Annotated in this window: 47 protein-coding genes and 2 riboswitches (2 of these 49 only partly in view); of the genes, 18 read left to right on the top strand and 29 right to left on the bottom strand. The window is 68.7% G+C overall.

Annotated elements, in window-relative coordinates; all coding sequences use genetic code 11:
• A protein-coding gene (locus tag KOE53_RS06800) for a threonine aldolase family protein (protein ID WP_370566954.1) crosses the window boundary here: on the top strand, nt 1–292 show its 3' portion. It extends 812 nt beyond the left edge of the window; only the last 292 of its 1,104 coding nucleotides appear in the window; its start codon lies beyond the left edge, outside the window; the stop codon is at nt 290–292.
• 173 nt (nt 293–465) lie between these two features.
• On the opposite strand, the gene KOE53_RS06795 is transcribed toward KOE53_RS06800, so the two are convergent.
• A complete protein-coding gene (locus KOE53_RS06795; protein WP_188057872.1) occupies nt 466–1,068 on the bottom strand; it encodes a LysE/ArgO family amino acid transporter in 603 nt (200 codons plus the stop codon).
• Between the two features lie 90 nt (nt 1,069–1,158).
• On the opposite strand from KOE53_RS06795, the gene KOE53_RS06790 reads away from it, so the two are divergent.
• Together KOE53_RS06790 and KOE53_RS06785 are read left to right on the top strand one after the other, a co-directional pair.
• Entirely contained in the window at nt 1,159–2,058 is a 900-nt protein-coding gene (locus KOE53_RS06790) for a LysR family transcriptional regulator ArgP (RefSeq protein WP_188045202.1), read from the top strand.
• 87 nt (nt 2,059–2,145) lie between these two features.
• Nucleotides 2,146–2,496, top strand: a complete 351-nt coding sequence (locus tag KOE53_RS06785) for a hypothetical protein (RefSeq protein WP_188057871.1) — start codon at nt 2,146–2,148, stop codon at nt 2,494–2,496.
• Here the strand turns inward: KOE53_RS06785 and KOE53_RS06780 are convergent.
• Both KOE53_RS06780 and KOE53_RS06775 read right to left on the bottom strand, forming a co-directional pair.
• Nucleotides 2,493–3,197 (bottom strand): response regulator, encoded by a 705-nt coding sequence (locus KOE53_RS06780; protein WP_188057870.1) that lies wholly within the window; start codon nt 3,195–3,197, stop codon nt 2,493–2,495. The two genes, KOE53_RS06785 and KOE53_RS06780, sit on opposite strands and share 4 nt — an antisense overlap.
• Nucleotides 3,194–4,564 (bottom strand): sensor histidine kinase, encoded by a 1,371-nt coding sequence (locus tag KOE53_RS06775; protein ID WP_188057869.1) that lies wholly within the window; start codon nt 4,562–4,564, stop codon nt 3,194–3,196. Before KOE53_RS06775 ends, KOE53_RS06780 begins: the two co-directional genes overlap by 4 nt.
• Nucleotides 4,565–4,707: 143 nt before the next feature.
• On the opposite strand from KOE53_RS06775, the gene KOE53_RS06770 reads away from it, so the two are divergent.
• Both KOE53_RS06770 and KOE53_RS06765 read left to right on the top strand, forming a co-directional pair.
• Nucleotides 4,708–5,625 (top strand): ABC transporter ATP-binding protein, encoded by a 918-nt coding sequence (locus KOE53_RS06770; protein WP_188057868.1) that lies wholly within the window; start codon nt 4,708–4,710, stop codon nt 5,623–5,625.
• The gene (locus KOE53_RS06765) at nt 5,622–6,740 is read left to right on the top strand and encodes an ABC transporter permease (RefSeq protein ID WP_188057867.1); all 1,119 of its coding nucleotides are present in this window, start codon (nt 5,622–5,624) and stop codon (nt 6,738–6,740) included. Before KOE53_RS06770 ends, KOE53_RS06765 begins: the two co-directional genes overlap by 4 nt.
• 116 nt (nt 6,741–6,856) lie before the next feature.
• Here KOE53_RS06765 and KOE53_RS06760 read toward each other — a convergent pair whose 3' ends face one another.
• Together KOE53_RS06760 and KOE53_RS06755 are read right to left on the bottom strand one after the other, a co-directional pair.
• Nucleotides 6,857–8,236 carry a Na+/H+ antiporter NhaC family protein gene (locus tag KOE53_RS06760; RefSeq protein ID WP_188045196.1) on the bottom strand — a complete coding sequence of 460 codons (1,380 nt, stop codon included), beginning with the start codon at nt 8,234–8,236 and terminating at the stop codon, nt 6,857–6,859.
• A gap of 78 nt (nt 8,237–8,314) precedes the next feature.
• Nucleotides 8,315–9,943, bottom strand: a complete 1,629-nt coding sequence (locus KOE53_RS06755) for an amidohydrolase (protein ID WP_251364185.1) — start codon at nt 9,941–9,943, stop codon at nt 8,315–8,317.
• Nucleotides 9,944–10,055: 112 nt separating this feature from the next.
• Here KOE53_RS06755 and KOE53_RS06750 point away from each other — a divergent pair, with 112 nt between their 5' ends.
• From KOE53_RS06750 to KOE53_RS06740, 3 genes are all read left to right on the top strand, one after another.
• Entirely contained in the window at nt 10,056–10,727 is a 672-nt protein-coding gene (locus KOE53_RS06750; RefSeq protein ID WP_188045194.1) for a TetR/AcrR family transcriptional regulator, read from the top strand.
• A 101-nt stretch (nt 10,728–10,828) separates the two neighbouring features.
• Nucleotides 10,829–11,416, top strand: a complete 588-nt coding sequence (locus KOE53_RS06745; protein WP_188045193.1) for a nitroreductase family protein — start codon at nt 10,829–10,831, stop codon at nt 11,414–11,416.
• A 62-nt stretch (nt 11,417–11,478) separates the two neighbouring features.
• Nucleotides 11,479–12,315, top strand: a complete 837-nt coding sequence (locus KOE53_RS06740) for an isocitrate lyase/PEP mutase family protein (protein WP_188057865.1) — start codon at nt 11,479–11,481, stop codon at nt 12,313–12,315.
• Between the two features lie 15 nt (nt 12,316–12,330).
• Here KOE53_RS06740 and KOE53_RS06735 read toward each other — a convergent pair whose 3' ends face one another.
• Nucleotides 12,331–13,731, bottom strand: coding sequence for an APC family permease (locus tag KOE53_RS06735; protein WP_188057864.1), 1,401 nt, complete (start codon nt 13,729–13,731; stop codon nt 12,331–12,333).
• 57 nt (nt 13,732–13,788) lie between these two features.
• Complete coding sequence (locus KOE53_RS06730; RefSeq protein WP_206348579.1) at nt 13,789–15,420, bottom strand: amidohydrolase; 1,632 nt, start codon at nt 15,418–15,420, stop codon at nt 13,789–13,791.
• Between the two features lie 112 nt (nt 15,421–15,532).
• Here KOE53_RS06730 and KOE53_RS06725 point away from each other — a divergent pair, with 112 nt between their 5' ends.
• A complete protein-coding gene (locus KOE53_RS06725) occupies nt 15,533–16,150 on the top strand; it encodes a TetR/AcrR family transcriptional regulator (protein ID WP_188045190.1) in 618 nt (205 codons plus the stop codon).
• Here KOE53_RS06725 and KOE53_RS06720 read toward each other — a convergent pair.
• From KOE53_RS06720 to KOE53_RS06680, 9 genes are all read right to left on the bottom strand, one after another.
• On the bottom strand, nt 16,147–16,569 hold the full coding sequence (locus KOE53_RS06720) for a hypothetical protein (protein WP_188045189.1): 423 nt from the start codon (nt 16,567–16,569) through the stop codon (nt 16,147–16,149). The genes KOE53_RS06725 and KOE53_RS06720 overlap by 4 nt on opposite strands.
• A 115-nt stretch (nt 16,570–16,684) precedes the next feature.
• Entirely contained in the window at nt 16,685–17,467 is a 783-nt protein-coding gene (locus tag KOE53_RS06715) for a uroporphyrinogen-III synthase (protein WP_188057863.1), read from the bottom strand.
• A gap of 176 nt (nt 17,468–17,643) precedes the next feature.
• Nucleotides 17,644–17,922 (bottom strand): DUF3618 domain-containing protein, encoded by a 279-nt coding sequence (locus KOE53_RS06710; RefSeq protein ID WP_188057862.1) that lies wholly within the window; start codon nt 17,920–17,922, stop codon nt 17,644–17,646.
• A complete protein-coding gene (locus KOE53_RS06705; RefSeq protein ID WP_188057861.1) occupies nt 17,919–18,371 on the bottom strand; it encodes a phage holin family protein in 453 nt (150 codons plus the stop codon). The genes KOE53_RS06710 and KOE53_RS06705 overlap by 4 nt, the downstream gene beginning before the upstream one ends.
• Nucleotides 18,368–18,670: a YtxH domain-containing protein gene (locus KOE53_RS13530; protein WP_241095462.1), complete on the bottom strand. Its 303-nt coding sequence runs from the start codon at nt 18,668–18,670 to the stop codon at nt 18,368–18,370. The genes KOE53_RS06705 and KOE53_RS13530 overlap by 4 nt, the downstream gene beginning before the upstream one ends.
• Nucleotides 18,671–18,797: 127 nt before the next feature.
• Complete coding sequence (locus KOE53_RS06695) at nt 18,798–20,168, bottom strand: hypothetical protein (protein WP_188057860.1); 1,371 nt, start codon at nt 20,166–20,168, stop codon at nt 18,798–18,800.
• 50 nt (nt 20,169–20,218) lie between these two features.
• Entirely contained in the window at nt 20,219–21,334 is a 1,116-nt protein-coding gene (locus KOE53_RS06690) for a CPBP family intramembrane glutamic endopeptidase (RefSeq protein WP_188057859.1), read from the bottom strand.
• Nucleotides 21,331–22,302 carry a CPBP family intramembrane glutamic endopeptidase gene (locus KOE53_RS06685; RefSeq protein WP_188057858.1) on the bottom strand — a complete coding sequence of 324 codons (972 nt, stop codon included), beginning with the start codon at nt 22,300–22,302 and terminating at the stop codon, nt 21,331–21,333. Before KOE53_RS06685 ends, KOE53_RS06690 begins: the two co-directional genes overlap by 4 nt.
• A 21-nt stretch (nt 22,303–22,323) precedes the next feature.
• Complete coding sequence (locus tag KOE53_RS06680) at nt 22,324–23,709, bottom strand: glycine--tRNA ligase (protein ID WP_188045182.1); 1,386 nt, start codon at nt 23,707–23,709, stop codon at nt 22,324–22,326.
• A 134-nt stretch (nt 23,710–23,843) separates the two neighbouring features.
• Here KOE53_RS06680 and KOE53_RS06675 point away from each other — a divergent pair, with 134 nt between their 5' ends.
• A complete protein-coding gene (locus tag KOE53_RS06675) occupies nt 23,844–24,470 on the top strand; it encodes a hypothetical protein (RefSeq protein ID WP_188057857.1) in 627 nt (208 codons plus the stop codon).
• On the opposite strand, the gene KOE53_RS06670 is transcribed toward KOE53_RS06675, so the two are convergent.
• The 7 genes from KOE53_RS06670 to KOE53_RS06640 all read right to left on the bottom strand — a co-directional run bounded on the left by KOE53_RS06670 (nt 24,457) and on the right by KOE53_RS06640 (nt 39,251).
• Entirely contained in the window at nt 24,457–26,613 is a 2,157-nt protein-coding gene (locus KOE53_RS06670; protein WP_188045180.1) for an ATP-dependent Clp protease ATP-binding subunit, read from the bottom strand. The genes KOE53_RS06675 and KOE53_RS06670 overlap by 14 nt on opposite strands.
• A gap of 90 nt (nt 26,614–26,703) precedes the next feature.
• Nucleotides 26,704–28,128 carry an L-serine ammonia-lyase gene (locus KOE53_RS06665; RefSeq protein WP_188057856.1) on the bottom strand — a complete coding sequence of 475 codons (1,425 nt, stop codon included), beginning with the start codon at nt 28,126–28,128 and terminating at the stop codon, nt 26,704–26,706.
• 84 nt (nt 28,129–28,212) lie between these two features.
• The gene (gene gcvH / locus KOE53_RS06660; protein WP_188045178.1) at nt 28,213–28,590 is read right to left on the bottom strand and encodes a glycine cleavage system protein GcvH; all 378 of its coding nucleotides are present in this window, start codon (nt 28,588–28,590) and stop codon (nt 28,213–28,215) included.
• Nucleotides 28,591–28,639: 49 nt separating this feature from the next.
• Nucleotides 28,640–29,752, bottom strand: coding sequence for a glycine cleavage system aminomethyltransferase GcvT (gene gcvT / locus KOE53_RS06655; protein ID WP_188057855.1), 1,113 nt, complete (start codon nt 29,750–29,752; stop codon nt 28,640–28,642).
• Nucleotides 29,753–29,794: 42 nt separating this feature from the next.
• On the bottom strand, nt 29,795–32,644 hold the full coding sequence (gcvP, locus tag KOE53_RS06650; protein ID WP_188057854.1) for an aminomethyl-transferring glycine dehydrogenase: 2,850 nt from the start codon (nt 32,642–32,644) through the stop codon (nt 29,795–29,797).
• A 48-nt stretch (nt 32,645–32,692) separates the two neighbouring features.
• Nucleotides 32,693–32,792: riboswitch (glycine riboswitch) on the bottom strand.
• A gap of 1 nt (nt 32,793) precedes the next feature.
• A riboswitch (glycine riboswitch) is annotated at nt 32,794–32,884 on the bottom strand.
• Nucleotides 32,885–32,908: 24 nt separating this feature from the next.
• Nucleotides 32,909–37,519, bottom strand: a complete 4,611-nt coding sequence (locus KOE53_RS06645; RefSeq protein ID WP_188057853.1) for an FtsK/SpoIIIE domain-containing protein — start codon at nt 37,517–37,519, stop codon at nt 32,909–32,911.
• Nucleotides 37,520–37,709: 190 nt separating this feature from the next.
• Nucleotides 37,710–39,251: an amino acid permease gene (locus KOE53_RS06640; protein WP_188057852.1), complete on the bottom strand. Its 1,542-nt coding sequence runs from the start codon at nt 39,249–39,251 to the stop codon at nt 37,710–37,712.
• A 236-nt stretch (nt 39,252–39,487) separates the two neighbouring features.
• On the opposite strand from KOE53_RS06640, the gene KOE53_RS06635 reads away from it, so the two are divergent.
• The 5 genes from KOE53_RS06635 to KOE53_RS06615 are packed head-to-tail and all read left to right on the top strand — an operon-like array spanning nt 39,488 to nt 44,629.
• The gene (locus KOE53_RS06635) at nt 39,488–40,858 is read left to right on the top strand and encodes a glutamine synthetase family protein (RefSeq protein WP_188045173.1); all 1,371 of its coding nucleotides are present in this window, start codon (nt 39,488–39,490) and stop codon (nt 40,856–40,858) included.
• Entirely contained in the window at nt 40,845–41,642 is a 798-nt protein-coding gene (locus tag KOE53_RS06630) for a gamma-glutamyl-gamma-aminobutyrate hydrolase family protein (protein WP_188045172.1), read from the top strand. The genes KOE53_RS06635 and KOE53_RS06630 overlap by 14 nt, the downstream gene beginning before the upstream one ends.
• On the top strand, nt 41,639–42,994 hold the full coding sequence (locus tag KOE53_RS06625) for an aldehyde dehydrogenase family protein (RefSeq protein WP_188057851.1): 1,356 nt from the start codon (nt 41,639–41,641) through the stop codon (nt 42,992–42,994). Before KOE53_RS06630 ends, KOE53_RS06625 begins: the two co-directional genes overlap by 4 nt.
• A gap of 48 nt (nt 42,995–43,042) precedes the next feature.
• A complete protein-coding gene (locus KOE53_RS06620; protein WP_206348580.1) occupies nt 43,043–43,834 on the top strand; it encodes a 3-oxoacyl-ACP reductase in 792 nt (263 codons plus the stop codon).
• Nucleotides 43,835–43,882: 48 nt separating this feature from the next.
• Nucleotides 43,883–44,629 (top strand): FadR/GntR family transcriptional regulator, encoded by a 747-nt coding sequence (locus tag KOE53_RS06615; protein WP_188045170.1) that lies wholly within the window; start codon nt 43,883–43,885, stop codon nt 44,627–44,629.
• 183 nt (nt 44,630–44,812) lie between these two features.
• Here KOE53_RS06615 and KOE53_RS06610 read toward each other — a convergent pair whose 3' ends face one another.
• From KOE53_RS06610 to KOE53_RS06600, 3 genes are all read right to left on the bottom strand, one after another.
• Entirely contained in the window at nt 44,813–45,778 is a 966-nt protein-coding gene (locus tag KOE53_RS06610) for a nucleoside hydrolase (RefSeq protein ID WP_188057850.1), read from the bottom strand.
• A gap of 39 nt (nt 45,779–45,817) precedes the next feature.
• Nucleotides 45,818–46,798 carry a ribokinase gene (locus KOE53_RS06605; protein ID WP_215401680.1) on the bottom strand — a complete coding sequence of 327 codons (981 nt, stop codon included), beginning with the start codon at nt 46,796–46,798 and terminating at the stop codon, nt 45,818–45,820.
• A gap of 103 nt (nt 46,799–46,901) precedes the next feature.
• Entirely contained in the window at nt 46,902–47,564 is a 663-nt protein-coding gene (locus KOE53_RS06600; RefSeq protein ID WP_188045168.1) for a TetR/AcrR family transcriptional regulator, read from the bottom strand.
• Between the two features lie 87 nt (nt 47,565–47,651).
• Between KOE53_RS06600 and KOE53_RS06595 the strand changes: the two genes are divergently transcribed.
• Together KOE53_RS06595 and KOE53_RS06590 are read left to right on the top strand one after the other, a co-directional pair.
• Nucleotides 47,652–50,534, top strand: coding sequence for an MMPL family transporter (locus KOE53_RS06595; protein WP_188057849.1), 2,883 nt, complete (start codon nt 47,652–47,654; stop codon nt 50,532–50,534).
• Entirely contained in the window at nt 50,531–52,768 is a 2,238-nt protein-coding gene (locus KOE53_RS06590) for a YhgE/Pip domain-containing protein (RefSeq protein WP_188057848.1), read from the top strand. The genes KOE53_RS06595 and KOE53_RS06590 overlap by 4 nt, the downstream gene beginning before the upstream one ends.
• Nucleotides 52,769–52,862: 94 nt before the next feature.
• Here KOE53_RS06590 and KOE53_RS06585 read toward each other — a convergent pair whose 3' ends face one another.
• From KOE53_RS06585 to KOE53_RS06575, 3 genes are read right to left on the bottom strand one after another with little or no spacing between them, the layout of a single operon-like run.
• On the bottom strand, nt 52,863–54,176 hold the full coding sequence (locus KOE53_RS06585; protein WP_188057847.1) for a hypothetical protein: 1,314 nt from the start codon (nt 54,174–54,176) through the stop codon (nt 52,863–52,865).
• 57 nt (nt 54,177–54,233) lie between these two features.
• Complete coding sequence (locus tag KOE53_RS06580; RefSeq protein ID WP_188057846.1) at nt 54,234–55,493, bottom strand: glycosyltransferase; 1,260 nt, start codon at nt 55,491–55,493, stop codon at nt 54,234–54,236.
• Between the two features lie 2 nt (nt 55,494–55,495).
• Nucleotides 55,496–56,710, bottom strand: coding sequence for a glycosyltransferase (locus KOE53_RS06575; protein WP_188057845.1), 1,215 nt, complete (start codon nt 56,708–56,710; stop codon nt 55,496–55,498).
• A 203-nt stretch (nt 56,711–56,913) separates the two neighbouring features.
• Between KOE53_RS06575 and KOE53_RS06570 the strand changes: the two genes are divergently transcribed.
• Nucleotides 56,914–57,454, top strand: partial view of an MFS transporter gene (locus KOE53_RS06570; RefSeq protein ID WP_188057844.1) — the 5' end (the start) only. 701 nt of this gene lie beyond the right edge of the window; only the first 541 of its 1,242 coding nucleotides appear in the window; the start codon lies at nt 56,914–56,916; the stop codon falls past the right edge of the window.

Raw genomic sequence — 57,454 nt, 5'->3', positions numbered from 1 at the left:
GCGCTCGGCGACCCAGGCGAACGCGATGGCGACGCGGCTGCGCGCCGGCGTCGACGCACTCGAGCCACTCGGGGCGCGCGCCTTCCAGGCCACCGAGGCGAACGGGGTGTTCGCGACGCTGCCCGCGGGCGTCGCCGATCGGGTGCGCACCGAGGCGGGATTCCACTTCTACGACTGGCCGGGTGTCACAAACGCCGTCCGCCTGATGTGCGCGTTCGACACGACGGAGGCCGCGGTCGACGCGCTGCTCGCCGAGCTGGGCGCGGCGTCGCGGGCGGCCTCAAACGCGTAGCCCACTGAGGCGTAGCGGGATCCTGCCGGGCGTCCAGCCCGAGGCGGAATGCCCCCCTGCCAGACGCGTCAATTTCTCTCCAGGTGACGCAATGTACGGGTGCGAGGCCCAAACACCGCAAGTATTTGACGCACCGAAAGCCAGGCGGCGGGAGGCCGCCCCAACGGCCCGAACTATCCGAACGCGATGCGGATCGCGAGCACGACCATGATCACGGCGACGCAGATGTCGAGGATCTGCCACGAGCCGGGGCTCGCGAAGAAGCGGGTGAGGTAGCGCGAGCCGTACCCGAGCGCGGCGAACCACCCCACGCTCGCGATCGCGCCGCCGACCGCGAACCACCAGCGCTCGGGGTCGCCCTGGGCGTTGCCAATCGAGCCCATGAGCACCATCGTGTCGAGGTAGACGTGCGGGTTGAGGTACGTGATCGCGAGGCAGGCGAGCACGGTGCGGCGCAGCGAGCCGGCCGAGTCGTCGCCGGCCACGAGCGCCTCGGGCTTGCGCGCCCGCATCGCCGCCGTGAACGCGTACCAGAGCAGGAAGGCGACGCCGCCCCAGCGCACGATCTCGAGCACGACGGGCGCCCGCTCGATCACGAAGCCGATCCCGGCGACTCCCGCGAACTCGAGCAGCGCGTCGGTCAGCCCGCAGATGAGCACCACCGGCAGCACGTGCTCGCGGCGAATGCCTTGGCGCAGCACGAAGGCGTTTTGCGCGCCGATCGCCATGATGAGCGACAAGCCGCTGCCGATACCGACGAGAAAGGGGAGGAGCATGCTTCGACGTTACGATGCCGAAGCGCCTCGCCACGAATTGAGCAGGGATCATTCTTCTGATGCAGATGAAACATTGCTTAAGCTAGGCCCATGGAGCTTCCCATCGAACACCTCGCCACGTTCGCTGCGATTCTCGACGAGGGCAGCTTCGAGGGCGCGGCGAAGCGGCTGCGCATCACGCCATCCGCCGTCAGCCAGCGCGTGAAGGCAATGGAGCAGCGGGTCGGCTCAGTATTGCTGCAGCGCACCCGGCCCGTCGCGGTGACTGCCGCGGGGGCGACGGTGCTGCGCCTCGCCCGCCAGCTCGACCGCCTGGTCGACGACGCGGCGCGCGAGCTGGGCGCCGGGCCCGCCGGGGCGGGATCCGGCCCCGCGATCATCCCGATCGTCGTGAACGCCGACTCACTCGCCACCTGGTTCGTGCCGGCGCTCGCCCGCGCGGCCCGCGAAACCGGCGCGCACTTCGAGGTGCTGCGCGCCGACGAGACCGTCTCGACCGCGGCACTTCGGAGCGGCACGGTCGTCGCCGCGCTCACGGCGACGCGCGAGCCCGTCCCTGGCTGCATTTCCACCAGGATCGGCGCCGCCCGCTACCGCGCCGTCGCGAGCCCCGAGTTCATCGCCCAACACTTCCCGAACGGCACCTCGGCTTCGAGCCTCGCCGCGGCACCGATGCTCGAGTTCGACCGGCATGACACGTTTCAGCAGCGCTACCTGCGCGCAGCCACCCGGGCCCGCGTCGACCCGCCGCGGCATTACGTGCCGTCGTCCGCTGAGTTCGCACGCGCGGTCGAACTCGGCATGGGGTGGGGCATGCTGCCCGAGGCGCAGAGCGCGGAGGGGATCGCCGCCGGACGCCTCGCCGAGCTCACCCCGTCGCGATCGCTGAAGCTGCCGCTGTACTGGCAGCGCTGGAACCTGCACTCGCCCGTGCTCGACGCGCTGTCCCAGATCGTGGAGGAGGAGGGCAAGGCAGCGCTCGAGGCATAGCGCCACCCGGGCCTTCGTGCCACGATGGGTGAACACAGGTGCAGCGGCACGGGTCGATGACGACACGCGTCGGGATTGGAGTCCGTCATGCGATACCTCCTCTTGGCCAGCGAGCCCGAGACCCCGCAGCACCACACCGACTCGTGGGCCGTGCACATCGAGGCGGCCGTTGCCTTCTGCGCACAGCTGGAAGACGAGCTCGCGGCCAGCTCCGAGCTCGAATGGTCCGAGGTGCTCGCGCCGGCGGATCACGCGCGAAGCTTCGCCGCCGACGGTTCGGTGACCGAGGGCACCGCGGGAGCACCCGTGCTCACCCGCCTGTGGGCGATCCGGGTCGCCGACGCCGCCCGCGCAGCGGAACTCGCAGCGCGCATCGCCCGCGAGCTCACCGCCCGGGTCGAGCTGCGGGAGTGTCTTGCGGGGGCGCAGCGCCCCTAGGCTTGGCCCGCGCCCCTGACGCTCGAGGCCACGCCATGCGTGTGGGCCCAGACGATGGCCTGGATGCGGTCGCGCGCGCCGAGCTTCTGCAGCAGGTTCGAAACGTGGGTCTTGACCGTCGCCTCGCCCACGAAGAGTTGTTCGGCGATCTCGGAGTTCGTCGCCCCGGTCGTGAGCAGCCTCAGCACGTCTTGTTCACGATCCGTCAGCCCGGCGGTGGCGAGCGGGCCGTCTGCCTGCGACGGGCGCGGCGCCGGGGCGGCGTCGCGGGTGGCACGTTCCATGACGGCGCGGGTCACGTCCGGGCCGAGCAGCGCGCCCCCGGCCGCGAGCGTGCGCACGGCATCGATCAGCTGATCGGCCCGCGCGGTCTTGAGGAGGAAGCCGCTCACCCCCGCGGCGAGCGCGTCGAAAAGGTACTCCTCGTGCCCAAAGGTGGTGAGGACCAGGATCGCGGGCGTGGGCCGACTTTCCCCCGAGGCTGCCCCCGCGAGAATCTGCCGCGACGCCTCGATGCCGTTCATTTCGGGCATCTCGACGTCCATGCAGATCACGTCGGGCGCGAGCCGCGAGGAGAGCGCGACCGCCTCGGCACCGTTGGCCGCCTCGCCGACCACCTCGATGTCCGGTTCGGTCTCGAGGATGATGCGGAACCCCGACCGCACGAGCACCTGATCGTCGGCGACGAGCACCCGGATCATGCCGTCACCTCAGACGTCGCCGGCAGGCCCGCGTCTGGCAACCCTGCATCTGGCAGCTCCGAACCGGGCAACACCACGTCGGGCAGGTCGCCCCGCAGCGGGATCCTGGTCCGCACGAGGAACCCGCCCCGCTCACGGGCGACCGTCTCGACCGTCCCGCCGACCGCTCCCGCGCGCTCGCGCATGCCGCGAAGGCCGAGCCCGCCGCCCCCGCCGTCGCGCGCCGAACCGAGACTCTGCGCCACTCCGGTGTCGCTGATCTCAAGCTCAACGGCACCCGCCTCGAAGCGCAGCCGGACCGCCGCCTCGGCCCCGCGGCCCGCGTGCTTGCGTACATTGGTGAGCGCCTCTTGCGCGATGCGGTACAGGGCAACGTCCACGAGCATCGGCACCGGGCGCGTCTCGCCCGCGACGATCAGGGTGGTCGAGAGCCCGGCGCTCTGCGAGGCCGCGACGAGCGCGGGAAGCTGGGCAATGCCGATGGTCGAAGAACGCTCATCGGGTTCGGGCGCACGCAGCGTACCCACGAGCCCGCGGAGTTCCGCGATCGCGGCCTCGGCGCTCGACTCGACGATTTCCAGCGCCGCGCTCGCCCGCTCGCGCCCCCGCTCGGGGTCTTTCTCGAGCAGGCGTCTTGCCACGGCCGCCTGGATGCCCATCACCGAGACGTGGTGCGCGACCACGTCGTGCAACTCTCGAGCGATCGCGATGCGGTCGAGCGCTACGGCCTGCTCGGCGCTCGTGCGCCGCTCGAGATCGAGCTCGCGGCCCTGCGCCTCGAGCTGCGCCTGGGTGCGGGCGGCCAGCCACGAGCGCTCCCCGAAGATGAACGCGCCGCCGAAGTACAGCAGGTTCGTGAAGATCTGGATGACCGCGTAGGTCGCAAACGCCGAGAAGAGCCCGCTGCGTGAGATCCCCGGCAGCGCTTCGGTGTCGGAAGACACGACGATGAGGGACGTCACGAGCCACACCACCATGGCGACGCTGATGCCGAGCCTGCTCCAGAACGCGAGCGGGCGCCTGGGCTCCCACGCCCCCACCGAGTACAGCGCGATGAAGAGTCCGATGTTCGTGATAAGCAGTTCGGGGACCCCGAACTGGCCGCAGACGAAGAACCCGACCGACACCGCGATCGCGACCGGCACGGGCCACCGCCGTCGCGCCACGAGGGGCAGCGTGACGAGTCCCAGCCCGAGCACCCACACCCAGGGCTCCGCGGTCTCTGCATAGATGCCGGTGCGCTGGTAGAGCAGCGCACTCGTGATCGCGGCGAGCGCGAGACCGAGCGCCAACGCGGCGTCCAGGCGGAGGTCGCTGCGGGTCGGACGAGGCCGAGTCCACTCGCCCGTGTCCCGAGTCGTGATCATACGATCCAGCGTACCGAGCACCCCGCGGCGGCGGATCCCCCGCGAGGCGGAGACACTCCCCACCGACCGAGGGAAACTCAGCCAGCCGGGGGAAGCGCCGCCCCGACCGCCCTGCCAGGCTGGACCCAACGAAAGGAACCTTCATGATCGAGATTCAGGGGATCAGCCGTTCGTTCGGCGACCGCCGCGTACTGGACGACGTGAGCTTTGGCGTCCAGAGCGGCCGCATGACCGGCTTCGTCGGTGGCAATGGTGCGGGAAAGACCACCACGATGCGCATCATCCTCGGGGTGCTCGCGCCCGACTCGGGCAGCGTCACGCTGAACGGCACGCCAGTCACGGCGGATGATCGCGCGGGCTTCGGCTACATGCCTGAGGAGCGGGGGCTCTACCCCAAGATGAAGGTGCTCGAGCAGCTCGTCTACCTGGGCCGCCTGCACGGCATGAGCTCCTCAGCGGCGAAGGCGTCGGCGGAGGGGCTCCTCGACCGCCTCGGCCTCACGGAGCGCGCGAACGACACCCTCGAGAGCCTCTCGCTCGGCAACCAGCAACGGGCCCAGATTGCCGCGGCCCTCGTGCACGAGCCCGCCGCCCTCGTGCTCGACGAGCCGTTCTCTGGCCTCGACCCGATGGCCGTCGAGGTCGTGCTCGGGGTGTTGCGCGACTACGCCGCGGCCGGCGCCCCCGTGCTGTTCTCCTCGCACCAGCTCGATATCGTCGAGCGCCTCTGCGACGACGTGGTCGTCATCGGCGGGGGCAGGATCCTGGCCGCAGGCTCGCGCGAGTCGCTGCGCGCCGAGCACTCGGGGCAGAGCTACGTGATCGAGCTCGAGGGCCCGAGCGCCGACGCGGGCTGGGTGCGCCAGCAGGCAGGGATCACGGTCACCCACCTCGACGGCGGCACCGCCCGATTCGATGCCGAGCGCCCGCGGGACGCGCAGGCGGTCCTGGCCGCAGCGGTCGCGCAGAGTCAAGGAGCGGACGCCACGGGCATCGCGGTGCGTCGCTTCGGCCAAGAATTCCCCACGCTCGCCCAGATCTTCAAGGAGGTAGTGCGATGAGCACCCAGACCCCGAGCCTCTCCGACCACCGGCGCCTCGGCCCCGCACAGGCCTCCTGGCTGATCGCGGAACGCGAGATCACCACGCGCCTACGCAGCAAGGCATTCCTGATCTCCACCGGGATCCTGCTGCTCATCGTGCTCGCGAGCGTGCTCGTGAGCGGGTTCATCGCCCAGTCCGGAGGCATCGGCGACCCGGCCAAGGTGGCCGCGGTCGGCGAGGCCGCCGCGCCCCTCGAGGCCGCGGGCTTCGAGGTCACGAGCGTCCAGGATCGTGCCGCCGCCGAGCAGCTCGTCCTGGATGGCGAGGTCGAGGCCGCGGTACTGCCGGGCGGAGACACCCCAGTCGACCTGACTGTGCTCGCGAAGGACAGCGCTCCCGTGGAGGTCATCCAGGCGCTGTCCGCGGCCCCGACGCTCGAGCTGCTCGTGCCGAGCGAGACCAGCCAGTTCCTCGCCTACCTGATCGCGATCGCCTTCGGCGTCGTGTTCATGATGAGCGCGATGACCTTTGGGACGACCATCGCGCAGAGCGTGGTGGAGGAGAAGCAGACGCGCATCGTCGAGATCCTGCTCGCCACGGTGTCGGCACGCAGCATGCTCGCGGGCAAGATCCTCGGCAACAGCATCCTCGCGCTCGCCCAGGTGGTCGCCATCGCGGCCCTCGCCTCGGTGGGCATGCTCGCGACGGGCCAGGACCTGCTGCTGGGCGAACTCGGCAGCGCGCTGATCTGGTTCGGCATCCTCTTCGCGTTCGGCTTCGTGCTGCTCGCGGCACTCTACGCGGCGCTCGCATCGCTCGTGTCGCGCCAGGAGGACATCGGCTCGGTGACGAGCCCGGTCATGATGCTGGTGATGATGCCCTACATCGCCGTGATCGTGTTCTACAACAACCCGACCGCGCTCGCGATCATGAGCTACATTCCCTTCTCAGCCCCGGTCGGCATGCCGATGCGGATGTACCTCGGGACCGCCGAGTGGTGGGAGCCGCTCGTCTCGATCGCCATCCTCATCGTGTCGATCGCGATCGTCTGGGTGCTCGGCGCGCGCATCTACTCGGGCTCGATCCTGCGCACCGGGCCGCGCGTCAAGCTGCGCGACGCCGTCAAGGGATAGCGGGGGAACTCACCCGCCCCTAGCCCGCCCGAACGCAATCGAGGGGTCTCAATCTGCGCCTTCGCACGAAGCGATGCAGCAGATTGAGACCCCTCGACGGTTCAGCCCGGCGAAACCTACGCCATCACGAAGCCCGCGATCAGGTACGAGATGAGCGTCAGCACCGCGGCGGCCCCGGCATAGGGCAGGATCGCCGTCATGAGCGACACCGGCTTTACCCCAACCGACTTCGAGGCGAGGATCATCCCGTCGCCGTAGAGGCAGGTCGTCGAGCCGAGGGCCGCACCCGAGAACACGGCCGTGCCGGCCAGGATCGGGTCGACACCCATCGCGATCGCGAGCGGCAGCACCACGGGGGTGACGACCGCGGCGAGGTCCCAGAACGCGCCGGTGGCGTAGGCGTACACGCCACAGACGAGGAAGACGACGGCGGGCAGCAGCGCGCCGGTCATCACGGGCTCGGTCACGCCGATCACGTACTCAGCGAGGCCCATCTCCGTGTTCATGTACTGCAGCATGAACGCGAGGATGAAGAGGATGACGACGTAGCCCATGTTGACGACGCCCTCGTACACGGCGTCGGGCAGGCGGCGGAACGTGATCTTGCGCTGCGGCAAGTAGAGCGCGAGCGCGACCACGACGGCGGCGGCAGCACCCGAGAGGATGTCGATCTCGCGCACCAGCGTGACGACGATGAGCGTGATGATCGGGATCAGGAAGTTGAACGGCAGCGGGCGACCGCGGCGCGGGGCCTCGTCCTCGGAGGCGAGCTCGACGGCGCGCTCCTCCTCGGTGAGCCCGGCGGGCAGGGTGTCGCCCGTCTCGTCCGCGAGCTGCTGCGCGCGCTTGAGGGGGCCGACCAGGGGCAGCACGCCGAGGGCGAGCAGCAGGCCGATCGCGAGGGCGAACCAGCCGAAGAAGATGAACGGGATGCCCTGCACATACGCGGCGAAGCCCGAACCGTTGACCGTGACGCCGTCAGCTTCGAGCAGCGCCGCGAAGAAGATCGCCCAGGTCGAGAACGGGATGATGACGGCGATGGGTGCCGAAGTCAGCTTGACGACCGAGCCGAGCATGGTGCGTGGAACCCGGTAGCGGTCGGTGACGCGCTTCATGGAAGTACCTACCGTCAGCGCGTTCAGGTAGTCATCGATGAAGAGGACGATCGTCAGCAGCCAGGTGAGCAGCAGCGATTTCCGCCGCGTGTTCACGAACGACTCGGTCCAATCGGCGAAGTCGCGGACGGCGCCCGAGGCGCTGAACAGTGCGATCAGGACGCCGAACAGCACGACAACAATGGCGAGCCAGTGCACGGTTGCGTCCGAGAAGGAGATGCCGACGTATTCGACGAGCGTGTCGAAGAAGCCCCAGCCGCCGAGCAACAGTGCTCCGACGACGGTGCCCGAGAAGAGGCCGAGGAGTGCGCGTTTGGTGAGCACCGAGACCACGAGCACCGTGGCGATGGGTAAGAGGGCGAGAGCGCCAAATTCAGTCATGCTTGCCTTTCAAATGGGAAATTTAGTGGGGCTTTGGGGGCCCTGCACAGCCCGGCAGGATCCGCCGATCGACACGCGCTAGGCCGCGTTGTCGAGCCGTTCGCCGTCGAGATAGGTCGCCTCGACCGGCAGGCCGATCAGGTCGTCGCCGTCGACCAGGGTGGGGTCTGCGCTCCAGAGCGCGAGGTCCGCCCGGGCGCCGGCCCGGATGACGCCGAGGTCGTCTTCGCCCTGTGCGATCGCCGCGCCCCGGGTGTACCCGTGCAGCGCCTCGGCGTTCGTCAGACGCTCGCCGGGCTCGTACACGAAGCCGTCCGTGTCGCCCGGGTGGCGGCGCAGCACCGACCAGGCGAGGCCGAAGCGGGCGTCGAGGTCGGCGATCGGCCAGTCCGAGCCGAGCGCGAGGGGGACGCCCGCGCGCAGCACGGATCCGGCGTTCCAGCCCTGGGCAGCGCGTGCCGGGCCGAGCCGCCGCGCCCACTCATCACTGCCGTCGGCGATGCGCCACTGCAGGTGCGGAAGCTGCATCGAGGCGGTGATGCCGTTCACCGCGAGGCGCGCGACGTCTGCGGGGTTCAGACACTCGAGATGCTCGATGCGGTGCACCGCGCGGCCCTGGGCCCGGCTGCCGACCGTCTCGTACGCGGTGATGGTCTCGCCCACGGCGCGGTCTCCGATCGCGTGCGTCGCGATCTGGAAGCCCGCCTCGGTGAACTCCTGCACCGCACGCACGAACTCGGCCTGGTCTCCCCAGAACCCGGCGAGCCCCTGCCCGTCAACGTCCGCCTCGTACAGCCACCCGGCACCCGTGTCGATGACGCCGTCGGCATAGAGCTTGATGACGCCGCCGCGCCAGCGCGCGCCAGCGCGATCACGCTGGGCGACGATGGTGGCGCGGTCTTCGGCGGTCGCGGTGGGCTTGACGTCCATCGCGCTCACGATGCGGACGGGCAGCCCGGTGCCGCTCGAGTCGAGCGCCTCGAGCAGGTCGAGCGTGCCCGAATTGCCGTCCATGATGGTGCCGCCGGTCAAACCCGAGCGGCGCATGCCGGCGAGGATCTCACGGGCGGACGCGAGTGTCTCGTCGCGGCTGAGCTCGGGCAGGATCGCGAGGATGGGCGCGTAGGCACTGTCCTCGCGCAGCTCGCCGGTCGGGCGTCCCGAGCCGTCGACGACGACCTCCGAGCTGTCCTCGAACGAACGGGCTCCGGTGATGCCAGCTAAACGCAGGCCCTCGCTGCTGGCGAGCGCCGTGTGGTAGTCGAAGAAGAAGATGATCGCGGGCAGCCCGTCGACGGCGTCGTCGATCATGCTCGCGCTGAGCGCCTCGCCGCCGAACACGGCGTAGTCGAGGTTCCACGCGCGCACCCACCCGTCGCTCGTCTCGCGGCGCACGCGGGCGGCCTCGCCGCGGAGAGCATCGAGCATCGCGCGGCGGTCGCCGATTCCCCCCAGGTCAATCCCCTGCGTCAGCTCGACCCCCTGAATCGGGTGGAGGTGGGCGTCGATGAGCCCCGGGGTGAGCGTGCGGCCGCTCGCGTCGTCGATGCGGGTGGCGGTGCCGCGGAATGCGTCGGCAATCTCGTCGGGCGCGCCCACGGCCAGGATCCTGCCGCCCGCGATAGCGACCGACCGCGGGGCGGCCACGTCATGCCCGGGAAGCTGCGTGCGCAGCTGGGCGCCCTCGATGATCAGTTCGGCAGTCATCAGCGACATTGCCCCTCCGCGGTGCATAGTTGAAACGAGTCGTATCGTCAATTAATTTACGTTGATTAAATAGTTCTTGCAAACGGAGCGACTGAGGTTGGGAGGCCGCACCATGGATGAGCCGGACACGAAGCGCCGCGCGGGGCGCCCGAGCACCGCCGTACTGACCCCCGAACGCATCATCGACGCCGCCTACCTGGTGGCGGATCGCGCGGGCGGAAACTTCACCATCGCGGGGATTGCGCGCACGCTCGGGGTGAAGCCGCCCGCGATCTACAACTACTTCACCAGCAAGGACGACGTCATCGCCGGCATGCGTGGCCAGCTCACCCTGCGCATTGGCGACCACGGCTTTGATCGCCTGCCCTGGTACGAAGCGGTACTGCCCTGGGCTCGGGCCTACCTCGAGGTGCTCGGTCGCAGCCCGGGCACGATCGCGGCCCTCGCGACACACCCGGTCGACAGCGAACCCGCGTCGATCGCTGACTACGAGCGGATCGTCCAGTCGATGCGGCGGGCCGGGGCCCCCGAGGCGCTTGTCGTGCCCGCCCTCGTCGCGCTCGAGTCCTTCATCATCGGATCGGCCCTCGACGCGCTCGCCCCGGAGGTAAACATGCGGCCAGAACGCAGCCCCGAGCGTGCGCCCGGGCTCCTCCGGGCCGAAGAGCTCGCGCGAGAATCGGCGCGAGAGCGCGGTCTGAGCATGGCGCGCGGCAACTTCGAGTTCGGCCTGTCCGCCCTGGTGGCCGGCCTGCGTATGCAGTTTGGTGAAAGCTACAAGTAAAAACGGGAATAGGTGCGCGGCCTCGGTCGTTACACCCAGAGCTCCCCCGAATGAATCGCGGCCCTGGGCATTGCCCGCAGGACCAGAAAGTGTTGCCTCGAATGACCCTGACGACTCCCTCTCGCCTCGCCGACACCAGCGCCCCCGTCCTCGATCACATCGCCGAGCGCTGGAGCCCGCGCGCGTTCGACACGGACTTCACGCTCGAAGAGGGCGCCCTGCGCGGCATTTTCGAGGCGGCCCGCTGGGCCCCGAGCGCGAGCAACACCCAGCCCTGGCGTTTCGTCATCGCCCGCCGCGGCTCGGAAGCGTTCGGCAAGATCACCGCGAACCTCATGGGGTTCAACCAGACCTGGGCCGGTTCGGCCTCCGCTCTCGTGGTGAACATCGCCGAGACCCAGACCGTCGACGGCAACCCCCAGCCGTGGGCCGTGTACGACCTCGGCCAGGCCGTCGCCTACCTCTCGCTGCAGGCGCAGTCAGAGGGACTGCACCTGCACCAGATGGGCGGCTTTGACGCCGACGCGATCGCCGCCGCCTTCGACCTCGACGAGCGCCACTCGGTCATCTCGGTGACCGCGATTGGCCGCCTGGGCACACCCGAGCAGCTGCCCGAGCAGCTCGCCGAGCGTGAGACCGCGCCCCGCGCCCGCATGGCGCTCGAAGAGCTCGTGCTCGTCAACGACTAACTCACACTGCGCGCCCAGGGCTACCCCTGGGCAAAGTGCCGGGGGCGGCGTACCGTGAAGGTATGACTGCCCCCGAACTGACTCCTGAGCACCACGAACTCGCCCTCCGCCTCGCCACCGAGCGGGCTCGCCTCGACGCCGCAGTACTTCACGGCCTCTACGCCGCCCCCGAGGTTCTGCGCGTCGTCAACGTGTGGGACGCCGTCAGCGCCCGCGTCGTCTCCGACCTCCCTCACACCCGGGCCATTGCGACCGCCGGGCACGGCATCGCCGCGAGCCACGGGTACGCCGACGGCGAGAAGATCCCCCTCGAGCTCATGCTCGCCTCGATCGCCGAGATTGTCGGCCAGACCGCGCATCCCGTGACCGCCGACCTCGACGGCGGCTTCGGTGACGCGGGCGACACGACTCGTCGCGCGATCGAGATCGGCGTCTCGGGTGCGAACATCGAGGACCAGCTGCGCCCGATCGGTGAGGCTGCCGCCGTCATGTCCGCGGCCGTCCGCGCGGGCGAACACGCCGGGGTGCGCTTCGCCCTCAACGCCCGCACCGACGCCTTCACGATCGGGGGCGGGCGCGAGCTCGACGTGAGGATTGCCGACGCGATCGAGCGCGGCCGCGCCTATCTTGACGTCGGCGCCACGGCGGTCTTTATCCCCGGCGTGCTCGACGCCGAGACCACCCGCCGGCTCGTCGAGGGCATCGGTATCGGCAAGATCAGCGTGATCGGCCTGCCTGGCGCGCTCAGCGCCGCCGAGTACGAAGAGCTCGGCGTCGCGCGCGTCTCGTACGGACCGATGCCGCAGAACGTCGCGCTCACGGCACTCAAACGGCTGGCCCTGAGCCTGCAGGCGGACGGCGTGATCCCGGCCGACACGGAGAAGCTCAACAACCTGTAGCCGGGATCCTGCCGCTTACTGCATCATTCCGATGTTGATTGGGCCGGTGAGGTCGGGGGCTTTCGCGCGGAACCCGCGCGTCGTGACGACGAGGAAGACAACCCCGATGGCGATCCAGATGCCACCGATGATCATCGAGACCGAGTCAAGGCTGAGCCACAGCCATACGTTGATCACGACGCCGACCGCGGGAACAAGAACGTACCCGAGAACCTGGGCCACGCCGCGCTGCTGCATGAACTTGAAGAACACGAAGATCACCGAGAGATTCACAAACGTAAAGGCGATGAACGCGCCGAAGTTGATCATCGATGCGGCCTGATCCAGGTCGACGAAGATCGCGGACAGGGCGATCACGGCGACGAGCAGGACGTTCCACGCGGGCACCCCGGTCTTCGGGTTGACCCGCCCGAACAGGCGCTTCGGCAGCGCGCCGTCGCGACCCATCGCGTAGAGCAGGCGTGCCGCGCTGAGCTGCTGCGTGATGCCGCAGCCGAGCACCGCCATCATGTATCCGCCGACGAAGAACGCCTGGAACGCGGCGCCGCCGATGTACTTCGCCATCTCAGGTGACGCACCGACGATGTCGCCGAGCTGGCTCACGTCGGGGAAGAGCACCTGCATGACGTAGGTGATGCTGATGAAGAAGAGCCCGGCGACGCCGACGATGATGAAAATCGCGCGAGGGATGTCGCGGGTGGGCCGCTCGGCCTCCTCCGCCAGGGTCGAGACGGCGTCGAAACCGAGAAACGAGAGCGCCAGGATCGCGGCGCCCGCCGTGATCGCCACCGCCGAGATGTCCGCCGAGTAGAACGGGGCGAACGAGAACTCGGCGCCGTTGGCACCATCGACGATGTTCTTGATCGTGAAGACCACGAACGCCACGGCCACGACGAGCTGGATGATGACGAGCAGCACGTTCGCCTTCGCCGCGATCTTCACGCCGAACAGGTTCAGCACGGTGCACACCGCGATCGTGAGGACGATCCAGATCCACATCGGCACGTCGGGGAAGACCGCGCTCATGTAAATGCCCGAGAGCAGGGCGTTGATCATCGGCAATAGCAGGTAATCGAGCGTCGCCGCCCAGCCCACGAGGAAGCCGAGGTGGGGGTTGATCGCCTCGCGCACGTAGGTGTACGCCGACCCGGCGATCGGGAAGAAGCGCACCATCTTCGCGTAGCTGAAGGCGGTGAAGAGCACCGCGACCAGCACCACGAGATACGCGAGCGGCACATGGCCGCTCGTCACGTCCGCGACGATCCCGAACATGTCGAACACCGCGAGCGGCGCCATGTAGGCGAGCCCGATGAAGACGAGGTGGTGCAGCTTCAGCGAACGCCGCAGCCCACCCTCCGTCGTCGGGGCAACGGATTCGACCGGTTCCGCGGTCGAGCGGGTGGGCAGCAGGGTCATGGGTGGTCCTTCACGTCGTTGTGCGGGTGGTGCGAGGTGGTGCGTAGCGCGCGGCGACTACGCGTCGGGCAGCTCGCCGTGCACATCGTGGATGGCGCGGCCGCCCACGATGGTGAGGTCGGCGCGCTGCTCGAGCAGCGCCGCAGGCTCGACCGCATACAGGTCGGTCGACCAGACGACAATGTCGCCGAGGTAGCCGGCCGTCAGCTTGCCGAGCTTGTCCTCGGTGTGGAATGCCTCAGCGCCGCCGAGCGTGTACGCCCGCAGCGTCGGGTCGAGTCCGAGGCGCTCGTCCTGCGTCCAGGCACCCGAGCCGTCAAGCCCCGCGCGGGTCATCGCGCTGTAGAGCCCGACGAGCGGGTCCATTTCGCCAACCTGCCAGTCGCTCGAGAAGGTGACGCGGGCGCCCGACTCGATCATCGAGCGGAAACGCCAGGCGCGATCCCAGCGCTCCTCGCCGACGTTCTCCATCCAGGTGCCGGCGACGAGGTCGGGCGATGCGTGACGCGGCTGCATCGCGGCGACGACGCCGAGGTCATTGAATCGCGGCAGGTCTTCGGGCGCGAGGCATTCGACGTGCACGATGCCGTGGCGGCGGTCGACCGTCTGATTCGCGCGCTGCGCCGCCTCGATCGAGTCGAGGGTGAGCTGGATGCCCCAGTCGCCGGTCGCGTGGGTGTGCACCTGGTACCCCAGGCGGTCGAGCTCGATGAAGAGCTTCGTGAACTCCGGCGGATCCATGCTCGGGTAGCCCTGGTGCCCGGGACGATTCGCGTAGTCCTGGAGCATCGCTGCGGTGTGCGGCTCGATCACGTCGTCGGCGTAGAGCTTGACCGGTCCGAGCGTGAAGCGCTCGTGCTGCGGGGTCTCGCGGATGGCGTCGGTGATGCGGCTGCGGAAGTCGCCGTCGGCGCCGACCGGGTGGAAGATTGCGGCAGTGACGCGCGAGGTGAGCTTGCCCTCGCGCTCGGCACGGGCGAAGAGGTCGAGCTCGGCGAGCGGGACCTGCGGCTCGACGACGCTCGTGATGCCCACTTCGGCGGCCATCTCGAGGCTCGAGAGGATCTTCCGGTAGCGGCGGTCCGGCGAGTACATCGGAATGTCCCGCTGCAGGCCGGCGAGGCCGTCCGTCGTCATCGCGCTCGTGTAGAAGTCGGTGACCCAGCCCGTCGGCTCGCCTGTGCGGGCATCGATCTCGGGACGGCCCCAGGCGATCTCGTTGCCGCTACGGATGCCGAGCGCCGCGAGGGCGGGGCGGTTCAACCAGACCGAGTGCTGATCGTAGGTGGTGATGAACACCGGGCGATCGGTGACGCCAACGAGGTCGTCGGCGTTCGGGCGGCGGCCCTCGACGACCGAGTACAGCGCGTTCTCGGCGCAGATCCAGTCGAGCTCGGGGTGCTCCTCGGCGTGCGCGGCGATGCGGCGGCGCACCTCGTCGAGGCTCGTGACACCCTCGAGGCTGACGGCGAGATCATCGAAGCCAAGCAGCAGGTGGTTATGCGTGTCGTTCACGCCGGGGGTGACCAGGCGCCCCTCAAGCTGCACGGTGCGGCGGGCGGGCGGCGCCTCGGAGGCGGGGCCGACGTAGGTGATGACTCCGTCGGTGAGCGCGATGGCTTCTGCCCACGGCTGGCCGTCGTCGAATGTCCGGATCCGTCCGCCGGTGAGCAGGGTATCTGCCAGCATCGCTGTGCTCCTTTGCGTTGAAGTACTCAGGGCCTCGCCCCATATTGTTTATTTGACGGTTGCGTCAAATAACTACTGCAGAGTTTCGCACGGGACTGGCATACTGTCAAACATGGCCCGCCCCAACACCCAAGAACAGCGCCGGATCGAAGTGATTCAGGCAGCGCTCGATGCCGCGGCGGCGCGCGGCTTGCGCCATGTCTCGCTCACCGACGTCGCGAATCAGGCCGGTGTGACGCGCGGTGCCCTGCTCTATTACTACGACGACTTGGACGCGATCCTGGTCGAGGCGCACTCAGCGGGCATGGCACGCGTGGGAGCGGAGCGCGCGGCCCTCGTCGCCGCGGCGCCGACCCCGCGTGAGCAGCTCTCGACCGCCATTGACGCCGGGCTGCCGAGCGGCCCCGACGACGCGCTCATGCGACTGCTCTACGAGTTCGACGTGCTCGCCGGAAAGTCCCCGCTGCACGACGAACTGGTGCAGCGGCTCTACCGCGAGCAGCTTGCGCTGTACCGCGACATTCTTGCGCGAGGCGTCGAGGCGGGCGACTTCGCACTCACCGGGGCTCTTGAAGACATCGCGATGAACTTCGTCGCGCTCGAGGACGCGTACGGGCTGCACATCGTCGCGGGCGGCAGCATCACGGTCGCTCAAGCCACACGGGCCATCAGGCTGTACGCGGCACAATCGGGAGCCGCAGTCGATACCCCGAGCGGGGCAGCGGGCTAAGCCTCGATCGAAACGACCTCGGGCTCGTCGCCGCCGAGACGCAGCGCGCGAATGAGTTCTGCGGCGTGCGTGGTCGAGACGATGACGCGCGAGAACCCGCTGAACTCGTTCACCCAGGCGCCGTCCTCCTCGACGCCGGTGGGCACGTCAATGTCGATCACGATCGCGTCGCGACCAGCGCGCGCGATCACGAAGTCCTTGCCTGCGAGGTTGCGCCACGTGCCAATGGCCATGCGGCCCGGCAGGTGCGTCCCCGGGGACCGCACGCCCCGGATCCAGATCCACGGGTCGTCCGTAATGAGCGCGGAGGTGATAGCCGAACGGTCGATCACGACGTCGTGACGACGCAACGACAGGGTCTTCTCTGAGGCCGTCAGTCGAATCACCACTCGGTCCGCATGCACCTCAATTCTCGCCATGCCTCTAGTCTGCCCCTTCGCACGTACGCGCGCACGCATCCGTCCAGGATTCCTCGGGAATCCGCAGCGGGGGGCCGGGCAGGTCGCCGGAGAACGGGGCAGGGAAGGACGCGAGTTAGTCGAGCATGTCGCTCGGATCGATCACAGACTCAACTGCGTCGATCAGCGACTGGGCGGTGCGCTCGTTCGCAACACCGTCAATGCGCAGGCCCTCGGCCTCGGCCTCGCGCTGGGTCTGCGGGCCCACGCACACCAGCAGTGTGCTGGTCGGGCGGACGCGGAACTGCGTGGCAACCTCGTGCGCGATGGTCGCCGAAGAAATCAGTAGCGCGTTGATGCGGCCCGACTCGACGTCCTCACGGATCCGCAACGACGCGGGGACGCCCACGGTACGGAAGGCAACGACCTGGGTGACATCGTGGCCGCGGTCGATCAGCCCGCCGGTCAGTACCGGCTTTGCGACGTTCGAGCGAAGGGTGAGCACCTTGAGTCGATCGCCCGTCGAGATCTCGGGCCATTCCTCCAGCAAGCCATCGGCCGAGTTATTGGACGCGCTCGGCGTGCGGGCGACCGAGTAGCCCGCGGCCTGGAACGCGGCAGCAGTGGCCTCGCCGACCACGGCGACGCGGGTGCGCTCGGGAATGACGGCGTTGTGGTGCGCCAGCACGTCCACGACGGTTGCGCTCGTGGCGGTGATCCAGTCGAACTCACCGGCTTCGAGACGCCGCAACGCGTCGATGAGCTTCTCTTCTTCGCTCGTGTGGGCGAAGTCGACGAGCGGCGCGATGACGGAGCTTGCCCCGCGCTCGCGCAAAGTCTTCGATACGAGCTCACCCCAGGATCCACCGCGTGGAACGAGGACGCGCAAGCCGGCGAGCGAATTGCCCTCAGCAGTCATATCCCCCACTCACTCGGCTCGAGGAACCTCTCGAGACCATCCTCTGACGTGTTGTGATTGATCCGGCGTGCGGAACAACCGATGGTCCCATTCTTACCGCGCGGGCCTCAGGACGCAAAACGAGGGCGCCTCTCAGGCCTGATGGGACCCAAACGTTACCCGAGCGCGCGGCGGAATTAGTTGATGCGACGAGAAATCCCCCGTGCCACGCCCCACACCACGAGGCCTGCCACGACGGCAACTCCGGCGCAACCCGCGGCAAAGACGAGCGGGCGAGAGCGTCGCGTCTCGGCAATGCGCGCCTTCGCGTCGTCAACCGCATCGTCCACGCGCTGCGCGTAGTTGAGCCGATCGCGCAGCTGCGCAAGAGTCGTGTAGAGCTCTTCCCGCGCCATGGCGGCCTCGGCGACGCCCAGCGATCGCTCACTCGGTCGTGCACTCGTGTAATCGTTCATGCGTGCCCGCCCTCATTTCCGGCTGTGCTGTTTCCGCGAGGACTGACCTGATCGGCGTTCACGCGGACCTCACCAAATGCGTACACATCGCCCTCGAGACGGCTGAGCGTCTCCTCCGGCACAGGATTCCCCCGCTTGATCAGCAGGACCCCTGCCCCGATTGCCGCCGCCGCCAGCGCGAGCAGACCTGCGCCGACGACGAGCGCGGAGAGCCAGACCGGCCAGACGACCGAAAGCCCCGCGATGCCAGCTGCGATGAAGCAACCGAGCGCAAAGAACAGGAAGAACAGTGCAACGATGATCGCGAGCGCGCCGATTCCGGCGTTCTTCGCCTTGCTGACGACCTCACGCTTCGCGTTGTCGTACTCCACCTTTGCGAGCGTGACAATCTGCTGAGGCAAACGGGCGAGCAGCTCAAAGGTGCCCGCCTGATCCGAACGCCGGCTCACAACTCTGTCGCGTCGGCCTTTGCCCGGCGCGCCTCGTCGGTGCTCTGCCACGCGGTCTCATCGACACGACGGGTCACCGAAGTAAAGAAATCCTTGCTTGCCTGAGCGGCCGCACGCTGCACGGCCTCGACCCGATCGCCGACGACGCCTTTCACTGCGCTGACCCCGCTCTGCACAGGAGGAGTCGCCCACACAGCCTGTGCCCCGCGCTTGATCTGCTCGTAGCGCTCGCGTCCCGCGCGAGTTCCGAGCACGTATCCGACCGTCGCGCCAAGCACGAATGCGATCTTGCCCTTCATATCTCCTCCAGACCCATGGCTCACCGCCACGTCATATTGACGAGCCTAACCCCGCGCGGGGCTCCAGCATATTCCGATCTTGACATACGCGCAGCTTTGGCGCCTCCCTGCAAGCGTTTGCAGGGCGCTAGGCGAGGCCCAGGAGCGTTCGTCTGAGCTCAATCATGCGCGGGCGGGCCTCGCCAACCGCGAGCGCCCAATCCCCTCCGGCCCACGCTGCGCCCGTCGGTCGAAGTGCGGCGTGCGCGACGTCAAACTTGGCAATTGCCCCGAGCCGTGCGTGCTCGTCGGGAATGCTCAACGGCGACGCAACGCTCGACCACTCGAGCCGACCGTCTCCCTCTGCCGGAAGTTCGGCGACCTCGGCTGCGGCGCACAGCGCAGCAACATCGGGCTTCGCGTGACGCGTGCCCGCGGAATGACGCGGACCAGAGAACCGAACGCGCCAGGCGCCCTCGTGGGGTGCAAGGCGCGCCGTCCAGCCGACAACGCTTTCCGCCAATCCGTCCAAGGCCAAAAGTACGGGCAGCGCGTCGGCACCGGCGTCATCCGACGCGAGCACCGGGGGCAGCCACGCTGGTCGCTGAATACCAATCTCGACATATGCACGAGCGTCCGCGGCCGTAAGCACCGGGTCCTCAGCGAAACCGAGGGCGTCCGCGCGATACGTCGAGTCTGCAACATCGATGACTACGGCTCGCACGTGCTCGTCAGCGGTCGGCTCTGCGCCATGGCAGCGCACCAGCCAGCCGCTGCCTTCGGTAGGGCGCCCAATCGCCACCACTGGTCGATCCGCTACCAGCTCCACCGAGTACAGCGCGAGGCGAGCCAGCATCGCCTCCCGCAGCTTGCCCCAGCCGCCGACCGGCTCAACCGTCGTTTCACGTGCAACATTCCGGTCCCCGTATGAGAGCGCTGCGCCCGAAAGCGACCCCACCCGCGAGAGCGTCTCGTTCAGTCCCGGGGCCAGTCGAGCCGTATCCACCTCCGACGCGGGCACGCCGACGCGCTCGCGCACGATCGGGTCGACCAGCACCCGCTCCACCTTCGTCCCGAGGCGACTGCGCACGAGCGGCCCGAGGCGCTGTTCCTTCCCGATCTTGAGCAGCGGACGCAACCGATCGAGATACGCGCGGAACGCGCCGCCGCCACCCAGGAGCGCAATAGTGCTCTCGGCAAGGGGCGTGGTGGGAATGCCCAGCACCGCGGTCGCTTCGAGTGGGTGCAGAGCGCCGTCAACACCGCGCAGCAGCACGCCAGACGGCGGGAACACCGAGAGCTCGGGCGCCGGGTGCAACACGGCGCTCTCACCCGGCAACTCCGCGCCGACCCGCGCAACGAGCGCCGCGAGCGCTCCGTCGGAGTCTCGCTGCGGGCCGACGGGAAGACTGATATCCGCCTGGTCGACGCTCACCCGCACCCTCAGGCCGACCTCGGCGAAAGCGAGTGCCGCGTCCAGCGCCGAGAGGCTTGATCCGGTTACCCATACGTCGATCATGCGTGTTTCTGCTCCACTTCATCACGGCTGCGCCGCGGTCGGAAAGACCGTTAGACCAGGCTATCCTGGCCGTTCGTGTGCGAACCGTATGCGGCGGGGGCCACTGATTGGGACCGCGGCGCAACGAAATCGACCCTCGTCCGAGACCAGCCGCCGCGCTTCCAGATCACTTCCGTCAACCAGGCGAACAGTGCGAGGCCGATGACCTGGGCGATCACGGTGCCCGGGCCTGCGCCCGTGACCGTCTGACCCGTTTCGCCGGTCACCCCGGTCGCCAAGACGCCGAATGCCACAAGGTTGTTGACCACGTGAATCGCCACCGCCGCTTCGAGCCCGCCGGTGCGCCACGCGAGCCAGGCCGCAGTGAACCCCATCGCGGCGACGGCGAGCAGCCCCCAGATGTCGTAGATATGCGCCAGGGCGAAGAGCAGGGTCGGCAGCAGCATCGCGAGCCATGGGCTGCGCACCCAGGCGCCGAGCACCTGCATCAGCATGCCCCGGAAGACATACTCTTCGGCGGCAGCCTGGAATGGCACGAGCAGCACGATAAAGAGGACCGACCAGAGCGCCAGTGTCGGATCAAAGTCGGGCGAGGCGGCGACAGGAGTCGCCTCAGCGGAGAATCCACTGAACAGGGGCGAGATCACCGTGTCGAGCAGGGTGATGACGCCCATGATGCCGATCGAGAGGAGCCCCGTGCGCCAGATCAGGCCCCAGCGCAGGCGCAGACCGACTGACCAGCCGCGCCCCAGAGGCCGAATCCCGAGGCAGAGCATCGCGAGCCAGACCGCCGGGATCATCAGCGCCACCGCGCCGAGCCCCACCGCAATGGACACGGGGTTCTGCGTATCGGGCACGACCAGGCTGTTGATGAACTCGAGGTCGAGCCACTGCGGCGCAACGATCACCGCGACGATCCCGAACACGATCCCGATCACGACGTTGAACGCAAGGTAGAACGCGCCAGATAGCACGAGCATCAGCAGCGGCTTCCACCAGCGGTAGTTCCTGATGCCTCGGTAGAGCCGGTGATACTCGAGCGGCTCGGTCTCCTGCAGCGGCTGGGATGCCGCGGCACCGTAGCCCGCCGGCGGCACGACCGGCGGCAGGTACGGCGCCGACGGCTGCTCCTGGTTCATGGGCTGTGGCGGGAACGCATCGGTCATCGCGCGGACTTCCTTTCGGGTGGTGAGGCCACGGTGGCGCCGCTCCAGCGCGCCCACCCGCCTCGGTCGAAGATGGCAACGGCGGCCCAGGTGTAGCCGAGCAGCCCGATCGTCGTGACGACGAGGGAGAGCGGCCCCGCGGCACCCGCGGTCTGCGCGGTGACCCCGGTGATTCCGCTCGCCAGGAGCAGGTAGACGGCCAGGTTATTGATCACGTGCAATGAGATGGCCGCCTCAAGCCCGCCGGTGCGCCAGGCCAGCCAGCCGGAGAGGACGCCGAGCACGGCTACTTGCGCCAGGCCCCACATGTCATAGACGTGCAGGCTCGCGAAGATCAGGGTCGGCACAACAATCGGGATGATCGGGTTCTTGATCCACGCCCCCAGAGACTGCAGGAGCACGCCGCGGAACACGACCTCCTCGCCGGCAGCCTGCAGCGGCACGAGCAGCACCACGATCAGTACTGACCACAGAGCCAACCCAGCGTCAAAGCCGGCAGGGCGCCCGAGCTCGGCGCCCGGCGTGCCCCACACGGATACGCCCAACGACACCGCCTCGATCGCTGCAAGCACGATCGCCGCAGGGACGAGACAGCGCAACAAGAGTCCCCAGCGGGGGCGCAGTGCGACGGACGTGATCCGGCCGAGTGGCGAGATGCCGACCGACCACATCGCCGCGGGAACCGCCAGCAGCCAGGAGGCGAGGCTCGCCAGGGTGACCAGGATCGCGACTGGATCCTGCGTATCCGGGCCAGCGAGGCGCGCCGCGACCGCCGCCGGTGTTCCGCTTCCGGTCGCCGCAAGCAGTGGGGTGAGGAGTGTCTGCACCAGCGCCGACAGCGACAGGGCGTAGATCGCGGTGAGCGCGATCAACGCAAGCGGCCGCCACCAGCGGAACCGCGGCGCCTCCCGCAGCAAGCGGTGGAAGGCGACGCGATCCGCCGGGGCGGCCGTCTCGGATGAGCTCATGAGGGAGGGTAGGCGGGCGGGTTAGGCCCCGCGCAGGCGCTCCGACAGGTATGCGAACAGTTCGGTGCGGGGCACGCGCTCCTGCTGCATGGTGTCGCGGTCGCGCACCGTCACGGCGTTGTCTTCGAGCGAGTCAAAGTCGACCGTGATGCAGTACGGGGTACCGATCTCGTCCTGACGACGGTAGCGGCGGCCGATGGCGCCCGAATCGTCGAAGTCGACGTTCCACTCCTCGCGCAACTCTGCGGCCAGCTCGCGGGCGAGCGGCGACAGCGCGGCGTTCCGGCTGAGAGGCAGCACGGCGGCCTTGACGGGCGCAAGGCGCGGGTCAAGGGCAAGCAGTGTACGGGTGTCGGTGCCGCCCTTGGCGTTCGGCACCTCCTCTTCGCGGTACGCGTCGACGAGGAATGCCATGAGCGAGCGGGTGAGGCCGGCGGCCGGCTCGATGACGTAGGGCGTCCAGCGCTCGTTCTGCGTCTGATCGAAGTACGCCAGGTCCTTGCCCGAGGCCTTCGAGTGCGTCGCGAGGTCGTAGTCGGTGCGGTTCGCGACGCCCTCGAGCTCGCCCCACTCCGAGCCGGTGAACCCGAACTTGTACTCAATGTCGACGGTGCGCTTCGAATAGTGCGACAGCTTCTCGGCCGGGTGCTCGAAGAAGCGCAGGTTGTCCGGGCTGATGCCGAGGTCGGTGTACCAGCGCATGCGCTCGGCCATCCAGTATTCCTGCCACTCTTCATCCGTGCCGGGCTGGACGAAGAACTCCATCTCCATCTGCTCGAACTCGCGGGTGCGGAAGATGAAGTTACCGGGGGTGATTTCGTTGCGGAAGCTCTTGCCGATCTGGCCGATGCCAAACGGGGGCTTCATGCGCGCGGCCTGCAGCACGTTGGCGAAGTTCACGAAGATGCCCTGGGCCGTTTCGGGGCGGAGGTAGTGCATGCCGGCTTCGTCGTCGACGGGGCCGAGGTAGGTCTTGAGCAGACCAGAGAACGCGCGCGGCTCGGTCCACTGACCGCGGGTGCCGCAGTTCACGCAGACGATCTCGGCGAGGCCGCCTTCGGGGGCGCGACCCTTCTTCTCTTCGAACTCCTCGACGAGGTGGTCCTCGCGGTAGCGCTTGTGGCACTGGGTGCACTCGACGAGCGGGTCGGAGAAGACCTCGACGTGGCCCGAGGCCTCCCAGACCTGCTTGGGCAGGATCACACTGGAGTCGATGCCGACGACGTCCTCGCGCCGCTGCACCATCGTGCGCCACCACTGGCGCTTGATGTTCTCCTTGAGCGCGGTGCCGAGGGGACCGTAGTCCCATGCCGAGCGGGATCCGCCGTAAATTTCACCCGCCTGGAAGACAAAGCCGCGGTGGCGGGCGAGGGAAATGACCTTATCGAGGCGGGACTGCTCAGCCATGTTCTTCTTTCTCCAAGGAGCAAGCGGGGATCTTGGGTGTGCGCACACTCAGTCCTTGCGAACCGGGCGCACGCGACCCAGTCTACCGCCCGCCAGTTCTTCGGGCGCGTGATCGCCCCGGATAGGCTTACGGCATGGGGATCTTTCGACGACAGCCGCGCGGGCGGCACGCCGCCGCCGAGGCCGCTGGTTCTGAGCTGGGCGCCGAGGCAGGCTCCGACGTGTCGGTTGATTCCGGCGTGCCCGCTGATTCAGCACTGCCCGCCGATCTCGCAGCAGGATCCGCGCCGAGCGTCGTGGAGCTACCGCCCGAGGCGGCGCTTCGCCCGTCCGGGCTGACCCCTGACGCGGTGGTCGCCACGTTCGCGGCGGACGCCCAGCGATTTGTCGCGACGTTTCCCTACGCCGCCTCGCCCGTTCCCGAGGGTGGGCTCGACTTCACGCGCGCCTCGCTCGTGCACATCGAGGCGCTGCTCGGCGCACTGCACCTCGCCGGCCGGCCGTTGCCCGAGCGCCTGCACCAGAGCGTCGCCGTGTACCTCTTCGAGACGGCTCGCCGTGAGTTCGGCGGGCGCTACCTGCGCTTCGAGGCGCCCGACCCGATCATCTTGCTCATGGGCGAGCCTCGCGCTCACGTGGGCATGTGCGCGATGAGTCGAGTCGCGGGCCGCGTCGAGCGCGGGCCCGACGACTCGATCATCCATTTCTACGCGAGCATCGCCCCCCTCATTGCTGAGGGCGCCGAGGTTACGCTGCGCTGACGCTCAGCCCCTCGCCGTCGTCGGCCACATCGACGCGCACCGATCCGCCGTCGCGCACCTGGCCCGACAGGATCTCGCGGGCGAGCCGGTCGTCGATCTCCTTCTGCATCAGGCGACGCAACGGACGTGCACCGTACGCCGGGTCGTAGCCAGCGTGAGCGAGCCAGGCCCGGGCCGCCGGGGTGACCGCGAGGGTCAGCCGACGCTCGGCGAGCCGATCCTGCAGACGATCGATCGTGAGTTCCACGATCTGCCCGAGGTTGTCCTCGCTCAGCGGGTGGAAGATGACCATCTCGTCGAGCCGGTTGATGAACTCCGGCTTGAACGCGCGGCGCACGGTCTCGCGAACCGCCTCCTCCTTCGCCGCCCAGGGCAGCTCGGGGTCGATGAGGTACTGGCTGCCAAGGTTGGACGTCAGGATGAGGATGGTGTTGCGGAAATCAACCGTCCGCCCCTGACCGTCCGTCAGCCGGCCCTCGTCGAGGACCTGCAGCAGCACGTCGAACACCTCGGGGTGCGCCTTCTCGACCTCGTCGAGCAGCACGACCGAGTACGGCCTGCGCCGCACTGCCTCCGTGAGCTGGCCGCCCTGCTCGTAGCCGACGTACCCGGGAGGGGCGCCGACCAGTCGCGAGACCGAGTGCTTCTCGCCGTACTCAGACATGTCGATGCGCACCATGGCACGCTCGTCGTCAAAGAGGAAGTCGGCGAGCGCCTTCGAGAGTTCCGTCTTGCCGACACCGGTCGGGCCGAGGAACAGGAAGGATCCGGTTGGCCGGTTCGGGTCAGAGATGCCGGCGCGTGTGCGACGCACCGCGTCCGAAACCGCGCGCACCGCCTCTTCCTGGCCAATGAGTCGCTTGCCGAGCTCGTGTTCGAGCGCGAGCAGCTTCTCAGTCTCACCCTGCAGCAGCCGCCCAACCGGAATCCCGGTCCAGGCCGCCACCACTCCGGCGATGTCCTCGTCGGTGACCTGCTCGTTCACCATGCGCGGCTCGTCGCTCTCGGCGGTCTCGTTCGCGGCATGCTCGGCCTCGGCCAGCTGCTTCTCAATCACGGGAATCTCCCCGTAGAGCAGCTTCGAGGCCTGCTCGAGCCGGCCCTCGCGCTGTGCGCGGTCAGCATCGCTGCGCAGTCGATCCAGCTGCTCGCGCAGCTCGCCGACGCGGTTCAGGCCGCCGCGCTCGCGCTCCCAGCGCGCCTCAAGCCCGGCAAGAACGCCCTGCTTTTCGGCAAGATCCTCGCGGAGCTTCGCGAGGCGCTCTTTCGAGGCGTCGTCCTTCTCCTTTTTCAGCGCAAGCTCTTCCAGCTTCAGCCGGTCGACCGCGCGGCGCAACTCGTCGATCTCGACCGGGGCCGAGTCGATCTCCATGCGCAGCCGGCTTGCCGCCTCGTCGATCAGGTCGATCGCCTTGTCCGGCAGCTGGCGCGAGGTGATGTATCGGTTCGACAGCGCGGCCGCGGCGATGAGCGCCGAGTCGGCGATCGTCACCTTGTGGTGCGCCTCGTACCGCTCCTTCAGGCCACGCAGGATCGCGACCGTGTCGGCCACCGAGGGCTCGCCCACAAGGACGGGCTGGAAGCGGCGCTCGAGGGCCGCGTCCTTTTCGATGTACTCGCGGTACTCGTCGAGGGTGGTCGCGCCGATGAGGCGCAGCTCGCCGCGCGCGAGCATGGGCTTGAGCATCTGCGAGGCGGCAACCGACGACTCTCCACCGCCGGCGCCCATCAACGTGTGCAGCTCGTCGATGAAGGTGATGAACTTGCCGTCGGACTCCTTGATCTCAGCGAGGACCGCCTTCATGCGCTCCTCGAACTCGCCGCGGTATTTCGCGCCGGCGATCAGGGCCGAGATGTCGAGCGAGATGAGCTCTTTGTCTTTCAAGGACTCGGCGACGTCGCCCGCAACGATGCGCTGGGCGAGGCCCTCCACGACGGCGGTCTTGCCGACGCCGGGTTCGCCAATGAGAACCGGGTTGTTCTTCGTGCGCCGGGTCAGCACCTGGCTGACGCGACGAATCTCGGCGTCGCGGCCAATAACGGGGTCGAGCGTGCCCGAGCGGGCGACCTCAGTGAGGTTCACGCCGTACTGCTCGAGGGCGCTCTTGGCCTCCTCCTGCGGGGGCTGCATTCCTGGCTGCATCTCGGGACTCCTTTCCTCGGTCAAAACCTGAGTGAACTTGACTCAAGTTTAACAGGAGACTGGATGCGGGGCAAGGAACTCAGGCGATACTCAGCACTCCACCACGTTCACGGCCAGCCCGCCGAGCGACGTCTCCTTGTACTTCGCGAGCATGTCGCGGCCGGTGTCGCGCATCGTCGCAATCACCTGGTCCAGGCTGACGTGGTGCGCCCCGTCCCCCATGAGCGCCATCTTCGCCGCATTGACCGCCTTCGACGCGGCGATCGCGTTGCGCTCAATGCAGGGAATCTGCACGAGCCCGCCGACGGGGTCGCAGGTGAGGCCGAGATTGTGTTCCATCGCGATCTCGGCGGCGTTTTCGACCTGTTCGGGGGTGCCCCCCATGATCTGCGTGAGCCCCGCCGCCGCCATCGACGATGCCGAGCCGACCTCGCCCTGACAGCCGACCTCGGCGCCCGAGATCGACGCCTGCTCCTTGTACAGCACGCCCACGGCGGCAGCGGCGAGCAGGAAGTCGGCGACCACGCGTCGCCTCGCTTCCTCGTCCCAGCCCTCAGATCCCGGGGCGTAGTGCGTCGCATAGAACAGCACGGCCGGGATGATGCCGGCGGCCCCGTTCGTCGGGGCCGTCACCACGCGTCCGCCCGACGCGTTCTCCTCGTTCACGGCGAGCGCGACGAGGTTGATCCATTCCTGCCAGAATCTCGGGTCTCGGTCAGGATCCTGCGCAGTGAGGCGGCGGTGCCAGTCGGGCGCGCGCCGGCGCACGTTCAGCCCGCCGGGCAGCACGCCGGTGCGCGCGAGGGCGGAGTTCTTGCAGGCCTCCATCACGGCGTAGATGTGGGCGAGGCCGGAACGAATCTCCGCCTCATCGCGCGCGACCTGCTCATTCGCGAGCATGACGCCCGCGATCGACAGGCCCGTCGCGCGGGTGTGCGCGAGCAGCTCGGCGGCCGTGACGAACGGATAGGGCTGCTGCGCGAGCGCCGTCTCGAGGCGGTCACGAATGTCGTCCTCGGCCCCCTCGCGCACGACGAATCCACCGCCGACCGAGTAATAGGTCTGCTCGTCGAGCAGCTCGCCGGCCTCATTCAGCGCGCCAAAGCGCATGCCGTTCGTGTGTCGCGGCAGGACGGTCAGCGAGTGCAGCACGATGTCCGCCACGACGAAGGGGACGATCACCTCCGGCACCGCCCCGTCCGCCGAAAGCTCCGCGCCGAGGTTCAGGCGCCCGTTCGATGCAATGCGCTCAAGGGCAGCCGTGACCTCCTCGGGCAGGATCACCTCCGGCCGATACCCCTCAAGCCCGAGGAGAACTGCCGTAAAGGTCCCGTGCCCGTGCCCGGTCGCCGCGAGCGAGCCGTACAGGTCCACCCGCAGCGAGCGCACGCTTCCGCGCACGCCCGCGTGCTCGAGTCGCGCGGCAAAGTGATGCGCCGCACGCATCGGCCCGACGGTGTGCGAGCTCGACGGACCAATGCCGACGGTGAATAGGTCGAACACGCTGACGGCCACGATGCCTCCCGGTGCGATGGGTGCTGCAGGATCCTGCGGGGCGGGGTGCGCTGCCGTCGGTTGCCCCGGCAGCGCTCCCCGGGCTTACAGCTCTGCGTCGTTCGCGCTCGCGTACTCCTCGGCGCTCTGCAGCGGCCCCTCCTCAGTCACGGCGACTTTGAACAGCCAGGCGGCGCCGTACGGGTCGGAATTGATCAGCGCGGGGTCGGCGACGACGGCGTCGTTGACCTCAACGATTTCTCCGGCGACCGGCGAGTAGAGCGCCGAGACCGACTTGGTCGATTCGACCTCGCCGCACTCCTGGCCGACGGTCACGACGCTGCCGACATCGGGCAGGTCGACGTAGACGATGTCGCCGAGGGCATCGGCGGCCACCTCGCTGATGCCGATGGTGGCGGGGCTTTCACCCAGCACCCATTCGTGCTCGACGGAGTAGCGGCGGCCGGACTGTACTTTGCTCATGGTGTTCTTTCCTTCGGTGTTTCGGTGACGTGTGATGGGTCGGGGGGCGCTATGCGCCGCGCGTGTAGAACGGCAGGGCGACGACCTCGAAGGGCTCGTCGGTGCCGCGGAGGTCGACGTCGACGCGCGTGCCCACTGCGGAGTGCTCGGGCGCGACGTAGGCGAGGGCGATCGGGTAGCCGAGCGTCGGGCTGGGCTGTCCGCTGGTGACGTGCCCGACATTCTCGCCCGCCACCCGTACGGCATAGCCGCCGCGGCCGGCCCGGCGACCCGTGCCCCGCAACCCGACCAGCACCCGCTCGGGGGCGGCCTCTCGAAGCGGCTCAAGGTGAGCGCGCCCGACAAACTGCTCGTCCTTCTTGAACGAGACGACAGGTCCGAGGCCCGCGGCGAACGGCGTCACCTCGCGGCTCAGCTCGTTGCCGTAGAGGGGCATGCCTGCCTCGAGGCGCAGGGAGTCCCGTGAGGCGAGGCCGGCCGGGATAAGCCCGTGCGGCGCGCCAGCCTCGAGCAGCGCCCGCCAGAGCGCCGGCGCGAGGTCGTTGCGCACATAGAGCTCGAAGCCGTCCTCGCCGGTGTAGCCGGTGCGGGCGAGCAGCACCTCGATGCCGGCGACGGTCGCCGGGGACGCCGCGTAGTACCGCATCTCGCTCACGAGCTCGCGCTGCGACTCGGGCACGAGGCGGTGCAGGATCGCCACCGAGTTCGGGCCCTGCACCGCCACGAGGCTCGTCTGGTTCGACTCATCCACCACGGCGACGTCGAACCCGGCCGCGCGCTCGGCAAAGGCCGCGGCAACGACCGCGGCGTTGCCTGCGTTCGGGACGACGAGGTACTCCTGCTCGGCGAGCCGGTAGCTGATGAGGTCGTCGATGATCCCGCCGTCCTCGGCACAGATCAGCGAGTACTTGGCCCGGCCCACCTGCACCGCCGCGAGGTTGCCGACGAGTGCGGTATTCATGAAGGTGGCGGCATCCGGGCCACTCACCCGAATCTCGCCCATGTGCGAGAGGTCAAACAGCCCGGCGCTCGCGCGCACGGCCCGGTGCTCGGTCAGTTCGGAGCCGTACTTGAGCGGCATGTCCCAGCCGCCAAAGTCGGTAAAACTCGCGCCCAACTGCTCGTGTTCGGCGTGCAGCGCGGTGTGTTTCGGGGTACTCATCGGTGAAAACCTCTCGGAAGATGTGGGGGCGGCTCGGTCGTCTTAGCTCTCGAACACTTCGGGCGGCGGGCACGCGCACACGAGGTTGCGGTCGCCGAACGCGCCGTCGATGCGGCCCACCGGCGGGAAGTACTTGTCGACGCGCAGCCGCGCGACCGGGTACGCCGCCTGCTCGCGCGAGTAGTCCCGGCTCCAGCCGTTGTCGATCACGACGTCCGCCGTGTGCGGCGCTCCGCGCAGCGGCGACTGCTCGACGCCCAGGCGCCCCGCGATCACGTCATCGATCTCGCCGCGAATGGCGATCATGGCCTCGATGAAACGCTCGATCTCGACGAGGTCTTCCGACTCGGTGGGCTCCACCATGAGCGTGCCCGCGACCGGGAAGGCGAGCGTCGGCGCGTGGAACCCGAAGTCAATCAGGCGCTTCGCGACGTCCTCGGCGGTGACCCCCGACCGCGCGGTGAGGTCGCGCAGGTCGAGGATGCACTCGTGGGCAACGAGCCCGCTGTCGCCCGTGAAGAGCACGGGGAAGTGCTGGGTGAGGCGCGAGGCGATGTAGTTCGCGCTCAGCAGCGCGGTCTTCGTCGCCCGGGTCAGCCCCTCAGCACCCATCATCGCGATGTAGGCGTACGAGACGGGCAGCACGCCGGCCGAGCCGAACAGTGTTGCGACGACGGGCACGCCCCCGCTCACCGTGTAGGTGCCGGTCGGGTCGTTCGGGACGTAGGGCAGCAGGTGCTCGGCGACGCCGATGGGCCCGACGCCGGGCCCGCCACCGCCGTGCGGGATCGCGAAGGTCTTGTGGAGGTTCAGGTGCGACACGTCGCCGCCAAACTTGCCGGGCTGGGCGATCCCGACGAGCGCGTTCATGTTCGCGCCGTCGATGTAGACCTGGCCGCCGGCCTCGTGCACCATCTCACACACCGCGCGCACATCGGAGTCGTAGACGCCGTAGGTGGACGGGTAGGTGATCATGATCGCGGAGAGCTCGTGGCGGTGCGCCTCCACCTTCGCCGTCAGGTCGGCCAGGTCGATCGCGCCCGCCTCGGTGTTCTTCACCACGACGACGCGCATGCCGGCGAGCACGGCCGAGGCCGCGTTCGTGCCGTGGGCCGAGGCGGGGATGAGGCAGACCGTGCGCTCGGGCTCGCCCTGCGCCTCGTGGTAGTTCCGGATCGCGTTCAGGCCCGCGTACTCGCCCTGCGCGCCAGAGTTCGGCTGCAAGGAGACGCCCGCGTAGCCGGTAATCTCGATCAGGCGGCGCTCGAGGTCGGCGATGAGCGCGCGCCAGCCCCGGCTCTGATCCTCGGGAACGTAGGGGTGAATCCCGGCGAACTCGGGCCACGAGATGGCCTCCATCTCGGCGGTCGAGTTGAGCTTCATCGTGCACGAGCCGAGCGGAATCATGGTGCGATCGAGCGCGAGGTCGCGGTCAGCGAGGCGGCGCAGGTAGCGCAGCATCTGGGTCTCGGAGCGGACCGTGTGGAAGATCGGGTGAGTGAGATAGTCGCTCGAACGGGTGAGCGCGGCGGCAAAGCCGTAGTCACCCGGGGCCGCCTCGACCGAGACGTCCGCTCCGAACGCCGCCGCGACAGCGCGGATGTGGGCGCTCGTCGTGGTCTCGTCGGTCGAGACGCCGACCGTATCGGCGTCGATGCGCCGGAGGTTGATGCCCGCGGCGAGCGCGGTCGCGATGACGTCGTCGGCCCGGCCCGGCACGCTGGCGACGACGGTGTCGAAGAACGACTCGGACGCGAGCGGGACGCCGGCGGTGGAGAGCGCCGCGGCGAGGGTGCGGGCGTGCGCGTGCGTGCGCTCCGCGATCGCCTTGAGCCCCGCAGGGCCGTGGTAGACGGCGTACATGGAGGCGGTGATGGCGAGCAGCGCCTGCGCGGTGCAGATGTTGCTCGTGGCCTTCTCTCGCCGGATGTGCTGCTCGCGGGTCTGCAGCGCGAGGCGGTAGGCGGGACGCCCCGACGAGTCCTTTGAGACCCCGACGAGCCGGCCGGGCAGCGCCCGCTCGAGCCCCTCGCGCACGGAGAGGTACGCCGCGTGCGGACCGCCGAAGAACAGTGGGACGCCGAAGCGCTGCGTGCTCCCCACGGCGACGTCAGCGCCCTGCTCGCCCGGCGGGACGATGAGGGTGAGCGAGAGCAGGTCGGCGACGACCGTAATCATCGCGCCGCGCGCCTTGGCCGCGGCAATGACGCCCGAGTGATCGACGACCGCGCCGTGGTTTCCCGGCTGCTGCAGCACGATGCCGAAGATCTCGCCGTCCGGCAGCCCCTCCGACAGGTCTGCGATCTCGACCTCGAAGTCGAGCCCCGCGGCGCGGCCCAGGATCACGGCGATGGTCTGCGGGAAAAGGTACTGGTCGAGCACGACCTTCGCTGTTGCCCCGGCTCGGCTGGCCCGGCGCATCAGCAGCACGGCCTCGGCCGCAGCCGACGACTCATCGAGCATCGAGGCGTTCGCGAGGGGTAGCCCGGTGAGGTCTGCCACCATCGTCTGGAAGTTCAGCAGCGCCTCAAGCCGGCCCTGCGAGATCTCGGGCTGGTAGGGCGTGTACGCCGTGTACCAGGCGGGGGCTTCGAGCACGTTGCGGCGGATCACCGGCGGCGTGTGGGTGCCGGAGAACCCCTGCCCGATCATCTGCGTGTGCACGACGTTCTGCGAGGCGAGCTCTCGCAGATCAGACAGGATCTCCTCTTCCGAGCGCGCCGGCGGCAGGTCAAGGGGCTCGGTCATCCGGATGCTCTGCGGCACCGCAGAGTCAACCAGTGCGTCGAGGTCGGAGAGGCCCAACTGCTCGAGCATGACGGCGATATCGGCGGGCGAGGTCACGCCGATGTGGCGGTCGGTGAAGTCACGTACTGCGGGGGTGATGCTCAAGAGGATCTCCGTCGAAACAACGTGCGGGCGCACGAATGGGCGTGGGATCCTCCCCGCTCTGTGATGGGACCTGAGAGATTCGGGTGGCCGAACGAGTCGGGCACCGTTGCACCGTCGGTGAGCGCGAACGCGCTGCTTTCCAGAGTTGCCATGCTGTGGCGGTACGGGTGCCTGAGAGATTCCCGGGGAGGGTTTGCTCCTACGGCGTCAGGAGAACCTGAACTCTCCCGCCACAGCTTGATAGCCAATATTCACAAGTGAGGCTCACTCTAGCATCGGGGGTGACTGTGCGGGGAGCGCGACGTGAACCCCGCCAAGCTTCCCGCCTTCCACGAGGAATCCGCGGCCGGGCGGGAAGTTCGCTCGGCGCGCGTGAGTGAACGGCGTGGTGAACACGCTCGGCGCATCGTTCGCGTCGGGCTGCAGCGCGAGGGCCCAGCGGGCGCCCCGCAGCGGGCTTGCGAGTTCCCATACCGTCCCCATCGTCGCGTTCTCGCCCTCGACAATCACGGTCACGTCGCTGCGCCGCAGGAGCTTGAGTAGCCCGGCGAGCGCGCGCTCGTTGCCGCTGCCGTCAAACCCACCAATGTCTTCCACCACGACCACGCCGCGATGCCCGACAGCGGGGAACACCGCGGCCGCGGCGGGCTCGGCTGCGACCGGCGCTTCCACCGGAGAGACTGTGCCGATGAGTGGCAGCAGTGCCAGGCCAACCGGTGCCGGCGCGCTCCCGCCCAGGGCGCGGGTAAGGCGTTCAATGACGGCCTCGCGCGCGTCAGGGGTGTCGGCGGTTTCCTGCCAGAGCGGAAGTTCTCGCAGCGTCGACCGGTCAGGTGAGATGAGGATCGCGTCGAGCGTCTGGCCGCCCATGCGAGCCTGCTCCTCGAAGGCCTCCAGGAGGGACTGGATCGCGGTCGTGCGACCAGAGCCTGCCGGCCCGGTCACCAGCAGGAACCCGCTCTCGGGTGCGGGGACGGGCTCGAGCTGTACGGTGTCGATTGCAAACGGCGCAGTCTCCTGCTCGTCGACGCGCAGTTCGCTTCGCTGGATCGACTGCGGGATGCGGGGCACCGGCGCGGGTGCGAGCCCGTCGATCGCCCGCTGCTGCTCGGCGAGTTCTGCAAGAGCGGCGTCGGTGTCGGCGGGGTCATTGCTGGCCCCGGGCACGGCGAGCTGGATCTCGTCCTCCGCACCGATGCGCACGGCCCGCCCTGCCGGGGCGCCCTCAAACATTCCCGCCGAGACGCCAAGCATCTGATAATCGGTGTCTGCTGCAAGGCGAAGCACGAGGCGTTCCGGGATGCTCGAGGCAAGTGAGGCCGGGAACCCGTTCGCGCGCTCCGACGTGAACACGACGTGCACGCCAGCCCCGCGCCCCGCTCGGGTGATCTCAACCAGGTCCGCAAACGGATCGGCGCCGCCGCCGAGATGTTCGTACGCGTCGCGGAACGCGGAGAACCCGTCGATCAACAGCAGCACTGGCGGAGTCGCCTGCTGGACGGTCGAGCGTTGTGTGACGAGGGTTTTGAGCATGCCCAGCAGTCGGACGACCCGATCCTGCTCGTCGGCCTGGATGATGTCGCCGGTGTTGGGCAGTTGCGCGAGCACGCCCAGCCGGCCACCGCTCGCGTCAATGCCATAAATATGGGTCGTCGGGTCGGCGGCGATCGTCGCGGCCGCGATGGTGAGTAGCGCGGTGGTCTTTCCGCTTCCGCCGCCGCCGTAGATTACGACGTTGCCTGCCTCGCCCAGCTCGCAGACGTAGGGCGATTGCCGCTGCAGATGAGGTTCATCGATCAGGCCTGCGACCACACTGAACGTGCCAGCCTGCCCCCGCGCGGGGCGGTCTGTTCGCGCATGGCGCGATGGGAGCGCGGAAAGCGAAATCGACTCTGGGAGTTGATCAACCCAGGGCTTGCGGGGTGCGGAAACCCGCGCACCCATCGCGGCCTGTTGAATGTTGGCGGTCAAGACTTCAATGTCACGCGGACCCTTTTTCGCGCTTCGCCGTTGGCTGCGCACCTCCGGTTGCATTGCCCAGGGCGCCTGCTCACCAAACCCCAGCGTGCGCACCTCGACCGGTTCCTGATGCTGCGCCTCGGAACGGCCCCCGAGATACCCGGTCTGGAAGTGGGTGAGCCTGCCGGCACCGATCTTGACCGCGGCACGGCCCGGGGTGTCGGGCGCGAACTCGGCAGCATCCGTCACCCCCAGCACGTCACTGCTGTCGGACGGGTCGGCCATGCGCAACCCGATACGCAGGTTTGTGTTCGCGCGCAGGTTGTCCTTGATGACGCCGGCCGGTCGCTGCGTCGCCATCACGAGGTGCAGGCCGAGCGAGCGGCCCCGCTGCGCGACATCGATCACCCCGTCGACGAACTCGGGAATCTCGCTCACCAGCGCCGCGAACTCGTCGATCACTATGACGAGCGTCGGCGGGGCCTCCGGGTCTGAGCGACGCTCGAGCGCGATCAAATCTTTCGCGCCCTTCTCCGCCAAAAGCTCTTCCCGGTATCGCAGCTCCGCCCGCAACGAGGTGAGGGCACGGCGCACGAGGCGCGTATTGAGGTCGGTGACGAGGCCGACCGTGTGCGGCAGGGTCGTGCACTCCGCAAACGCGGCACCGCCCTTGTAATCGACCAGCAGAAACGTGAGCCGGTCGGGCGAGTACTGTGCCGCCAGCGACAGGATCCAGGTCTGTAGAAACTCTGACTTGCCCGAACCGGTCGTGCCGCCCACGAGCGCGTGGGGGCCGTGCACCCGCAGATCGATTGCGACGGTGCCGGCGCCGCCCTGCCCGATGACCGCGGCGAGCTGGCCGGGCTCGCGCTCCCGGCCCGGCTCCCACCCCGCGACGAGGCTGTCCGTAGTGCGCCAGTTCGAGCGCACCGCGTCGCTCGCGCCCATCACGTCGCTTTTGAGGAGCTGCCCGAGTGTGACGGAGCGGGGGAAGTCGCTCTCGTCGAGCACCCGTGCACCCGTATCGACCAGCGGTGCGATCGCTCTGCCAAACGTTTCAGCGACCGGAGTGTCCACCGAGTCGAGCTGGCTCAACATCACCGTTTCGCCCTGCCGCACAAAGTGGACCCGCCACGTGTTGTCGTATACCTCGACCGTGGTGCGGCAGGCCGCAGGCACCGCGCCCAAGTGTTCCGCCACCCAAATGAGGTGCACGCCGACATCGGCGCCATCTTCCGCAAGCCCCACCAGTCGGGATCGCTCGACCTGCGTATCGGCCAGCACCAGGACGACCACGGCCGGAGTCGGCGCAGGCGCCGACACCGCAGCGAGCCGCTCCCTGCTATCGGACGCGCTGTCGTCGATGCGGGAACGGACGGTCGTGCCCTTCGCTGATTCGGCCCGGGTCGCGATCAACCCTTCAAGCGCGGTGAGCAGCACGGCCGAACTGCGCTCATCATCGGCAAGGTGCGACACGCCCAGCGGACTGTAGACAGAGTCGGCGTGGGGCAGCCATTTCAGCCACGACCACTGGCTCTGCGCCTGGCGTCCGTCGGCAAACGCCGTGAACACGAGATCGGCAGGCGAATGCAGGGCGAGCAGCTGCACCAGCAGCGACCTCGCCACCGATTCCGACCATAGCCGGGGGCCTGCGACGCCCAGCGAGCCGCACCGGTCGAGCCGTTCGAGCACCGGAACGTCATCGATCGTGGCGAACTGATCCTGCAACGCGGTCAGCCGCTTCCACGTGTCTGCCGGGATCTTGCCGCGGGCAGGCATCTCGATCTCTGTGCGGCTCGGCAACGTCGCCTTGCCCAACCGCAGTTCCAGAAACGCTCGATGCTCAGGCCGGCGAGTCCAGAGCAGCCCATTGGGCTGCGACGGTAGCGCCAACAAATCGATGGGCGACACGCTTTCGAGAGTGCGTGCCTGCTGCTCGAGTGCGCGAGCCGCAGTGAGCTCGTCCGTCGCCAGTTGCAACCCCTCGTCGAACTCTGCCTGCTTCTGTCGGAACGTGCGCTTGCGGGTCAGCCGGTTGTCGAACCAGGTGCCGAGCATGATGATCGGCGACAACGCGATGAAGATCAGGCTCAGCGGCGACTTCGTCACCGCGAACAGCACCGCACCCATGACGAGCGGGGCGAGCATCGCGATCAACGGGAACCGGACAGGCTCGGCCGGGTCAGGCGGCGCGGGAAGCGAAATCGGTTCCGGCGTGTACACCGGGTCGACCCGCGGCGACTGCAAATGCGCGACGAACGCGTCCAGATCTGGTTCAGCCCCTGCCGGCGGCCCGATGTCGATGCGCACCTGCACCTCGCCCAACAACACCATGCTGCTTCGCTTCACCTGCAGCCGGGTGACCTGCTGCTGACTCCCATCCACCGGATTCAGCAGGAAGCTGCTGTTGGCAGACCCCAGGTCTTCAAACGTCAGCGTCCCGTGCTCTGCACGCAGCACCGCGTGACGCCTCGACACACTCGGGTCATGTAGTTCAATCCGGTTCGCCCGGTCGCGACCGATGAAGCTCTCGCCCTGCACGACGTTGAATGCCACCCCGGCTTGTTCACCCGTCAGGACCGTCACCGTGGCAACTGCCATTTTTGTCCGCCGACCCTCGCCCGCATTCGACTCGAGTACTGGCTCGACCAGGCTGCCGGACTGGATCCCCGATTTTCCGAGGGGATCGCCCGCGTCCAGGATCAGGCCGGCCCGGCCCGGAAACGCCACACGAAGGGTGAACGGAGCGTGCCGATGCAGCGCAAGGTGCAGCAGGCGTGGATCGCCGGCGCCCGCCCGCACCAGGGCACGCGCGACCTCGCCGACGGTCGCGGTGACGTCTACGGTCAGCGTGACATCAGCACTCTGCTGGCGAGATGTCGCCGGGTACTCGGCCAGGGATACGCGAAGCTTCATCTGGATCTGCTCTCGGGAGGGGCCACGGAGCGAACCCTGGAACACCCCGCCCAGATTGCTCGCTGTCCGAGATCATTCCACGGTACGTCTGCGAGAGAAATGCCTTCGAAAAATTGCCGCCCTGGAGGCAGCAAAAAGCGGCCGGATCAGGGATTGATCCGGCCGCTCTCTGTGGATAACTTCCTGCGACTTAGTCCTTGCCGTCGAGCGCGAGCAGCTCGTCCTCGACCTCGCCGCCGTAGCCCTCGGCCTGCGGATCGCGGTGCACGCCGCCCGAGATCGCGTACTCCTCTTCCGGAGACAAGATCAGGCGGTGGCGAGTGTAGAGCCAGAAGACCAGCAAGAAGACGATGTAGACGACGACAATTGCCACAATCGCCGGGCGGAATGCCTCATTGAGGAGGAACCCGAGGAAAATTAGCGCCGAGATACCCGCGGCCGCGACCGCCCCCGGAACGCCCCACGGGCTCTTGTACGGGCGATCCACGTTGGGGAACTTCTTGCGCAGAATGATGAACGACAGCATCTGCATGAAGTACGCGAGCACGGCGCCCCACACGGCAATGTTCAGCACGATCGCGCCGGCGACGCCGCCTGCACCACCCGCGGAGTCAACGACGACGAGGGCGACAAAGCCGATCAACGCACCGGCGATCAGCGCAATCCAAGGGGTCTGGCGCTTGCCCGTGAGCGAGAGGAACTTCGGGTAGTACCCGGCGCGAGACAGCGAGTACAGGTTGCGCCCGTAGGCGAACATGATGCCCTGCAGCGAGGCGAGCAGACCGAACAGGGCGAAGAGCGCCAGCACACCGGCCACCCAAGCGAGGTCGTCGCCGAGAATCGCGCGGAATCCATCGAGCAGCGGCTCGCCAGCCACGCCGGTGTCTTCCGCGCCGAGCACGGCCGTGTTCAGGACGAGCACGAGCATGCCCGTGAAGATCAGCGTTCCGCGAGCCCACAGGCCGGCGCGGGGGATGTCACGGACGGGGTTATGCGACTCCTCCGCCGCGAGCGGCAGTTCCTCGATGCCCAAGAACAGCCACATGGCGAACGGCAGGGCGAACAGGATCGGCAGGACGCCGTGCGGCAGGAACGCCGTCTGGCCGGCATCAGGTTCGATGTTGAAGAGGCTGCCCCAGTCGGCGGTACCGCTGCCGAGCGCCATGATGCCGAACAGCACGAGCACGCCGATCGAGACGAAGGAGACGATGATGGCAAACTTCAGCGAGATCGCAGCGCCGGCGGTGTTCAGCCCGACGAACGCGACGTAGAGGATGACCCACCAAATCCAGGCCGGCAGCGAGAAGCCCATCAGGCTTTCCGTCACGCCGTTTGCGTACCCTGCCGAGAAGTAGACGATCACTGCGGTCGTCGCGACGTACTCGATGGACTCCGCAAGCCCGGTGACGAAGCCGCCCCAGGGGCCCATCGCGGCCCGCCCGAAGGAGTAGGCGCCGCCGGTGTGCGGCATGGCCGCGGCCATCTCGCCGATGGAGAAGATGAGGCCGTAGTACATGACGACCAGGATCGCGAAGGCGATGAGCATGCCGCCGAAGCCGGCTGCTTCGATGCCGAAGTTCCAGCCCGAGAAGTTACCCGAGATCACTGCGCCGACAGCGAGGCCCCACAGCCCCCATACGCCGGCAGATCGCTTGAGCTTTCGTTTTTCGAAGTATCCCGACTCGGCAGTGGTGTACGTCACTCCCGAGACTTTCAGGGTGTCTTTGGCCATTGCGGCCCCTTTCACGTCGTTGTGATTTTCCGGTTTCCTGCGTACGCGTCGCTGCAAGCACACAGGGAATGCTCATGTATTTTTCGACTATATTCACGTCTTTTGGTTTAGTACAGCAACCTTTTCAAAGATTTTCGTTCTCGGATCCCAGCAGGGGCTTGCGGATCGCCGAGCCACACATGCTTTAATGGTCGAAATTCGTACCATTTCTCAACGCAGAGAACCTAGGAGTGCACATGATTCCGGCGAGCGGCAATTTGACCCCGGACGAGCTACGGGAAGCAGTGACTTCCGGCGAGATCGACACCGTGATCGTCGCCTTCACCGATATGCAGGGTCGACTGGTCGGCAAGCGCGTCTCGGCACGTCTCTTTCTTGAGGACGTAATGGATCACGGAGCCGAGTGCTGCAACTACTTGCTGGCGGTTGATGTCGAGCTCAATACGGTGGACGGCTACGCGATCACCAGCTGGGAGAGCGGCTACGGCGACATGGCCATGCTTCCGGATCTCTCTACTCTGCGCCGCATGCCGTGGCTTCCGGGCACCGCCCTGGTGATTGCGGACCTCCGGCTCGCGGGCGACCACTCGCCCATCTCAGTCTCGCCGCGCGAGATCCTGAAGACGCAGGTCGACCGGCTCGCCGCGCACGACCTCGTCCCCCACGTGGCGACCGAACTCGAGTTCCTCGTCTTCGACGACGACTACCGCAGCGCATGGAAGAGCAAGTACCAGGACCTCACCCCCGCGAGCGACTACAACACCGACTATTCGCTGCACGCCTCAACCCGGCTCGAGCCCCTGCTGCGCGACATCCGAAACTCGATGGACGCCGCCGGAATGTACTGCGAGGGCGTCAAGGGCGAGTGCAACCTCGGGCAGCAAGAGATCGCCTTCCGGTACGCACACGCGATCGCCACCTGCGACAACCACTCGATCTACAAGAGCGGATCGAAGGAGATCGCCGACGCCCACGGCAAGAGCATCACCTTTATGGCGAAGTTCAACGAGCGCGAGGGCAACAGCTGCCACGTCCACTCCAGCCTGCGCACCACCGCCGGCGACCCGGTCTTCGCCGACGCTGACGCCCCGGACGGGATGTCGAAGATGTTCCGCCACTACATCGCCGGCCAGCTCGCAGCGATGCGCGAGTTCACCCTGCTGTACGCGCCAAACATCAACTCGTACAAGCGCTTCGTCGAGGGCAGCTTCGCCCCGACCGCGGTCGCCTGGGGCCACGACAACCGCAGCTGCGCGCTGCGCGTCGTCGGCCACGGCCAGGCGATGCGCGTCGAAAACCGCGTGCCGGGCGGCGACGTGAACCAGTACCTCGCGGTCGCGGGCATGCTCGCCTCGGGACTCTATGGCATCGAGCACGAGCTTGAGCTCTGCGATCCGATCGTGGGCAACGCGTACATCAGCGACGTTGAGCGCGTCCCCACCACGCTGCGCGAGGCCGCCGACCTGTTCGAGCAGTCCGCGCTCGCGCGCGAGGTGTTCGGCGACGACGTCGTTGCGCACTACGTGCATGCCGCACGAGTCGAGGTAGCCGCCTACGACGCCGCCGTCACCGATTGGGAGAGGATCCGCGGCTTTGAGCGCCTCTGACACCACTCGCGCGCCGATCATCGGCATCACGAGCTACCTCGAGCAGGCCCAGACCGGGGTGTGGGACGTGCGCGCCGTATTCCTCCCACAGGTCTACGTGAACGCAGTCACCGCGGTCGGCGGCATCGCCGTCGTGCTGCCGCCCCAGCCTGTGAACGCGGACGTAGCGCGCGGGGTAATCGCCGGGCTCGACGGGCTGATCCTGTCGGGCGGAGCCGATATCAACCCGGCGATCTACGGAGAGGCCGCCCACGAGCGTACCGGGGCGCCCCGCGACGATCGCGACGAGTTCGAGGCCGCCGTGCTGCAGGCCGCGATCGACGCCGAGCTGCCGTTTCTCGGCATCTGCCGCGGCGCCCAGATGCTGAACGTCACGCGCGGCGGCACGCTCGTGCAGCACCTGCCCGACCTGGTGGGCGACGACCGCTACCAAATTGGCCAGGGCATCTTCAACCCGATCGAGGTCGAGGTCGACCCCGAGAGCCTGATCGCCGAGGTCTACGGAGACGACCGGCGCGCGACCGCGCACCTCTATCACCACCAGGGGATCGGCGAGATCGGCGACGGCCTCACGGTCACTAGCCGCACGGAGGACGGGGTCGTCGAGTCGCTCGAGCTTGATTCGGTGCCGTTCGGGCTCGCGGTGCAGTGGCACCCCGAGGAACATGCCGACGACCGCCGCCTCTTTGCGGGGCTCGTGTCGGCTGCGCGAGACTATCGCGCGGCGCGCAACACCCCAGATCAGACGCCAACGGGCGCCGTCCCCTCGAAGGAGCAGTCATGAGCTACACCGTCATCAACCCGGCGACCGGGGCGGCCGTCACCGAGGTCGAGCATCTCGACGTCCACGCCACCGACCGGGCCATCGCTCAGGCCGCTCGCGCGCAGCAGGAATGGGCCCGGGTTGCCCCGGTCGACCGGGCGCGAGCACTGCGCCGCTTCGCCGACGCCGTCGACGGCGACCTCGAACGCCTTGCGCAGCTCGAGACCGTGAACTCGGGCCACCCCATCTCGCAGTCGCGCTGGGAGGCCGGCCACGTCCGCGACGTGCTCGAGTACTACTCCGCGTCCCCCGAACGCCTGTTCGGACAGCAGATCCCGGTGGCTGGCGGCATGAACGTGACGTTCCACGAGCCGCTCGGCGTCGTCGGCGTCATCACCCCGTGGAACTTCCCGATGACGATCGCCGCCTGGGGCTTCGCTCCCGCGCTGGCCGCCGGTAACGCCGTCGTCCTGAAGCCGGCGGAGTGGACGCCGCTCACCAGCCTCCGCCTCGGCGAGCTCGCCCTCGAGTCGGGCCTGCCCGAGGGACTCTTCCAGGTGCTCAGCGGGCGCGGTTCGGTGGTCGGCGAGCGGTTCGTCACGAACCCCGAGGTGCGCAAGATCGTCTTCACCGGATCGACAGCGGTGGGCAAGCGGATCATGTCCGGCTGCGCCGACCAGGTCAAGCGAGTCACCCTCGAACTCGGCGGCAAGAGCGCGAACATTGTGTTCGCGGACTCCGACATCGAGAAGGCGGCCGCCACCGCGCCGTACTCGGTCTTCGACAACGCCGGGCAGGACTGCTGCGCGCGCAGCCGGCTGCTCGTGCAGCGCAGCGTGTACGACCGCTTCATGGAACACTTCGAGACCGCCGTACAGAACGTGAAGGTCGGCGACCCCCTGGACGAGGCGACCGAAGTCGGGCCGCTCGTCACCCTCGCGCATCGCGAGAGCGTGGCCTCCTTCCTCCCCGAGGGCGCCCCGATCGCGTTCCAGGGATCCTGCCCCGACGGGCCGGGCGCCTGGTTTGCGCCGACCGTGGTGACCCCCGAGCGGGACAGCCGGCTGGCCCGCGAGGAGATCTTTGGCCCCGTGGTCGCGGTGCTGCCGTTCGAGGACGAGGCCGACGCCATCGCGCTGGCGAACGACACCGAGTACGGGCTCAGCGGCTCGATCTGGACGAACGACCTCGCGCGCGGCATTCGCGTCGCCCGCGGCGTCGACGGCGGCAACCTCTCCGTGAACTCCCACTCCTCGGTGCGGTACTCGACCCCGTTCGGCGGCTTCAAGCAGTCGGGTCTCGGCCGCGAGCTCGGCCCCGACGCCCCCCTCAGCTTCACCGAGACGAAGAACGTGTTCTTCGCGTCCGAGTAGCGTCCCCCTTTCCCGTTCATCCACACGTCACACCACAAGGAAGTAACCATGAGCGACATCACCCCCATCGATCTCACCCAGCGCCTCGCTGGCAAGGTCGCCGTCATCACCGGCGGCGCGAGCGGGATCGGCCTCGCCACCGCAAGGCGCATGCGCGCCGAGGGCGCGAAGATCGTCATCGGCGACATGGACGTCGCCAGCGGCGAGGCGGCCGCGGCCTCGGTCGACGGCCTGTTCGTGCAGGTCAACGTCACCGATGAGGCCCAGGTCAACAACCTCTTCGACACGGCCGCCCGCGAGTACGGCTCGGTCGACATCGCGTTCAACAACGCCGGCATCTCGCCCGCCGACGACGACTCGATCGAGATCACCGAGCTGCCCGCGTGGGAGAAGGTGCAGGACGTGAACCTCAAGAGCGTCTACCTGTGCTCGCGCGCGGCGCTGCGCCACATGACGAAGCAGGGTTCGGGCTCGATCATCAACACGGCCTCGTTCGTTGCGGTCATGGGATCCGCGACCTCGCAGATCTCGTACACCGCCTCGAAGGGCGGCGTGCTGGCGATGAGCCGCGAACTCGGGGTGCAGTTCGCCCGTCAGGGGATCCGGGTGAATGCTCTCTGCCCCGGCCCCGTGAACACGCCGCTGTTGCAGGAGCTCTTCGCCAAGGACCCCGAGCGGGCAGCGCGCCGCCTCGTGCACGTGCCGATCGGCCGCTTCGCGCGCCCCGAGGAACTCGCCGCTTCGGTCGCGTTCCTCGCGAGCGACGACGCGTCGTTCATCACGGCATCGACCTTCCTCGTCGACGGCGGGCTCACGAACGCGTACACGACGCCGCTCTAAACGGGCCTACACTCGCTGTGACGTAACGACGGCCCTGAAAGGAGCAGCATGCACCCGCCGACCGACCGAGTGGAACTGCTCATTAGGGCCGTCCGCCCTACGAACGCCTACGAGGAAACGATGCAGCGCTTGCTGCAGTCGATCCGCCTCGGGCTGATCGCCCCCGGTGAACGGCTGCCGGCCGAGCGCGAGCTCGCCAGCATGCTGAAGGTCAGCCGGGACACCGTGCGGGACGCGCTCGCGACGCTCGTCGAGGCGCACTACGTGGTGTCGCGGCGCGGCCGGACCGGCGGCACCTTCGTCGCCCTGGAGCTGCCGGTGAAGTCCACGCTCCACCCGCAGCGGGAGGAACTGGGCGAAGCCGACGTCGAGGACAACGCCGTACTGCGCCGCGTCGTCGAGGTGGGCGCCGCCCGCGAGGCCGCGGGCCGCGAGCTCAGCGCCGAGGACCGCGCGGCGCTCGCGGGCGCGCTCGCGGCGTGCACGGAGTCGTCGGATGTCGATCACCGCCGGCTCGACTCTCGACTGCACCTGCTGATCGCCGAGCTGTCGGGATCGCCGAGCCTCGTCCCGATCGTCGCGAACGCCCGCACCCGGGTCAACGCGCTGCTCGACGAGATCCCGATGCTGCGCCCGAACCTCACCCACTCCGACGCCCAGCATGCGGCGATCGTCACCGCGATCCTGTCGGGGCAACCCGACGCGGCGGCCGCGGCGATGCTCGAACACATCGAGGGGTCGACCGCGCTGCTGCGCGGCTTCTTCGCCGCGCGCGGCGGGGCCTCAGCGCCGTAGATCGCGCGGTTTTCAGCACTTCGGGCAGGATCCTGCCAGAGCGCGTGGTCGCCGCACCCAGGAGCGCGCGCCTCGCCCCTCAGGCCTCATTCCTTCGCTCGACCCGTCGCAATCTGCTGCTTCATTCGCCGGGAAGCCGCAGAATGAGACGGGTCGATGAGGTTTGGGGGCGCCCAGGGCCCGCTACTTCTGCAGCACCGTCCCGAGGAAGAGTTCGAGCACCGCGTCAACGTCCACGCCGAGGCAGACGTCCGCAGTCGGCCATGGCTCGACCGTGCCGTGCACCGATTCCTCGCCACCGAACGAGCGGCGGTCGACGATCGTCTGCCCGCGGCTCAGACCGGGCGCCAGCTCGACCTGCAGGCGGCGGTGCTCCGTCGTGAAGAGCTCGGGCGCGACGAGCGCGCACACGGCGCCGGCGTCGCCGATCAGCGTGTGGGTCACCTTCGTGCCATCGGCGGGGTCGGTCACCTCGAAGCCGAGCAGCGAGGCGAGCGCCTGCGCGACGGGATCCTGCACCGTGTGCAGCTCGGCCACCGTCTCGTTCGGCACCTCGACGACATTAAACACGTCGAGCCCGTAGAGCGTGAGCGGAACGCCTGAGTTGAAGACGACGTGCGCGGCCTCGGGGTCGTGCCAGACGTTGAACTCGGCCACGGGCGTCGCGTTACCGATCGACGCCGAGCCACCCATGCAGACGATGCGCTCGATGCGGTCCGCCACCTCCGGGTGCATGCGCAACAGCAGCGCCAGGTTGGTGAGCGGCGCGAGGGCGATGAGGGTGATCTTCTCGGCGCTATCCACAATCGTGCGGCGCATCAGCTCGACCGCGTGCACCGGCTCGACCGTGCGCGCCGAGGTGGGCAGGCTGAGGTTGCCGAGGCCGCTCTCGCCGTGCACCCACGAGGCGTCGCGCGCTTGCTCGACCAGCGGCCGGATCGCGCCCGCTGCGACGGGAATCTCGGGTGCGCCCAGCACATCCAGGATCTGCAGGGTGTTCGACACGACGCGCTCGATCGAGGCGTTGCCCGCGACACACGAGATCGCCTGCACGTCGAGCGCCGGGTGGCGCACGGCGAACATGAGTGCCATGGCGTCGTCGATGCCGGTGTCGACGTCGAGGATCACGGGGATGGGTGAGGAAGTCATTGAGGAGTCCGTTTCGTTGGGGCCGAGGTGGCCGAAAGTCTAGGAGCGGGCGAGGCGAAGTTCCGCAAGCGCCCCGTACGAGTCGACGGCGCCAGGAGCCTGCACGGACGCGGACCCGGCGGCAGCCCCCCAGGCCGCGGCGGCGGCGAGCGCGTCGCCCGCCGACAGGCGCGCAGCAAGCGCCCCGACGAACGCGTCCCCGGCGCCGGTCGTGTCGACCACGCGCTCGGGCTTGGGCGACGGCACGTGTGCGGCAGCCACCCGGCCGTCAGCGCCGTCGCGCCCGACGAACACCGCGCCGGCGGCGCCGAGCGTGATGACGACGGAGCGGCAGCGATCGACCAGGTGTTCGGCCAACAGCAGCGCCTCGCTGGTGCTGAGCTCGTCCCGAGCGTCCTCACCGAGCACGGCGAAGGCCTCGCCCTCGTTCACGATGAGCGGGTCGGCCTCGGCCAACACCTCGGCGGTGACCGCGATGGCCGGGGCCAGGTTGAGCACGAAGCGCGCGCCCTGTTCGCGGCAGAGCGCGGCGAACTCGGCGACCACGGCGGCGGGTAACTCGCCCTGGGCGAGGCCGACGACGGGCACCTGCGCGGATCCTGCGCCGTCAAACAGTCCCGCAACCGAGTCGCTGCGGACCCAGGCGGGATCAAGCCGAGCGTTCGCGCCGCTCGCCACGATGATGGTGTTCTCGCCGGCTCCGTCGACGGCGATGGCCGCGGACCCCGTGAGCACGCCGGTCAACACCGATAGGGCCTCGAGTTCGACGCCGTGCGCCGCAAGCGTGCGCTGCACGAACTCGCCCGAGGCGTCGTCACCGACGGCGCCGGCGAAGCTGACCCGTGCCCCCGTGAGCGATGCGGCGGCCGCCTGGTTCGCGCCCTTCCCCCCGAGACCCGTTCGTGCGTCAAGCGCAAGGATGGTCTCGCCGGGCTGCGGGAAGGTGTCCACGTAGGTGACCGCGTCGACGTTGGCAGATCCCAACACGATGACGCGTCCGATCTGAGTCCCAGCGGTCATAGTGCGCTCCGTTTGTTTCGTTGGGGCGCCGCTTCTGGCGCAGGGTTCGAGTCTACGATCCAACCGGGCTCTCCGCTGCGCGAGGAACGGCAGGACGGCGGGACTATTGGGGGTCTCCCACCGCCGCCGTCAACGCGAACAACACGTCCGCCACCCGCTCGCCGAGGTCCGCTGCCGTAGCGCTTGCGGCGCTACCGCCAGTGAGCACCGCTAGCCGCAGCTCGCGCTCGTAGATGCTCGTGAGGAGCGGCAGGGCCTCGTCCGCCGGGATCAGGAACCTCCGACCGGCAACCGCGACGATCTGCGCCACGACCTCGGCGAGGTCGGCGACGTACGCGGCCTGGTACCGGAGATAGTCGGGCGCCAGCTCGGGGTCACGCAGGGCGAGCAAGAGAAACTCCTGCTCAATCACGAACCAATCCGTCTCGAGCGACGAGGCGACGAAGAACTCCCTGATAAAGGCCGCGGCCTCCTCCCGGCCGATCCCGCTCGCTCGGCACGTCAGCTCGTCTCCGAGGAGCGTCATGCGCGCCTCGAGGTCTTCCGTGCGGCGCCGATACTCGCGAGCGAGCAGCGCGAAGAAGAGCTCCTCCTTTGAGGAAAAGTTGGAATAGAACGCGCCCCGGGAGAACCCGGCGGCGGCGCAGATCGCTTCAACCGAGGCGCCGCCGAGGCCGAGCTCGACGCAGACCCCGAAGGCAGCGTCCATCAGGCGCTCCTGGGTCTCCAGGCGACGCGCGCTTACGGGCTTCTGGGGCTCACTCATGCTCCGATTGTGTCAGACACGGCTGGCTCCAAGGGAGTTTGCATACACTCGTGTATCGAAACCTGAATCGCGCCCCCGAGGAGTCTCGTGTCATCTGTGCTGTACTCACTTGGCCGCTGGGCCGCCAAGGCGAGATCACTTGTCCTCATCGGCTGGATCGTCATTCTCGCCATCTTCGGCGCGGGCGCGGTGTTCCTCGGACAGGGCGCGAACGCCCCGATCTCGATCCCCGGCACGGAATCGCAGGCCGCGCTCGATCAGCTCAGCCGCACGTTCCCCGAGGTGAGCGGCGGAAGCGCCCAGGTCATCGTGGTGAGCCCCGAGGGCACCCGCATCGATTCCTCGCCCTATCCCGACGAGATCGCCCGCACCGCCGACGAGCTGGCGGACCTTGACGGCGTCGCCGCAGTGCAGTCGCCATTCGGCGGCACCGCGGGCGCGAGCTCCGACAGTGCACTCTCCGAGGACGGCCGCGCCGCGCTCATCTCGATCACCCTCGACGGCACCTCCGTCGACGCCCCGCCGGCCACCCTCGAGGGCATCAGCGCGGCCGTCGCGGACCTGCAGGATCGCCTTCCCGAAGGCGCACAGGCGGTCGAGGGCGGCGAGGCCTACTCCACCTCGATCCCGGGCATCACGATCACCGAGGCGGTCGGCGTGCTGGTCGCGTTCGTCGTGCTCGTGCTGACCCTGGGCTCGCTGCTCGCGGCCGGTATGCCGCTACTCGCCGCAATCCTGGGCGTCGGGGTGTCGATCGCCGGCCTCTTCTTCGCCACCGCCGTGGTCTCGATCACGTCGATCACCCCGATGCTGGCGCTCATGCTCGGCCTCGCGGTCGGCATCGACTACACGCTCTTCATCGTCGCGCGCCATCAAGAGCAGATCCGCGACGGCATGCCGATCGAGGAGTCGATCGCGCGCGCCACCGCCACCTCGGGCTCCGCTGTGATCTTCGCAGGGCTCACGGTGATCATTGCGCTCGCGGGGCTCGCGGTCGCCGGCATCCCGTTCCTCACCGCGCTCGGCCTCGCCGCCGCGGCGGCCGTCGCGATCTCCGTGCTCATCGCGCTCACGCTCACCCCCGCAATCCTCGGCATGGCCGGCATCAAGATCCTGCCAAAGCGGCAGCGCGCGGCCCTGGCCGCCGGCACGCTTGCGTCTGCGGCCAACGCTCCCGCAGCGGCACCCGTCACGGGTGCCCACGGCGCAGGATCCGGGCCGATCACCGAGCCTTCGAACGCCGCGGCCGGCGCCCCCGCCGCGCCCCGCAAGCCCTTCGCCGACCGCTTCTTCGGCGGCTGGGTCGCCGCGGTCACGAAGATTCCGGCGCTCACGATCATCCTCGTGTTGCTCGGCGTCGGCGCCATGGCCGTGCCCGCGCTCGACCTGCGCCTCGCGCTGCCCAACGCCTCGAGTCTGTCGGAAGACGCCCCCGCGCGCATCAGCTACGAGCTCGTCGGCGAGCACTTCGGCGAGGGCGTGAACGGCCCGCTCCTGCTGACCGGCTCGATCGTCGCGAGCAACGACCCGCTCGGCCTCATGGCAGACCTCGCCGACGAGGTCCGCCAGGTCCCCGGCGTCGCCGAGGTCCCTCTGTCGACCCCCAACCAGGGCGCCGACACGGGCATCATCCAGGTGGTCCCCGAGGAAGGCCCGCACGCCGAGAGCACCTCGCAGCTCGTCGATGCGCTGCGCGCCAAGGCGCCCGAGTGGAGCGAGCAGTACGGCGTCGACCTCGCGGTCACCGGCTTCACCGCCGTCGGCATCGACGTGTCGAAGCTGCTCGGCGAGGCCCTCCTGCCCTTCGGCATCCTGGTCGTCGGCTTCTCGCTGATCCTGCTCGCCATGGTGTTCCGCTCGGTGTGGGTGCCGATCAAGGCGACCCTCGGCTACCTCCTCTCGGTCGGTGCCGCCTTCGGCGCCGTCGCCGCGGTCTTCGAGTGGGGCTGGTTCTCCGAGGCCCTGCACGTGGCAAGTCTCGGCCCCGTGCTCAGCTTCATGCCGATCATCCTGATGGGCGTGCTCTTCGGACTCGCCATGGACTACGAGGTGTTCCTCGTCGCCCGCATCCGCGAAGAGTACGTGCACGGCGCGAGCGCCCGCGACGCGATCCGGCGCGGCTTCGTCGGATCGGGCAAGGTCGTCACGGCCGCCGCGATCATCATGTTCGCCGTCTTCGCGGCCTTCATCCCCGAGGGCGACGTGAGCATCAAGCCGATCGCACTGGGCCTGGCCGTTGGCGTGTTCGTCGACGCCTTCATCGTGCGCATGACGCTCGTGCCCGCGGTGCTCGCGCTGCTCGGCGACCGCGCCTGGCAGATGCCGCGCTGGCTCGACAAGATTTTGCCGTCGTTCGATGTCGAGGGCGAGGGGCTCAGCCGCGAGCTCGCCCACGCCCACTGGCCCGAGGATCTGCCCGAGGCACGCATCGCGAGCGAGGGCCTCGAGCTCGTCGCGGCCGACGGCACGCACCGCATCGCCGATGTGCGCGTCGGGCCGGGCGACGCCCTGCTGCTCTCCCCGCAGGATCCCGCCCACCGCCGCCTGGCCGAGGTGCTGACCGGGCGCGCGCCGATGCTGGCGGGCACCGCCAAGGTTGCCGGCCTCCTCCTGCCCGAACGGGCGTCGACGCTGCGCCGTCGTGCCGCGCGGACCCAGCTCGCCGGGCTCCGCGAGGCGCTTGCCGACCGGCCCCAACTCCTCGTGCTCGACCTCGCGCAGCTCGTCCCGGCGTCGGAGGCGGCGATCCTGTCCGCCCGCTCGGCGCTCGAGGGTCGCGCGGTCGAGGCCGAGCGGGGGGCGGCACCGATGCCCACGCTCGTGTTGCTGAGCGACGCGGACACCGCGGCGCGGATCCTGCCCGCTGGCACGCACATCGTGCACGCCGAGACGCGCCCGTTGACCGCACCTGACTTCGCGGAGAGCTCGCTCCCCGCGGCCACCACTCTCACGGAAGGAGCCGCACGATGAGCGGCCTCGCCTCGAACCGCCGGCTCGGATGGAAGGCGGTGCTCGGCATCCTTCTGGTGCCCCTCACGATCGCCGGCCTGTTCATCTGGGGCCTCTGGAGCCCAACCGAACGCCTGCGTTCTGTCGAGGCCGCCGTCGTGAACCTCGATGTGCCGGTCGAGATCGACGGGCAGCTGACCCCGCTCGGCCGCGTCTTCGCGGGTGCGCTCGTGGGTGACTCGACCGTGGCTGACGACGAGACGAACTTCACCTGGCACCTGACAAACGCGGAGGACGCCGCCGAGGGGCTCGACGAGGGCCGCTACTCGACCGTCGTCACGATCCCCGAGAACTTCTCGGCGGCCGCCACCTCGGGCGGAGACCCCGACACGGCCGAGCAGGCCACGATCGACATCGCGACGAGTGACCGCGGTCGCCTGATCGACTCGGCGCTCTCCAACGTCGTCACGAGCACCGCGACGCGCGTGCTCAACGAGCAGCTCGGCACGGCGTTCATTGACCAGGTGTTCGTCGGCATGGGGACGCTCCACACGAGCCTCGGCGAGGCCGCGGACGGCGCGGACAAGCTCGCGGACGGGTCGCACCAGCTGGCGACCGGCACGAGCGGTATTGCCGACGGTGCCGGAGCGCTCGCTTCGGGTGCAGGGCAGCTGTCGAGCGGGGCAAACGCTCTCGCCGGCGGCGTGGGCGGCATCGCTTCGGGCATGGGCGAGTACGCCAATGGGGTCACTGCCCTGGCTGGCGGTGCGGCGCAGGCTGCCGACGGCACGGAGAAGTATGTGGCAGGCGTCGGACAGCTGGTGGACGGGCTGCGTACTGCGCTTGCGCCGATCACCCAGGCGATTACAGCCGCAAAGGACGCGATCGACAATCTGCAGATCGACCCCGCGACTGGGCTGCCCGTCGGCATGCCCGACCCGACCGCGCAGACCACCCTGCTGGGTGCGCAGCTCGCTGAGTTGCAAGGCTCGCTCGGCTCTGCCTCCGGTGGTGGCGCGCAGCTGAACGGCCTGGTCGCCGAGTGCGCGACTTCGGGCGCGAGCGAAGACTTCTGCGCCCGCCTTGCCGCTGCCACGTCCGCGACGAACAACTCGGTCGCTGCTGCGCAGACGCAGGCCGGCGCTGCCACGGCGACGCAGCAGCAGCTCGCGGTCGAGATGCAGGTCATCAAACAGACCATCCAGACCTCGGTTGCTGCCGTTTCAGCCGCCCGCCCCCAGCTGGATCAGCTTGAACAGCAGCTCGGCGGCTTGGACGCCCAGCTGGCGCAGCTCGCGGCGGCTGGACCCCAGGTTGCTGCAGGTAGCCGTGGCATCGCGAACGGCGTTGGTGCGCTTGCAGCGAGTGGGCAAGAGCTTGCTGGCGGCGCGGGGGCACTCGCAACCGGCGCGGGCGAACTCGCGGCGGGCACCCCGGCATTGGCTGATGGAGCGGCTCAGCTCGCCGACGGCGCCGCCCAGCTCGCGGAGGGCGCAGAGCAGGCCGCGACCGGCACCGATACCCTCGCGAGCGGGCTGGGCCAGGCGGTCGACGGTGTGCCGAACTACACCGAGAGCCAGCGCGACGCGCTCGCCCGGGCGGCGCTCACCCCCGTGGTCGCCACAGGCAGCGGCGACGAGCTATTCAACGCCGCCGGGGTTCCGCTGTTCACCGGCATCGCGCTGTGGGCCGGCGGGCTCGCGAGCTTCCTGATCTTGAGCCCCCTCTGGCGCCGCACGCGCGAGGCCGCGCGCGGCCTCGGCGCCATCACGCTGCGGAGCGCCCTTCCCGGTTTCCTTGCGGGCGCGGCGCAGGGCGCCATCGTCGGCCTCGCCATGCCGATCGCGCTCGGCCTCGACCTGCCGGCGACGCTCGCGTTCCTCGGCTTCGGCGTGCTGGCCGGCGTGGCCTTCGCGCTCGTAAACCAGGGGCTCGCCGCGCTGCTCGGCGGCTTCGGCCGGTTCCTCTCATTCGTGACGCTGGTCATCGCGTTCGCGGGCGGCATCGTCTCGACCGCGCCTGCGGCGCTCAGAGCCATCGGCGACGCCACCCCCATCGGGGCCGCGTTCTCGGGCTTCCAAGCGATCGCTTCTGGGGCGGCCGGGGCAGCGGGCGCGGCAGCACTGCTCGTGCTCTGGGGGCTCTTGGGCCTCGCGCTCACCGGCTTCGCCGCCGCGCGGGCGCGCACGTCAGACCGCACCCCGGCCACCGAGCCGGCCCCGGTGGTCGCAGCTCGAGCGCTGCAGCACGCGTAGTACCGAGCGCACGAAAGAAGGGCCCCGCCTGCTGGCGGGGCCCTTCTTTCGTTGGGAACTCGGCGCGATGCGCCGGGCGTCGTGAGCTGGGAGGCTAGGCCGCCGCAACTCCCGTTTCAACCTTGACCGGCTTGGTCGGCTGAACGACGGGCTTCGCGAAGTTCGTCGTCTGGTTGTTGAACGTGACCGAGCTGACGGTCGCGTTCTGATCGATGTTCACGTAGAAGCCGAAACCGATGACGTCGTGGACACCAACCGCTGCGACGAACTGATCGAGCGTGAACAGCGAGTTTGCGTCGGCCAGCTTGATGGTCTTCGCGTCATCGGCCCAGATCGGGCTCGAGGTCGACCAGAGCGCGTTCGGGTCACCCAGATCCATCGCGTTATCCAGGCGGATGGTGGTGAAGCTCTCCGCACCTGCACGGTTACCGCTCGGGTAGTAGAACACCGGGACCTGCGTGGCCACGGGGCCAGTGGCGTGGACGACGTCCACCTTCATGTCCGCGGCGGCGCTCAAGCAGTTCGCCTGGAACTCAGCAGGGTCGGCGAGACCGTTGAGGATCTGCGCGTTGCCCGTGACCGCCAAGCCAGCCTCGGTGGTCACGAAGTTCTTGACGGTCTCCGTCTTGGTCAGGCCGTTGTGCCAACCCGGGTAGGCCGCCTCGTTCGGGCGGATATTGGCCGCATCGACGAAGGTCGCCGACGCCGCGTTCGGCACGCAGCTCGGGATGGCCGGCGCAAACTGCGTCGTGCTCCCGTTCCCCGTGAAGGAGTTCACCTGGACACCGGCGGCGCCCGCCTCGATCAGGAAGCCGGTCGCGATCGCGCGGGGGTCGGAGCCCACCGGCGTCTCTGAGGGGTCCTCGCCGAGTGCGGCGAGCAAGGTTGCCATCGGGGTGGGCGTGTTTGCGGCCACCGTCCCCCCGATCGCCTGGCTTGAGATCCAGTCTCCGCCCGTCGCGGCGTTCTTGCGCAGCGTCGTGAACTTCCACGTGGTCGTCCCGGAGTCATACGCATAGAACACCGGTACCTGGTAGAAGACCCGCGAGGCGTCCAACCCGGCATTGACGTTCACGCCGTTCAGTGTGTCCTCGAGCGACATGGCAGGGGCCGTTCCGCCGGCAACATTGTTGTTTCCGTTGCCCACAACGGCGATCGATCGATCGGCGGCAGCGAAAACGAGGCCGCTTCCCCCCTGGGTCGCGCGCCCCGGGTAGCTCGCGCTGGGACTGTAGTGCCACTCGTTGTAGTAGGTAGTCTCAGAGGCCGGGTCGGTCGTGACCACGATATCCGAGGCAAGCACCACCCCGCCCGCCGGAAGCGCGTGTGCGGTCGTGGTGGTCAGCGCAATGCCGCCCAGCGCGAGTGTGGTGGCAGCGATGCCTGCCAATGCACGTCGTAGTGCCATGAAAGTCTCCCCCAGTGTCTGCCGAGCCCCCGGGTGGAGAGACTCGTCCGACCGACACTAGCCGAATTTGGACTCCGAACGCAAAGCTTTTTCATAGACTTCACGCATTTGTGATGTTCGGGCTGATTGGAGGAACTGGGTGCTCGTTTCGGCGGGCACTCGCGCCGGTTCCCCAGTCGCGATCCCGTCGACCGCCTGCGCGAGCGCACGCGCCAGCGGTGCGACCTCGTCCTCGCCCGGCCGCGCAGCCCCCACACGCCATGACGGCTCAACCCCCAGGTCGTCCGCGATGTCCGCATCTGAGAACAGCGTCGGGGTGCCGAGCGCCGCGGCCTCGAACGGGGTCATCCCCTGCGTCTCGAAGCCGCGCGAGGTCTGCACCAGCAGATCCGCATCGCGCATTGCGGCGAGCGCCGCCGCGTAGGGCACCGGCCCCGGAATGGTGACGCGGTCGCCCAGCCCAAGCTCAGCGATGCGGCGGCGCACCTGCGGCAGCAAGAGGCCGGCTCCGTACAGTTCGACGTCCGCGTCGATGTCGCTGCGCGCAATCGCCTCGACGAACTCGAGCACCCGCTTCTCGGGGCTCATCCGCCCGAGCCAAATCAGCTTGGGCCGCGCCCGTTCGCTGCGCGGGCCCGCGGCCAGCACGTCGGCGAGCACATCGTCGTCGACCCCAGTCGGAGTGACCTCTACGCGGTCCGAGACCCCATTCACCCGCAGCAGCTCCGCGAAGTGGTGCGACGGCGCCGTGACGGCCACCGCCTCGGCGACGAGCTCGGCGAGATACCGCCACGCACCCCGCGGCCGGGCGGATCCTGCGCCTGAAACGTTGCCGGCGAGCCGCGAGCGCCCGAGCGCGAGCGCCCGCCACAGGCGCAACCCCTGAAAGGCGATGGGCGCGGTCACCGCGGCAAGCGGGGCGACCGCCCGCGTGCCCGCATCGACGTGGTTGTGCAGGGTATGCACGACGGGAACGCCGAGGCCACGGGCGGCGCGATAGCCGATCAAGGCCCCCCAGAAGTCGCCCTGCACGTGCACGAGGTCGACGCGCGGGCGATCCCGTAGCGCGCGGGCGAGCACCCGGTCGGTGCGGCGTCCGGGCCACGACACCCCGTACTCGCGGTCGCGCGTGATGGGCAGCGAGGGAAGATCGAGGTAGGCCGGATCGCTCGCCACGTAGCCCGGCCGGTGCAGCGCCGAGGCCGCAATCGACACCGTGTGCCCCTGGCGCTCAAGGAAGCGCCGCTGCAGGCGAATCGACACCTGCACCCCGCCCAGCGACTCGGCGTGCTGGTCGGTGACGATCAGGATGTGCATGCTCAGGCCGCGGGAGTCTCGCCGCGATACAGCGACTCGAAGGTCGCGAGCGTCCGCTCGATGTCGTGCACCTTGACCGCCTCGAGCGACGCCTCCTGCATGCGCACGTAGTCCGCGTGCGGCAGCTCCAGGATCTCGGCGATGCGCCGCGCGAGCTCGGCGTCGTCGCCCGGAGTGAAGAGGTAGCCGTTCTTGCCCTCCTCGACGAGGTGCGGCAACGCCATCGCGTCGGCCGCGAGGATGGGCAGGCCCGACGCCATCGCCTCGAGCGTCGCGATGGACTGCAACTCGGCGATCGATGCGATCGCGAACACGCTGCCGTTCGTGAGGGTGGCCCGCAGCTGCTGGTCGGACACCCGGCCGTGGAAGACCACCCGATCGTCGATGCCCAGCTCGTGCGCCAGCCGTTCGAGGTTCTTGCGCTGGTCGCCACCGCCGACGAGGTCGAGCTTGACGTTCGCCCCGAGACGCGCGACGGCGCGCAGGATCACGTCGATCTGCTTTTCCATCGTCAGTCGCCCGACGAACACGACCCGCTGTTCGCTGCGCTCAGCGAAGCTCGGCGTGTAGTCGGACGCGCGCAGGCCGCAGCTCACGGGGCGCACGCCGCGAATGGACGTGTTGCGCTCGAGGAACTCGGCGGCGCGTTTCGTGGGGGTGGTGACCGCCGAGGCAAGCCGCAGGATTTTGTCGGCCTGACGCCAGGCCCACTTGATGAACGACTGAATCGCGAAGTGCGGCAGCAGCGTGAAGTCGAGCACGTTCTCGGGCATTACGTGGTTCGTAGCCACGATCCTGATGCCTCGCTTGGCGCCCTCGATCGCGAGGCCGCGGCCGATGATGACGTGCGACTGGAGGTGGATCACGTCGGGCTGCAACGCATCCAGCAACTGGCGCGAACGGTAGCGTGCGCGCCAGGGCAGGACGAAGCGGAGCCAGTCGTGCGGATACCAGCGGAAGCTCGCCCAGCGGTGCACCGTGACACGCTCGCCCTCGATCTCCTCAACGAATGTGCCAGCGGCGCCGTGCCCCATCGACGGGGCGGCGACGTGCACCTCGTGCCCGTCGCGCACGAGACCGGCGGCGAGGCGCTCGGCGAACCGCGCGGCACCGTTCACATCGGGCAGGAAGGTGTCGCAGGCGAGCAGGATCCGCAGGGGCGTCTCAGTGTGTGCATCGGCTGGCGTGTGGCTTGCGAGGGTCACAGGTTTCGGCATCCTTCATCAGGTCAACGGGAGCGGGATGTGCCCGTTCCATGGATTAGTGTACGTTGGCGGCCAGCCCGGTACCCGGGGGTTTACCCGCCACTTCACGCGAATCGCGTCGAATCTGCGCGCAAGTTTCACCCGCCAGGATCCTGGTCCCGCGCGTGCCCGCCCTCGACCGCAGCGAGACGCCCGAGGACTAGCCTGAGGGAATCATGTCTGAACCCATCGGTCGCGCCCTCTGGCGCTTTGCCCCCGCGATCTACGGGCCGACCGTATTGTTCGCGATCGGCGAGGGTGCAATCATCCCGCTTGTCCCGGTCATCGCGTCGCATCTGGGCGCCGACGTCGCGCTCGCGACGCTCATCGCGGCGGCGCTCGTCGTCGGACAGTTGTGCGGGAATCTCCCCGCTGGCTGGGCCGTGGCGCGCTTCGGCGAGCGCCGCACGATGGCGGTCTCGGGCACCCTGGCGCTCGCCGGGGCCGCCGGGGTGGCACTCGCGCCGAGCCTCTGGGTACTCGCCCTCGCGGGCCTCGTCATCGGGCTCTGCGCGTCGGCGTTCGGGATCGCCCGGCACACGTTCATGACGACGCGCGTGCCGTTCGCGTTCCGCGCGCGCTCCCTCGCGCTGCTCGGCGGCACCTTTCGGCTCGGCATGTTCCTTGGTCCGTTTATCGCCGCGGCGCTGCTGGCGGCGACCGGATCGCCCGCCTCCGCGGCCTGGTTCTTCGCGGCCTGTCTGGTCCTCACCGTCG

It is taken from the genome of Leucobacter sp. CX87, assembly GCF_018682295.1.
Classification (GTDB): domain Bacteria; phylum Actinomycetota; class Actinomycetes; order Actinomycetales; family Microbacteriaceae; genus Cx-87.
This window is presented reverse-complemented; position numbering and strand designations above follow the sequence as displayed.

Bases quoted from the DNA above. Each gene is read 5' to 3' on its own strand.
- KOE53_RS06715 (WP_188057863.1), bottom strand. From the start codon at position 17,467: ATGACTGCTGAGGGCAATTCGCTCGCCGGCTTGCGCGTCCTCGTTCCA.
- KOE53_RS06695 (WP_188057860.1), bottom strand. From the start codon at position 20,168: ATGATCGACGTATGGGTAACCGGATCAAGCCTCTCGGCGCTGGACGCG.
- KOE53_RS06615 (WP_188045170.1), top strand. From the start codon at position 43,883: ATGCACCCGCCGACCGACCGAGTGGAACTGCTCATTAGGGCCGTCCGC.
- KOE53_RS06720 (WP_188045189.1), bottom strand. From the start codon at position 16,569: ATGGCGAGAATTGAGGTGCATGCGGACCGAGTGGTGATTCGACTGACG.
- KOE53_RS06775 (WP_188057869.1), bottom strand. From the start codon at position 4,564: ATGATCACGACTCGGGACACGGGCGAGTGGACTCGGCCTCGTCCGACC.
- KOE53_RS06620 (WP_206348580.1), top strand. From the start codon at position 43,043: ATGAGCGACATCACCCCCATCGATCTCACCCAGCGCCTCGCTGGCAAG.
- KOE53_RS06585 (WP_188057847.1), bottom strand. From the start codon at position 54,176: ATGGCACTACGACGTGCATTGGCAGGCATCGCTGCCACCACACTCGCG.
- KOE53_RS06750 (WP_188045194.1), top strand. From the start codon at position 10,056: ATGGATGAGCCGGACACGAAGCGCCGCGCGGGGCGCCCGAGCACCGCC.
- KOE53_RS06685 (WP_188057858.1), bottom strand. From the start codon at position 22,302: ATGAGCTCATCCGAGACGGCCGCCCCGGCGGATCGCGTCGCCTTCCAC.
- KOE53_RS06710 (WP_188057862.1), bottom strand. From the start codon at position 17,922: ATGAACGATTACACGAGTGCACGACCGAGTGAGCGATCGCTGGGCGTC.
- KOE53_RS06730 (WP_206348579.1), bottom strand. From the start codon at position 15,420: ATGCTGGCAGATACCCTGCTCACCGGCGGACGGATCCGGACATTCGAC.
- KOE53_RS06740 (WP_188057865.1), top strand. From the start codon at position 11,479: ATGACTGCCCCCGAACTGACTCCTGAGCACCACGAACTCGCCCTCCGC.
- gcvH (WP_188045178.1), bottom strand. From the start codon at position 28,590: ATGAGCAAAGTACAGTCCGGCCGCCGCTACTCCGTCGAGCACGAATGG.
- KOE53_RS06760 (WP_188045196.1), bottom strand. From the start codon at position 8,236: ATGACTGAATTTGGCGCTCTCGCCCTCTTACCCATCGCCACGGTGCTC.
- KOE53_RS06725 (WP_188045190.1), top strand. From the start codon at position 15,533: ATGGCCCGCCCCAACACCCAAGAACAGCGCCGGATCGAAGTGATTCAG.
- KOE53_RS06785 (WP_188057871.1), top strand. From the start codon at position 2,146: ATGCGATACCTCCTCTTGGCCAGCGAGCCCGAGACCCCGCAGCACCAC.
- KOE53_RS06675 (WP_188057857.1), top strand. From the start codon at position 23,844: ATGGGGATCTTTCGACGACAGCCGCGCGGGCGGCACGCCGCCGCCGAG.
- KOE53_RS06580 (WP_188057846.1), bottom strand. From the start codon at position 55,493: ATGCACATCCTGATCGTCACCGACCAGCACGCCGAGTCGCTGGGCGGG.
- KOE53_RS06670 (WP_188045180.1), bottom strand. From the start codon at position 26,613: ATGCAGCCAGGAATGCAGCCCCCGCAGGAGGAGGCCAAGAGCGCCCTC.
- KOE53_RS06625 (WP_188057851.1), top strand. From the start codon at position 41,639: ATGAGCTACACCGTCATCAACCCGGCGACCGGGGCGGCCGTCACCGAG.
- KOE53_RS06680 (WP_188045182.1), bottom strand. From the start codon at position 23,709: ATGGCTGAGCAGTCCCGCCTCGATAAGGTCATTTCCCTCGCCCGCCAC.
- gcvT (WP_188057855.1), bottom strand. From the start codon at position 29,752: ATGAGTACCCCGAAACACACCGCGCTGCACGCCGAACACGAGCAGTTG.
- KOE53_RS06690 (WP_188057859.1), bottom strand. From the start codon at position 21,334: ATGACCGATGCGTTCCCGCCACAGCCCATGAACCAGGAGCAGCCGTCG.
- KOE53_RS06790 (WP_188045202.1), top strand. From the start codon at position 1,159: ATGGAGCTTCCCATCGAACACCTCGCCACGTTCGCTGCGATTCTCGAC.
- KOE53_RS06780 (WP_188057870.1), bottom strand. From the start codon at position 3,197: ATGATCCGGGTGCTCGTCGCCGACGATCAGGTGCTCGTGCGGTCGGGG.
- KOE53_RS06765 (WP_188057867.1), top strand. From the start codon at position 5,622: ATGAGCACCCAGACCCCGAGCCTCTCCGACCACCGGCGCCTCGGCCCC.
- KOE53_RS13530 (WP_241095462.1), bottom strand. From the start codon at position 18,670: ATGAAGGGCAAGATCGCATTCGTGCTTGGCGCGACGGTCGGATACGTG.
- KOE53_RS06575 (WP_188057845.1), bottom strand. From the start codon at position 56,710: ATGCCGAAACCTGTGACCCTCGCAAGCCACACGCCAGCCGATGCACAC.
- KOE53_RS06610 (WP_188057850.1), bottom strand. From the start codon at position 45,778: ATGACTTCCTCACCCATCCCCGTGATCCTCGACGTCGACACCGGCATC.
- KOE53_RS06640 (WP_188057852.1), bottom strand. From the start codon at position 39,251: ATGGCCAAAGACACCCTGAAAGTCTCGGGAGTGACGTACACCACTGCC.
- KOE53_RS06755 (WP_251364185.1), bottom strand. From the start codon at position 9,943: ATGACTGCCGAACTGATCATCGAGGGCGCCCAGCTGCGCACGCAGCTT.
- KOE53_RS06590 (WP_188057848.1), top strand. From the start codon at position 50,531: ATGAGCGGCCTCGCCTCGAACCGCCGGCTCGGATGGAAGGCGGTGCTC.
- KOE53_RS06635 (WP_188045173.1), top strand. From the start codon at position 39,488: ATGATTCCGGCGAGCGGCAATTTGACCCCGGACGAGCTACGGGAAGCA.
- KOE53_RS06600 (WP_188045168.1), bottom strand. From the start codon at position 47,564: ATGAGTGAGCCCCAGAAGCCCGTAAGCGCGCGTCGCCTGGAGACCCAG.
- KOE53_RS06645 (WP_188057853.1), bottom strand. From the start codon at position 37,519: ATGAAGCTTCGCGTATCCCTGGCCGAGTACCCGGCGACATCTCGCCAG.
- KOE53_RS06735 (WP_188057864.1), bottom strand. From the start codon at position 13,731: ATGACCCTGCTGCCCACCCGCTCGACCGCGGAACCGGTCGAATCCGTT.
- KOE53_RS06770 (WP_188057868.1), top strand. From the start codon at position 4,708: ATGATCGAGATTCAGGGGATCAGCCGTTCGTTCGGCGACCGCCGCGTA.
- KOE53_RS06745 (WP_188045193.1), top strand. From the start codon at position 10,829: ATGACCCTGACGACTCCCTCTCGCCTCGCCGACACCAGCGCCCCCGTC.
- KOE53_RS06605 (WP_215401680.1), bottom strand. From the start codon at position 46,798: ATGACCGCTGGGACTCAGATCGGACGCGTCATCGTGTTGGGATCTGCC.
- KOE53_RS06795 (WP_188057872.1), bottom strand. From the start codon at position 1,068: ATGCTCCTCCCCTTTCTCGTCGGTATCGGCAGCGGCTTGTCGCTCATC.